This window comes from Amycolatopsis sp. NPDC034160 (assembly GCF_055575355.1).
Genome location: NZ_JBVISU010000001.1, coordinates 173,269 through 228,870, shown reverse-complemented (window position 1 = coordinate 228,870; position 55,602 = coordinate 173,269). Strand labels below are relative to the sequence as shown.

At 68.5% G+C, this 55,602-nt stretch carries 56 protein-coding genes and 1 tRNA gene (1 of these 57 only partly in view); 40 read left to right on the top strand and 17 right to left on the bottom strand.

Annotation, left to right across the window (positions count from 1 at the left end; all coding sequences use genetic code 11):
* Positions 1 to 31: 31 nt before the first annotated feature.
* From ACZ54P_RS01150 to ACZ54P_RS01130, 5 genes are all read left to right on the top strand, one after another.
* A complete protein-coding gene (locus ACZ54P_RS01150) occupies positions 32 to 538 on the top strand; it encodes a hypothetical protein (protein ID WP_465459552.1) in 507 nt (168 codons plus the stop codon).
* Between the two features lie 75 nt (positions 539 to 613).
* Positions 614 to 1,225 carry a hypothetical protein gene (locus ACZ54P_RS01145; RefSeq protein ID WP_465459551.1) on the top strand — a complete coding sequence of 204 codons (612 nt, stop codon included), beginning with the start codon at positions 614 to 616 and terminating at the stop codon, positions 1,223 to 1,225.
* Between the two features lie 187 nt (positions 1,226 to 1,412).
* Positions 1,413 to 1,952, top strand: a complete 540-nt coding sequence (locus ACZ54P_RS01140; protein WP_465459550.1) for a DUF2716 domain-containing protein — start codon at positions 1,413 to 1,415, stop codon at positions 1,950 to 1,952.
* Positions 1,953 to 1,990: 38 nt separating this feature from the next.
* Positions 1,991 to 2,392, top strand: coding sequence for an immunity 7 family protein (locus tag ACZ54P_RS01135; protein ID WP_465459549.1), 402 nt, complete (start codon positions 1,991 to 1,993; stop codon positions 2,390 to 2,392).
* Positions 2,393 to 2,458: 66 nt separating this feature from the next.
* On the top strand, positions 2,459 to 2,752 hold the full coding sequence (locus ACZ54P_RS01130) for a YiaA/YiaB family inner membrane protein (protein ID WP_465459548.1): 294 nt from the start codon (positions 2,459 to 2,461) through the stop codon (positions 2,750 to 2,752).
* Here ACZ54P_RS01130 and ACZ54P_RS01125 read toward each other — a convergent pair.
* Together ACZ54P_RS01125 and ACZ54P_RS01120 are read right to left on the bottom strand one after the other, a co-directional pair.
* On the bottom strand, positions 2,749 to 4,506 hold the full coding sequence (locus ACZ54P_RS01125; protein ID WP_465459547.1) for a hypothetical protein: 1,758 nt from the start codon (positions 4,504 to 4,506) through the stop codon (positions 2,749 to 2,751). The two genes, ACZ54P_RS01130 and ACZ54P_RS01125, sit on opposite strands and share 4 nt — an antisense overlap.
* Before the next feature lie 309 nt (positions 4,507 to 4,815).
* Positions 4,816 to 4,888 (bottom strand) — tRNA-Gly (locus ACZ54P_RS01120).
* 197 nt (positions 4,889 to 5,085) lie between these two features.
* Here ACZ54P_RS01120 and ACZ54P_RS01115 point away from each other — a divergent pair.
* From ACZ54P_RS01115 to ACZ54P_RS01055, 13 genes are all read left to right on the top strand, one after another.
* The gene (locus tag ACZ54P_RS01115) at positions 5,086 to 6,657 is read left to right on the top strand and encodes a sigma-70 family RNA polymerase sigma factor (protein ID WP_465459546.1); all 1,572 of its coding nucleotides are present in this window, start codon (positions 5,086 to 5,088) and stop codon (positions 6,655 to 6,657) included.
* A 106-nt stretch (positions 6,658 to 6,763) separates the two neighbouring features.
* On the top strand, positions 6,764 to 7,204 hold the full coding sequence (locus ACZ54P_RS01110) for a DUF983 domain-containing protein (RefSeq protein ID WP_465459545.1): 441 nt from the start codon (positions 6,764 to 6,766) through the stop codon (positions 7,202 to 7,204).
* Positions 7,205 to 7,236: 32 nt separating this feature from the next.
* On the top strand, positions 7,237 to 8,100 hold the full coding sequence (locus ACZ54P_RS01105; protein ID WP_465459544.1) for an Fpg/Nei family DNA glycosylase: 864 nt from the start codon (positions 7,237 to 7,239) through the stop codon (positions 8,098 to 8,100).
* A gap of 103 nt (positions 8,101 to 8,203) precedes the next feature.
* Positions 8,204 to 9,499 (top strand): histidine kinase, encoded by a 1,296-nt coding sequence (locus tag ACZ54P_RS01100; RefSeq protein ID WP_465459543.1) that lies wholly within the window; start codon positions 8,204 to 8,206, stop codon positions 9,497 to 9,499.
* A gap of 19 nt (positions 9,500 to 9,518) precedes the next feature.
* Positions 9,519 to 10,364: a S49 family peptidase gene (locus ACZ54P_RS01095; RefSeq protein WP_465459542.1), complete on the top strand. Its 846-nt coding sequence runs from the start codon at positions 9,519 to 9,521 to the stop codon at positions 10,362 to 10,364.
* A gap of 186 nt (positions 10,365 to 10,550) precedes the next feature.
* Entirely contained in the window at positions 10,551 to 11,963 is a 1,413-nt protein-coding gene (locus ACZ54P_RS01090; protein WP_465459541.1) for a carbohydrate-binding protein, read from the top strand.
* 144 nt (positions 11,964 to 12,107) lie between these two features.
* A complete protein-coding gene (locus ACZ54P_RS01085; protein WP_465459540.1) occupies positions 12,108 to 12,941 on the top strand; it encodes a LytR/AlgR family response regulator transcription factor in 834 nt (277 codons plus the stop codon).
* Positions 12,942 to 12,950: 9 nt separating this feature from the next.
* Entirely contained in the window at positions 12,951 to 13,475 is a 525-nt protein-coding gene (locus ACZ54P_RS01080; RefSeq protein ID WP_465459539.1) for a hypothetical protein, read from the top strand.
* Between the two features lie 31 nt (positions 13,476 to 13,506).
* A complete protein-coding gene (locus tag ACZ54P_RS01075; RefSeq protein WP_465459538.1) occupies positions 13,507 to 15,297 on the top strand; it encodes a sodium/solute symporter in 1,791 nt (596 codons plus the stop codon).
* Positions 15,298 to 15,436: 139 nt separating this feature from the next.
* Complete coding sequence (locus ACZ54P_RS01070) at positions 15,437 to 15,781, top strand: DUF485 domain-containing protein (RefSeq protein ID WP_465459537.1); 345 nt, start codon at positions 15,437 to 15,439, stop codon at positions 15,779 to 15,781.
* Positions 15,778 to 17,409, top strand: a complete 1,632-nt coding sequence (locus tag ACZ54P_RS01065; protein WP_465459536.1) for a solute symporter family protein — start codon at positions 15,778 to 15,780, stop codon at positions 17,407 to 17,409. The genes ACZ54P_RS01070 and ACZ54P_RS01065 overlap by 4 nt, the downstream gene beginning before the upstream one ends.
* A 217-nt stretch (positions 17,410 to 17,626) precedes the next feature.
* The gene (locus ACZ54P_RS01060) at positions 17,627 to 17,977 is read left to right on the top strand and encodes a rhodanese-like domain-containing protein (protein ID WP_039794049.1); all 351 of its coding nucleotides are present in this window, start codon (positions 17,627 to 17,629) and stop codon (positions 17,975 to 17,977) included.
* A gap of 35 nt (positions 17,978 to 18,012) precedes the next feature.
* Positions 18,013 to 18,960: a DUF4328 domain-containing protein gene (locus tag ACZ54P_RS01055; protein WP_465459535.1), complete on the top strand. Its 948-nt coding sequence runs from the start codon at positions 18,013 to 18,015 to the stop codon at positions 18,958 to 18,960.
* A gap of 64 nt (positions 18,961 to 19,024) precedes the next feature.
* Here the strand turns inward: ACZ54P_RS01055 and ACZ54P_RS01050 are convergent, their stop codons facing one another.
* Entirely contained in the window at positions 19,025 to 20,194 is a 1,170-nt protein-coding gene (locus ACZ54P_RS01050; RefSeq protein WP_465459534.1) for a cytochrome P450, read from the bottom strand.
* Positions 20,195 to 20,268: 74 nt separating this feature from the next.
* Positions 20,269 to 20,505, bottom strand: a complete 237-nt coding sequence (locus ACZ54P_RS01045) for a hypothetical protein (protein ID WP_465459533.1) — start codon at positions 20,503 to 20,505, stop codon at positions 20,269 to 20,271.
* A gap of 362 nt (positions 20,506 to 20,867) precedes the next feature.
* Here ACZ54P_RS01045 and ACZ54P_RS01040 point away from each other — a divergent pair, with 362 nt between their 5' ends.
* The 5 genes from ACZ54P_RS01040 to ACZ54P_RS01020 all read left to right on the top strand — a co-directional run bounded on the left by ACZ54P_RS01040 (position 20,868) and on the right by ACZ54P_RS01020 (position 24,392).
* On the top strand, positions 20,868 to 21,437 hold the full coding sequence (locus tag ACZ54P_RS01040; protein ID WP_465459532.1) for a hypothetical protein: 570 nt from the start codon (positions 20,868 to 20,870) through the stop codon (positions 21,435 to 21,437).
* An 81-nt stretch (positions 21,438 to 21,518) separates the two neighbouring features.
* Positions 21,519 to 22,403 carry a DUF5926 family protein gene (locus ACZ54P_RS01035; protein ID WP_465459531.1) on the top strand — a complete coding sequence of 295 codons (885 nt, stop codon included), beginning with the start codon at positions 21,519 to 21,521 and terminating at the stop codon, positions 22,401 to 22,403.
* Between the two features lie 81 nt (positions 22,404 to 22,484).
* Positions 22,485 to 22,838, top strand: a complete 354-nt coding sequence (locus ACZ54P_RS01030; protein WP_465459530.1) for a DUF952 domain-containing protein — start codon at positions 22,485 to 22,487, stop codon at positions 22,836 to 22,838.
* Positions 22,839 to 23,043: 205 nt separating this feature from the next.
* The gene (locus tag ACZ54P_RS01025) at positions 23,044 to 23,556 is read left to right on the top strand and encodes a SigE family RNA polymerase sigma factor (protein ID WP_465460197.1); all 513 of its coding nucleotides are present in this window, start codon (positions 23,044 to 23,046) and stop codon (positions 23,554 to 23,556) included.
* A 2-nt stretch (positions 23,557 to 23,558) separates the two neighbouring features.
* On the top strand, positions 23,559 to 24,392 hold the full coding sequence (locus ACZ54P_RS01020; protein WP_465459529.1) for a hypothetical protein: 834 nt from the start codon (positions 23,559 to 23,561) through the stop codon (positions 24,390 to 24,392).
* Between the two features lie 81 nt (positions 24,393 to 24,473).
* Here ACZ54P_RS01020 and ACZ54P_RS01015 read toward each other — a convergent pair whose 3' ends face one another.
* From ACZ54P_RS01015 to ACZ54P_RS01005, 3 genes are all read right to left on the bottom strand, one after another.
* Positions 24,474 to 25,025 carry a ferritin gene (locus tag ACZ54P_RS01015; protein ID WP_465459528.1) on the bottom strand — a complete coding sequence of 184 codons (552 nt, stop codon included), beginning with the start codon at positions 25,023 to 25,025 and terminating at the stop codon, positions 24,474 to 24,476.
* Between the two features lie 156 nt (positions 25,026 to 25,181).
* Entirely contained in the window at positions 25,182 to 26,393 is a 1,212-nt protein-coding gene (locus ACZ54P_RS01010) for an arginine deiminase (protein ID WP_465459527.1), read from the bottom strand.
* A 13-nt stretch (positions 26,394 to 26,406) separates the two neighbouring features.
* On the bottom strand, positions 26,407 to 27,204 hold the full coding sequence (locus ACZ54P_RS01005) for a CPBP family intramembrane glutamic endopeptidase (protein ID WP_465459526.1): 798 nt from the start codon (positions 27,202 to 27,204) through the stop codon (positions 26,407 to 26,409).
* A 43-nt stretch (positions 27,205 to 27,247) separates the two neighbouring features.
* Between ACZ54P_RS01005 and ACZ54P_RS01000 the strand changes: the two genes are divergently transcribed.
* Positions 27,248 to 27,709, top strand: a complete 462-nt coding sequence (locus ACZ54P_RS01000) for a PPOX class F420-dependent oxidoreductase (protein WP_465459525.1) — start codon at positions 27,248 to 27,250, stop codon at positions 27,707 to 27,709.
* Here ACZ54P_RS01000 and ACZ54P_RS00995 read toward each other — a convergent pair.
* Positions 27,706 to 28,497: a DUF2470 domain-containing protein gene (locus tag ACZ54P_RS00995; RefSeq protein WP_465459524.1), complete on the bottom strand. Its 792-nt coding sequence runs from the start codon at positions 28,495 to 28,497 to the stop codon at positions 27,706 to 27,708. The genes ACZ54P_RS01000 and ACZ54P_RS00995 overlap by 4 nt on opposite strands.
* 95 nt (positions 28,498 to 28,592) lie before the next feature.
* Between ACZ54P_RS00995 and ACZ54P_RS00990 the strand changes: the two genes are divergently transcribed.
* Entirely contained in the window at positions 28,593 to 29,600 is a 1,008-nt protein-coding gene (locus tag ACZ54P_RS00990; RefSeq protein ID WP_465459523.1) for a hypothetical protein, read from the top strand.
* A 32-nt stretch (positions 29,601 to 29,632) separates the two neighbouring features.
* On the opposite strand, the gene ACZ54P_RS00985 is transcribed toward ACZ54P_RS00990, so the two are convergent.
* From ACZ54P_RS00985 to ACZ54P_RS00975, 3 genes are all read right to left on the bottom strand, one after another.
* Positions 29,633 to 30,376 carry a hypothetical protein gene (locus ACZ54P_RS00985; protein ID WP_465459522.1) on the bottom strand — a complete coding sequence of 248 codons (744 nt, stop codon included), beginning with the start codon at positions 30,374 to 30,376 and terminating at the stop codon, positions 29,633 to 29,635.
* A gap of 11 nt (positions 30,377 to 30,387) precedes the next feature.
* Positions 30,388 to 32,205, bottom strand: a complete 1,818-nt coding sequence (locus ACZ54P_RS00980; RefSeq protein WP_465459521.1) for a substrate-binding and vWA domain-containing protein — start codon at positions 32,203 to 32,205, stop codon at positions 30,388 to 30,390.
* A gap of 164 nt (positions 32,206 to 32,369) precedes the next feature.
* On the bottom strand, positions 32,370 to 33,545 hold the full coding sequence (locus ACZ54P_RS00975) for a homogentisate 1,2-dioxygenase domain-containing protein (protein ID WP_465459520.1): 1,176 nt from the start codon (positions 33,543 to 33,545) through the stop codon (positions 32,370 to 32,372).
* A gap of 85 nt (positions 33,546 to 33,630) precedes the next feature.
* Between ACZ54P_RS00975 and ACZ54P_RS00970 the strand changes: the two genes are divergently transcribed.
* Together ACZ54P_RS00970 and ACZ54P_RS00965 are read left to right on the top strand one after the other, a co-directional pair.
* Positions 33,631 to 34,485: a hypothetical protein gene (locus ACZ54P_RS00970; protein ID WP_465460196.1), complete on the top strand. Its 855-nt coding sequence runs from the start codon at positions 33,631 to 33,633 to the stop codon at positions 34,483 to 34,485.
* Positions 34,482 to 35,120, top strand: coding sequence for an IclR family transcriptional regulator (locus ACZ54P_RS00965; protein ID WP_465459519.1), 639 nt, complete (start codon positions 34,482 to 34,484; stop codon positions 35,118 to 35,120). Before ACZ54P_RS00970 ends, ACZ54P_RS00965 begins: the two co-directional genes overlap by 4 nt.
* A gap of 4 nt (positions 35,121 to 35,124) precedes the next feature.
* On the opposite strand, the gene ACZ54P_RS00960 is transcribed toward ACZ54P_RS00965, so the two are convergent.
* Together ACZ54P_RS00960 and ACZ54P_RS00955 are read right to left on the bottom strand one after the other, a co-directional pair.
* Positions 35,125 to 35,796, bottom strand: a complete 672-nt coding sequence (locus ACZ54P_RS00960; protein WP_465459518.1) for a DUF998 domain-containing protein — start codon at positions 35,794 to 35,796, stop codon at positions 35,125 to 35,127.
* An 88-nt stretch (positions 35,797 to 35,884) separates the two neighbouring features.
* The gene (locus ACZ54P_RS00955; protein WP_465460195.1) at positions 35,885 to 36,472 is read right to left on the bottom strand and encodes a TMEM165/GDT1 family protein; all 588 of its coding nucleotides are present in this window, start codon (positions 36,470 to 36,472) and stop codon (positions 35,885 to 35,887) included.
* 186 nt (positions 36,473 to 36,658) lie between these two features.
* Between ACZ54P_RS00955 and ACZ54P_RS00950 the strand changes: the two genes are divergently transcribed.
* The 8 genes from ACZ54P_RS00950 (at position 36,659) to ACZ54P_RS00915 (ending at position 46,906) form a co-directional block, all read left to right on the top strand.
* Positions 36,659 to 37,612: a S41 family peptidase gene (locus ACZ54P_RS00950; protein WP_465459517.1), complete on the top strand. Its 954-nt coding sequence runs from the start codon at positions 36,659 to 36,661 to the stop codon at positions 37,610 to 37,612.
* Positions 37,613 to 37,693: 81 nt separating this feature from the next.
* On the top strand, positions 37,694 to 39,205 hold the full coding sequence (locus ACZ54P_RS00945; protein ID WP_465459516.1) for a cytochrome ubiquinol oxidase subunit I: 1,512 nt from the start codon (positions 37,694 to 37,696) through the stop codon (positions 39,203 to 39,205).
* A 270-nt stretch (positions 39,206 to 39,475) separates the two neighbouring features.
* Positions 39,476 to 40,483: a cytochrome d ubiquinol oxidase subunit II gene (gene cydB / locus ACZ54P_RS00940; RefSeq protein ID WP_465459515.1), complete on the top strand. Its 1,008-nt coding sequence runs from the start codon at positions 39,476 to 39,478 to the stop codon at positions 40,481 to 40,483.
* Positions 40,480 to 43,731 carry a thiol reductant ABC exporter subunit CydD gene (gene cydD / locus ACZ54P_RS00935; protein ID WP_465459514.1) on the top strand — a complete coding sequence of 1,084 codons (3,252 nt, stop codon included), beginning with the start codon at positions 40,480 to 40,482 and terminating at the stop codon, positions 43,729 to 43,731. Before cydB ends, cydD begins: the two co-directional genes overlap by 4 nt.
* A 14-nt stretch (positions 43,732 to 43,745) precedes the next feature.
* Positions 43,746 to 44,882, top strand: a complete 1,137-nt coding sequence (locus tag ACZ54P_RS00930) for a GAF domain-containing sensor histidine kinase (RefSeq protein WP_465459513.1) — start codon at positions 43,746 to 43,748, stop codon at positions 44,880 to 44,882.
* A gap of 144 nt (positions 44,883 to 45,026) precedes the next feature.
* On the top strand, positions 45,027 to 45,656 hold the full coding sequence (locus ACZ54P_RS00925; RefSeq protein WP_465459512.1) for an excalibur calcium-binding domain-containing protein: 630 nt from the start codon (positions 45,027 to 45,029) through the stop codon (positions 45,654 to 45,656).
* On the top strand, positions 45,653 to 46,288 hold the full coding sequence (locus ACZ54P_RS00920; protein ID WP_465459511.1) for a class F sortase: 636 nt from the start codon (positions 45,653 to 45,655) through the stop codon (positions 46,286 to 46,288). Before ACZ54P_RS00925 ends, ACZ54P_RS00920 begins: the two co-directional genes overlap by 4 nt.
* A gap of 9 nt (positions 46,289 to 46,297) precedes the next feature.
* The gene (locus ACZ54P_RS00915; protein ID WP_465459510.1) at positions 46,298 to 46,906 is read left to right on the top strand and encodes a histidine phosphatase family protein; all 609 of its coding nucleotides are present in this window, start codon (positions 46,298 to 46,300) and stop codon (positions 46,904 to 46,906) included.
* Positions 46,907 to 47,057: 151 nt separating this feature from the next.
* On the opposite strand, the gene ACZ54P_RS00910 is transcribed toward ACZ54P_RS00915, so the two are convergent.
* The 4 genes from ACZ54P_RS00910 to ACZ54P_RS00895 all read right to left on the bottom strand — a co-directional run bounded on the left by ACZ54P_RS00910 (position 47,058) and on the right by ACZ54P_RS00895 (position 51,046).
* Positions 47,058 to 47,474: a hypothetical protein gene (locus ACZ54P_RS00910; protein ID WP_465459509.1), complete on the bottom strand. Its 417-nt coding sequence runs from the start codon at positions 47,472 to 47,474 to the stop codon at positions 47,058 to 47,060.
* Between the two features lie 27 nt (positions 47,475 to 47,501).
* Entirely contained in the window at positions 47,502 to 48,128 is a 627-nt protein-coding gene (locus tag ACZ54P_RS00905) for a response regulator (RefSeq protein WP_125790547.1), read from the bottom strand.
* Positions 48,129 to 48,137: 9 nt separating this feature from the next.
* Entirely contained in the window at positions 48,138 to 50,639 is a 2,502-nt protein-coding gene (locus ACZ54P_RS00900; protein WP_465459508.1) for a M14 family zinc carboxypeptidase, read from the bottom strand.
* An 89-nt stretch (positions 50,640 to 50,728) separates the two neighbouring features.
* Entirely contained in the window at positions 50,729 to 51,046 is a 318-nt protein-coding gene (locus tag ACZ54P_RS00895) for a nucleotide pyrophosphohydrolase (RefSeq protein ID WP_061980383.1), read from the bottom strand.
* A 151-nt stretch (positions 51,047 to 51,197) separates the two neighbouring features.
* On the opposite strand from ACZ54P_RS00895, the gene ACZ54P_RS00890 reads away from it, so the two are divergent.
* From ACZ54P_RS00890 to ACZ54P_RS00870, 5 genes are all read left to right on the top strand, one after another.
* On the top strand, positions 51,198 to 52,100 hold the full coding sequence (locus ACZ54P_RS00890; protein ID WP_465459507.1) for a nitrate- and nitrite sensing domain-containing protein: 903 nt from the start codon (positions 51,198 to 51,200) through the stop codon (positions 52,098 to 52,100).
* Entirely contained in the window at positions 52,097 to 53,410 is a 1,314-nt protein-coding gene (locus ACZ54P_RS00885; RefSeq protein ID WP_465459506.1) for a DUF6880 family protein, read from the top strand. Before ACZ54P_RS00890 ends, ACZ54P_RS00885 begins: the two co-directional genes overlap by 4 nt.
* Positions 53,411 to 53,577: 167 nt before the next feature.
* Entirely contained in the window at positions 53,578 to 55,134 is a 1,557-nt protein-coding gene (locus ACZ54P_RS00880; RefSeq protein ID WP_465459505.1) for a DUF1841 family protein, read from the top strand.
* Positions 55,135 to 55,203: 69 nt separating this feature from the next.
* Positions 55,204 to 55,503 carry a type II toxin-antitoxin system Phd/YefM family antitoxin gene (locus ACZ54P_RS00875; RefSeq protein WP_465459504.1) on the top strand — a complete coding sequence of 100 codons (300 nt, stop codon included), beginning with the start codon at positions 55,204 to 55,206 and terminating at the stop codon, positions 55,501 to 55,503.
* Positions 55,500 to 55,602, top strand: the start of a protein-coding gene (locus tag ACZ54P_RS00870; protein WP_465459503.1) for a PIN domain-containing protein. 314 nt of this gene lie beyond the right edge of the window; only the first 103 of its 417 coding nucleotides appear in the window; it begins with the start codon at positions 55,500 to 55,502; its stop codon lies off the right edge, out of view. Before ACZ54P_RS00875 ends, ACZ54P_RS00870 begins: the two co-directional genes overlap by 4 nt.

Sequence of the window (55,602 nt, the reverse complement as noted above, 5' to 3'; positions counted from 1 at the left end):
CCGGTACGGTGGCGGACGTGGGAAGCGCCGGATGACGGAAATCGAAGAGTGTCGTAGCGCGCTGCGCGAGCTGGCCATCGGCAGGCTCGCCGGCCGGGACGTCCGCACGTCCCATCTGGTCGAGGCCGGCCTGGACGCGATCGTCGCCGGGCTCGACGCACCTTCACTCAGTCTGTTGGCCGGGCTCGAGTCCGCGGGCGAAGACGCCGTCGACAAGGCGCTCCACCAGGTGGTCGACGAACTCGGTATCGAACTCCCCGCCGACCCGACGGCAGCGCGGTGGCTGCTCGTCCACGGCTGGCTCACCGCCATGGTCAAGGGCGACCTGTCACCGGCGACCGGGGGCGCGCTGGTCAGCGAGGTCGCCGAGCTGCTCGGGTCGCCGCCGTCGTTGCGGGGGATCACGCGTTGGTCGGCGATGCTCGACAACTGGATCCCCACCGATCTCACCCCGCGTGACGTCTGCGAGGTGCCGATCCTCGAAGAATCGGCTGAACTCCTCGAAGGGCCGTGGCCTCCTCGTCCGCGTCACCCGTAAGGCGCCGGTTTCTGTCGTACATGTGTTCTAAAATTAGTGTTGTACAGCAGGAACAGCGGCGAAAGGCAGACACGGATGGCCTACATCACCCTGCCCACGTTCGTGGGATACAGCACGAGCTCGGGTCCCTCGCGTTCCTCTTTCGTCCGGCGCTGGCGACGTCAGTACGAGGATCCGGCGCGGGGCGGCTTCAACTTCTATCTCCGCGCCGCGAACGCGATCCGGGCCGGCCGTATCTCGGGGCGGGATCGCGAGGTGATGCGGGCACTCGTCGAGAACGCCGACGAGCGCACCCGGCCGCATTACGCCGAGATCGCCAATGGCTGGCTGCGCTATCTGGGGCGGCGTGACCTGCGGCTGGCCGAGGTGGGCCGGTCGCGCTGGCGGCTCGGCGCGCTCGAAGTGGGCATCAATCCGCACCTCGGGCTCCGCAAGGGCGATGGTCCGGTGCACGTGACCTGGCTCTACTTCAAGGAAGAGCCGTTGAGCCGGGACGCGGCGCAGATGGTGCTGTGGCTGCTCGAACAGACCATGGACGAGCTGCGTCCGGGCGGCCGCCCGCTGGTGGTCGACGTCCGGCGCGCGAAGGAGTTCGCGTTGTCACCGCGCGACCGCGACAAGGTCAAGCCGTGGGTGCGGAGCGAGGCGTCGGCCTTCATGAGCCTTTGGGAGGCGGCGGCCGCATGATCGAACGACGGCGAGCCCGCATTCGGTGGGCTCGCCGTTCACACACCGTCATTCTCACGGTTCCGGCGACGGCGCAAGACACCTGATCAGGTGACAGTTTCCCGGAGTATGCCCGCGAACTGGACAACTTGGGCCCCGAACACGAAGCTTTCCCAGTCCTAATCGGCCGAACCACCGAGGGTCGCTCGTGAACAACGCTTGGGAAGCCATCTCCAGGGTCGTAGATGAGCCCGCTTGGTACTGGGTCTACGACAAGCTCGCGTTCTGGCCGAGCACCTACTCGCACGCCTGGCCGGGGTTCCGTGAACCCGCCCCCTCCGTCGCTTGGGACCTCGCGCCCCGTGGGGTCGATCGGTCGTCGGCCGAGTTCCGGCTCGGCCCGTACGCCGTCGAGCAGAACGACGTCGCCCGCGTGGCGCTCTCGGCGTTGAAGGAATGCGTCGCCGAGGACGAGTGGGTGTGGGTACTGCACTGGCAGCACCAGTCCTACCGCTTCTACCCGCATCGCCACGCCGCCCTCGACCCGTGGCCGGTCCCGGTTTTCCCGCGCACGGACTACCACCTGTTCCTGGCGAGCGACTTCCGCTTCGGCACACTCGGGCATCCGTGGGAACGGACACTGTGCGTCTACGGCGAGAAGCTCGTGCCCGCGTTCGAGCGGCACGGCGGACAAGTCTTCAAGAACGCGCTGCGGCGCAACGGGTCACCGGTCGCGATGGCGGGCTGACCGCCGTCCGGCGGGCGGACCTGCCTAAACTCAGGCCGGTGTTCGAATATCACGGGTGGGTGACCATCCAGGAGAGCTCTTCCGGCGATGACGACGCGGCGCTGCTCGAACGGATCGTCGAGCGGGTGCACCGCGCCGTCCGCGACTTCGACGACGGCGACCTGGTGGACCTCCGCTGGTCCGCCGGAGTGCCGGTGCTGCACCTGGGCGGCATGGACAAACACGGCACGACGATCGGGCCCGAGCTGGTGGACCTGTTCACCCGCGTCGGCGACCTCGCGCCCGGCTCGTACGGTCTCCTGCACGTCTGGGACGACCAGGACCCCGAGCACGACAACGAGTTCAAGGTGTACCGGATGGCCCGCGGCCTGGTCACCGAACGCGGCGACGACCACCTGTCCCCGGTCGCGCCGACGGTGCTGGACGGCTACGAGATCTAAATCGCAACCCTTCTTGAGTAGCCGTACTCAAGACATCGCGGGGTGCCTGGCGCGACCTTGGTACGCATGACGAAAACCTCCGCAGCGCCTCCCACCACCGTCGCCTTCTTCGTCCAGGCCGCTCTCTCGTTCGGCCTCGCGCTGGTCGCGGTCGTCGTCGGCATCTGGTACCTGCCGGTCGACGGCTGGGTCCGCGGCTTCCTCGCCCTCGGCATGCTGTTCCTGACGACGTCGGCGTTCACCCTCGCCAAATGCGTCCGCGATCGGCAGGACGAAAACTCCGTCGTCAGCAGAGTCGATCAGGCCCGCGTCGACAAGCTCCTGGCCGAGCACGACCCCTTCAAAGCGCCCGCGCTCTAACCCTTCCCGGCGTCCTTGATCGTGGTGATGCGGTGGTAGGTGCCGTCGCGATAGGCGAGGACGACCGGATCCTTCACCTCGGGAGCCGCGACGGCCTGCCACCCGGAGCGGCCAGTGCCGTTCATGAACTGGGAGATGTCGTCGCGCGGGAGCCCGACCGTGCCCCCGCCGACGACCTTGCCCGCGCCGTCGGTGATGAGGATGCACTGGGCCTGTTCGCCGCCGATGAGGGCCCAGCCGTTGATCTGCTTGTCGCCGGTGACGGGTGCGGTGTCGACGGCACCGGCGGTGTCCTTGGTGCCGTAGCCGGGGCCCTTGAGTTCGACGGCCTTGGCGAGGTCGACGGTCGTTCCGAGTTCCGGCCCGCCCGCGCCGCAGCCCAGAGTGAAGTCCGGGGTGAACGGGTAGATGCCCATCGTCCGTTCCTGTTCGAGGAAATCGGGGTAGGCGTACATCTTGCTGATCACGCTCCCGGCGTTCACCTGCATCGCCACGCCGAGGACGGGCTGGTACGCGTACCGGTAGCGGGTAGCGCCCGCGGCGGTGTTCCCGATCGCGTAGACGCAGAGGGCCATGACGAGCGCCAAGGGGATCGCCTTGAGTCGCAGCGCCCGAGGCCCGCGGGTGACCAGCAGCACGAGTACCGCGCAGACACCGAGGAGTCCGATGCCGACGTAGCGCGACGACATGCCTTCGGTGGCGTTGTAGCCGCCTCGGCTGACGCCGATCATCGCGCCGTTCAGCACTACCTGGGCGGCGAGGCCGAACCAGCCCGCGACGGCCGCGACCGGCGTCGGACCGTCGAGGGTTCCGGTGAAGTCTTGTGTCTTGGCGGCGAGCCGGTGTTTGACGGCTGTCGCGGCGAGGACACCGAAGAGGCCGACGGTCAGCGCGCCCGCGAGGAACGCGAGATCCGGTGACTTGGTGGACCAGGACTGGCCGATAGTGCTGGTCATGGCGCCGAGGTAGGTGTCGGCGCCGACGACGTTCGGCTTCTGGTAGCTCGGCGGCCATGGCGCGATGCGCCAGAGAACGAAGACGACGAGCCCGAGGCCGAGTGGCAGCGCGGCCTTGACCCGGCTCTCGCCGCGGAGCCAGAGGACGAGCGCGAGCACGATCCAGACCGGGAAGGCCACACCGTGTCCAAGGCTGCCCATGAAGGCGAAGAGGAAAGCCGGGATGAGCTTGCCGTGGTGTGCGAAGGCGATCGCGATGACGGCGGGGGCGAGGCCGAGGAGCCACTGAACGCCCATCATGCCGTCACCGAAGTACTCGACAGTGCCGGCGGAGAACATCAGTCCGGAAAGGCCGGCGACGACGCCGGCGCGGCGCAGGCCGGTGAGAGTGCGGGGCAGCATGCTCCACAGCGCGGCGAACATGCCGGCGGCGAGGATGACGCTGAGGAAGCCGAGCGGCGGCTGGGTTCCGGCGAACAGCTTCGCGTCCAGCCAGAAAACGAGGCCGACCAGCACGATCGGGTGCTCGTGGTAGAGGTGGAACAGCTGGGCGACGTCGAGGTTGCCGTTCTTGTCGGCGACGAGGCCGAGGACGACCCAATAATCCGCGTGGTTGATCTTGGGGGCGCGGAGGACCTCGGCGATCGACAGGATGATCGGTACGGCGGTCAGTGCCCACAGGGCCCAGTAGGGGAGGCGATCGAGCAGTCCGCGCTTCGCGGGCTTACCCGGTTCAGGCGTTTCCCGCTCGGTTTCCCTGGTCGCGACGGCGCCGCCGTCGCGCGCGCTCTCACTCATCCGTGATTTCCCCACCCTCGAAGATCCGGTCCACAAAGTACCGAACTCCCAGGTAGACGCCATCGTCGGCGGCCCGACATATGCGCGAATACGAATTACTACGGTCGTGTGACTCTGCTCACCGGACGTGTAGCACGTAGTAACCAAAAGAAGCAGGGAGAACCGCTGCGAACTTGACGATGTCGCGCCCAATACCCACCCGCGAGGGTGAGTTACAGGAACCGCAGGGATCCGGGGTCTCAGCCCTGGGGAATTATGGCGAGCAGGCCGTAGTCCAGGCTTTCCCTGGACACAGGCCGCGCGCTTGCGAGCGGATGACGGGATTCGAACCCGCGACCCTCACCTTGGCAAGGTGATGCGCTACCAGCTGCGCTACATCCGCATGTCACTTCGTGCTTCAACACTCGTTTGAAGCAGTGGAACAACCATACACCGACCGTCTGTAGCCGTTTGCACCCACCCCGACAGGTGCTGCGGTGTCACACCTGGCGTACAAGGGGTGACGACGGCTGCATACCTCCGTATGGTGTCCCCATTCGACCGAATGGTGAGTCCTTCGGGGAGGAGGTGCCTGGCCGGATGACCGAGCAGGGCACGGTGCCGCTTCAGGCGGCCTCGGAATCCGACGAGCAGGCATTGCTCCAGCGGCTCCGCGATGGGGAGGACGCCGCCTTCGGGGAGCTTTTCGAACTTCACGCCGCCGCGGTGCGGCGGTTGGCCCGCAGTCTCGCCTCCGATCGGTCGGAGGCGGAGGACATCACGGCCGAGACCTTCTTCCGGGTGCTTCAGGCGTTGCGCCGGGGCGCGGGGCCACGCGACTACGTGCGGGCGTATCTGCTGACGGTGGCTCGCCGGGTCTCGTGGGAGTGGCACGGTGCACGCCGTGACGTGCCGGTGAGCGACGACGAGCTGACGTTCCGGGCCGGGGCAGGGGCGGACACGAACGCCCGCACGGCAGAGCATTCGCTGATCACGACGGCTTTCACGAGTTTGCCCGAGCGCTGGCGTTCGGTGTTGTGGCAGACCGAGGTCGAGGGCGAGCAGCCTTCGATGGTCGCGCCGCATTTCGGACTGAGCGCGAACGCGACAGCGGCGTTGGCCCGCCGGGCGCGGCAAGGGTTGCGGGCGGCATATCTGCAGGCGCATCTGTCGGTGAATCGCGGGCCGGATTCGTGCCGGGCGGTGGTGGAGAAGCTCGGCGGGTTCACCGCGGGCAGTGTCACCGGTGCCGAGGCGCGCCGGATCAAGACTCATCTGATCGGCTGCCAGTCGTGCCGGGCCACGCACGACGAGCTGCGCGACGTCTGTTCGTCGCTGCGGGCGCACGCCGGTGTGGTGGCGTTGCTGGTGCCGGGTGCCGCCGGTCTCTACGCGGGCGGGTCGTCCGGGGCGTTGTCCGGATTCGCGGTTTCGGTGAAGGGCCTTCTGCTCGGTTCGAAGGTGAAGGTCGGCATGGCGGTGGCGTCGACGGCCGCCGCGGGCGCGGTCGGGCTCGTCGCCGGTCCGGCCGTGTTCGGTACCGACGTGACCCACACCATCGGGTTGTCCGGGGGCGGGTTGCCGGAGCTGGCGCTGCTGCCGCCGGCGCAGGTCGCGCCGCCTGGCCAGCATCAGCCGGTGCAGCTTCCGCCGCAGCGAATCGCCGAAGACCAGCTTCACGGCAAGGGTGCCCAGCCGGCCCGGACCGGGCCGGGGCCGAACGCCGGACTCGGCGCGGCGGACCTGCCGACGCTGCCCGACTCGGGCGGCAGCGAACGGGAAGAACTCGGCGTCGGCGGCGGTGCCGTCGCGCAGGCCCCGGCCGAGCGGTATCCGGCGCCGGTGGAGACCGCGCCGCGGCACGAGGAGCTCCCCGAAAGCGGCTCGAACCAGACCACCTCGAAGCGGGACGACATCCCGACGCAAGAATCGCTCACTCCCACCGAGGAGTCGGTGAGCCCGACGACGACGCCACGGGACTCCACGGAGCCTTCGGATCCGAATACGCCGGAGTCGACGACTGACCCGGAAGGGTCGACTTCGCCGGTGACCGGTACTCCAGGCGACTCGACCGAGGAGCCGTCCGGTGAGCCGTCGGAGGACGAGGAGAGCCCGGTGAAGCCGACTTCCCACTATCCGGAACCGGGCGTCGACCACCCGACGTGCCCGTAACGCCGGAGAGGGACGGATAGCCTTCGAACTCTCGCGAATCCGCCCGCGATCACGGTACGGTGGAGGTCGCTCACGACGAGCGAGCGGCCGCGCGGGAGGCGACTGAATGAACCGGCTGGTGCACGGCGAGGACGGCCGTGACTGGGTGGTCCGAGCCCAGATGGAATGGCGTGCTCCCGCGACTGCGGACGACTTCGAGCACGATGTGGCAGGCAGCTACGGCCCGGGTATCGCGATGATCGTGGTGACCGCGCTGCTCGCGATCGTGCTCATCATGTGGACGCCGGCGGATGTGATGATCCCGTCCTGGGTGCCGCTGGCGTTGTTGCTGATCGCGCTGTTCTTCCCGCTGCGGTGGATCCTGCGCCGCCCGTGGACCGTGGTCGCCGAGACCGAGGGCGATCTGGCAGGCGACCGGCCGTCCGAACGGTGGGTGGGCACCATCCGGGGCATGTTCACCGTGCGCGGGGAGGTCTCGAAGATCACCAAGACCATCCAGCGGCACTCGCTGCCGGATTTCGACGGCCCGCTGCACCCGGTGGAGTAGTCGCGACGGCCTGAACGCGCGAGACTGGGGTCATGCCCGAGTTACCCGAGGTCGAAGCGCTCGCTCACCACCTGCGTGAACACGCGGTGGGCAAGACGATCTTCCGTGTCGACGTGTCGTCCCTCAGCGTGCTGAAGACGGCGACACCGCCTTGGACCGAGTTGCACGGCCGTGAGGTCACCGGGGCGGGCCGGTTCGGCAAGCATCTCGACCTCGTCGCCGGGGACCTCCATCTGGTCGTCCACTTGGCGAGGGCCGGCTGGTTGCGCTGGTCCGACGCGTTGTCGCCGACGCCGCTCAAACCCGGCAAAGGGCCGATCTCGCTGCGGGTCCACCTCGACGCGGCCGCGGGGCCGGGCTTCGACCTCACCGAGGCCGGTACGAAGAAGGGTCTCGCCGTCTGGATCGTGCGTGATCCGGAGAAAGAGGTCGCCAGTATCGCGCGGCTCGGGCCGGACGCGTTGTCGCTGGACCGGACGGGACTCGAGAAGCTGTTCGCCGGACGCACCGAACGGCTGAAGACGGCGCTGACCGATCAGTCGCTGATCGCCGGGATCGGCAACGCCTACTCCGACGAGATCATGCACATGGCGAAGCTTTCCCCATACGCCACAACGGGAAAGCTGTCCGAAGGGGCGCTCGACGGACTCTCGGAGGCGATCCGGGAAGTGCTGACCAGCGCCGTGACCCGTTCGGTCGGCCAGTCCGCCGCCCGGCTCAAGGGGGAGAAACGCTCCGGGCTGCGGGTGCACGCGCGGACCGGGCTGCCGTGTCCGGTCTGCGGCGACACGATCCGCGAGATCTCGTTCGCGGACAAGTCGTTCCAGTACTGCCCGACCTGCCAGACCGGTGGGAAGCCGTTGGCCGACCGGAGGATGTCGCGCCTGCTCAAGTGACTCGTGTGCTCCGGCCTTGGGTAGGGTCGGCTCCACCCTCAGTTGTCACAACTCAACGGAAAGTGGGGAGCAGGCCTTGCACCCGGTTGGTCGAGCGCAGAGCATGGACGCCGTGTCCGGGCTCGATATCGCGCAGATCATCCCTTGGGGTGTGGCACTGCTGCTCGCGATCCTCGTGGTCGTCCTGCTGATCAAGCTGCGGCGTCCCGCGAGCATCGTGGAGAACGCAGTGCTGCAGGCCGTCCACCGGATGTCGAAGGCGACGCCTGATCTCCGTGAGGGGCTCGACGAGCAGGTCGCCGACAAGATCACCAGCCAGCTGCTGGAGATGCTCGACTGCGTCGCCGTCGGCATCACCGACAGCGAAGGCACGCTGCTGTCCTGGGACGGCGAGGCCAACGACCACTATGTCGACCTCGTCGACGCCATCGGCAACGCGATCCGCAAGCACCGCCGCGAGGTCGTCGCGCACGACAAGATGCCGTGCAACCACCGCGGCACCTGCCGGATGCGGACGGCGGTGATCGTGCCGCTGATCGTCGAAGGCGAGACCGAGGCGGCGCTGCTGGTCGTCGGGCGTACGCGCGGGCGGCTGGTGCAGATGGCCGACGCGGTCGCGCAGTTCGTCTGCACCCAGTTCGAGCTGGCGCGCCTCGACGAATCGAAGAACCAGCTCCAGCAGGCGGAGATCAAGGCGCTGCGCGCGCAGATCTCGCCGCACTTCGTCTACAACGCGCTCAACACGATCTCCTCGCTGATCCGGACGGACCCCGAAGAGGCGCGAGAGCTGCTTCAGGACTTCGCCGACTTCACGCGCTACTCGTTCCGTACGTCGGGCATGTTCACTTCACTCGCCGAGGAACTGCGGAACATCGACCGGTACCTGACCATCGAGAACGCCCGTTTCGGCGGACGGCTCGAGGTGCGGATGAAGATCGCGCCCGAGGTGCTTTCGGTGGTCGTGCCGTTCCTGATCATCCAGCCGCTGGTGGAGAACGCCGTCAAACACGGTCTCGCGTCGAAGCCGTCGGGCGGCTGCGTCACGGTGATCGCCGAGGACTACGGTGCCGAAGCGCTGATCAGCGTCGAGGACGACGGCATCGGCATGGAGCCCGCCAAGCTCGCGGACCTCCGCAGCCAGCACCGCACGGGCGCGCACGTCGGCCTCGGCAACATCAACCAGCGGATGCAGCAGGTGTTCGGCCGCGACTACGCGCTCATGGTGGAGACCGCGCCCGGCGCCGGCATGAAAGTGACCCTGCGGGTGCCGAAGTTCATGCCCGGTGTCCGGCCGAACCTGCCGGACTTCTCCGCCGACAGCGCCGCGGTCCCCGCGCAGGGCGGTCCGAACGAGGCCAGTGGGGTGACCGGTTCGCGCAGCGGCGTGCTGCCGTCGTGAACGTCGGTAACCTGGCGGTATGAGCGTTGCGGACAAGCTGACCTCCCGTCTCCCGATGATCGGCGAACGGGGTGATCGCAAAGACGTCGTCGCCGTGGTGAAGCTGCACGGGGTGATCACGCCGACCCCGTCGCCGCTGGCCAGGGGCTCGATCAACCTCGCCGCCGTCGAATCGGCGCTGACCCGCGCGTTCGCGCACGATCGGCTGAAGGCCGTCGCGTTGCAGATCAACTCGCCGGGTGGTGCGCCGACGCAGTCGGGTCTGGTCGCGGAGCGGATCCGCCAGCTCGCCGACGAGAAGAAGGTGCCCGTCCTGGCCTTCGCCGAGGACGTCGCAGCCTCCGGCGGATACTGGCTGGCCTGCGCCGCCGACGAGATCTACGCGCACCGGACGTCCATGGTGGGCTCCATCGGAGTGATCAGCGGCGGGTTCGGGTTCGTCGAACTGCTGGAGCGGTTCGGCATCGAGCGGCGGCTGTACACCGCGGGCGCGAACAAGTCCCGGCTCGACCCGTTCAGCCCGGAGAAGCCCGAAGACGTCGAGTGGCTGAAGAAGATGCACGGCCAGCTCCACGAACTGTTCGTCGACTGGGTCACCGAGCGCCGGGGAGACCGGCTTTCCGGCTCCGAGGACCTGTTCACCGGTGACGTCTGGCTGGGCGCCCGCGCGGTCGAACTCGGTCTCATCGACGGCGTCGGCAGCCTCCGCCAGGTGATCACCGAGCGGTACCCGGACGCCGAGATCTCGGTCGCCGAACCGAAGAAGGCGTTGCTGGCGCGGCTCGGCATCGGCGCTCCGGCGGCGGCGAGCGCCTTGCTGGACGCTGTTCAGCACAAGGCCGCTTGGAGCCGCTTCGGCCTCTGACCCCGTGCTATGAAAGGTCCTTTCCTTGCAAAATTTGCAAGGAAAGGACCTTTCACAGCGTTCGGGAGCGGGATGGATTCACCCGGACGGTGGTAGGCGTAGGTGGTCCAGACCAGGTGTCATATCGGACATACCGCTTTGTTGTGACCGGCAACAAAACCTCGACAAAGGTGACGAGGAGGTCCGATGTCCGTTACGTCTCCCCACGCGAACCACCGGAGCCGTTGGAAGATCGCGCTCGGCTCGGCGATCGGCGCGGCACTGATCACGGTCCCTCTGACCCTCCCCGCCGCGGCCGCCGTTCCGCCGCCGCCCTCGGGCTGGACCACCGTTTTCGCCGACGACTTCACCGGTGCCGCCGGCTCGCTCCCGTCGAGCGCGAACTGGATCATCGACACCGGCCACGGCTACCCCGGCGGCCCCGGCAACTGGGGCACCGGCGAGATCCAGAACTACACCGCGAACCCCGCCAACCTCGCCCAAGACGGTTCCGGGAACCTGCGGATCACGCCGCTGCGCGACGGCGCGGGCAACTGGACCTCGGCGCGAATCGAAACGCAGCGCACGAACTTCAAACCGCCGTCGGGCGGCGCGCTGCGCATCGAAGGCCGCATCCAGATGCCGAACGTCACCGGCGCCGCGGCGCTCGGCTACTGGCCCGCGTTCTGGGCGCTCGGTTCGCCGTATCGCGGCAACTACTGGAACTGGCCCGCCATCGGCGAGTTCGACATCATGGAGAACGTCAACGGGATCAACACCGTCTGGGGCGTGCTGCACTGCGGCGTCAACCCCGGCGGCCCGTGCAACGAGACCGACGGCCTCGTCGGCAGCCGGACCTGTCCCGGCGCGAGCTGCCAGAGCGCGTTCCACACCTACACCTTCGAATGGGACACGAGCGTCAGTCCCAACGTGTTCCGCTGGTTCGTCGACGGACAGCAGTTCCACTCGGTCAACCAGAATCAGGTCGACGCCACCACGTGGGCCAACATGACGAACCACGCTGGTTACTTCGTGCTGTTGAACGTCGCGATCGGCGGCGCGTTCCCGAACAACAACTCCGGCACCGTTACGCCGGGGCCGGGAATCGTGCCGGGGCATCCGATGCTCGTCGACTACGTCACCGTCCTGACCCGCGGCGGCGGGAGTACGACACCCACCCCGACGACAACGACGAGTAATCCCGGTGGTGGCAGCGCTTACAGCACGATCCAAGCGGAGTCCTACGGTCAGGCCGCCGGTCTCGCCAAACAGGCCACGTCGGACTCCGGCGGCGGCCAGAACATCGGCCCGGCGGGGAACGGTGACTGGGCGCGGTACCCGGGCATCGACTTCGGGACGCAGACCGCCAGGCAGTTCCAGGCGCGGGTGGCGTCCGGCGCGGCGGGTGGGGTGAGCGGCCTGGTCGAAGTCCGGCTGGACAGTCCTTCCAACGCGCCCGTCGGCAGCTTCGCCGTCGCCAACACCGGCGGCTGGCAGAGCTGGCGGACCGTGCCGGCGAACATCAGCGGGATCACCGGGAAGCACGACGTCTACCTGACCTTTTCCAGCGGTCAGCCCGCCGATTTCGTGAGCGTCAACTGGTTCACCTTCACCCCGTGAAGGAAGAGACGTGGTACGGCTAGGCGGTTCGTGCCACCGGAAAGACGACGGCACCGCCCACCCCAGGCGCGGGGGTGGGCGGTGCCGTCCTTTTCGTTCGACTTTCGGGCAGCGGGCTGGACACGGAACCCGGCAGTGGGCATTATGCGACTCACTGTGAGTGCTCACGATGACACCCGGAAGCTCATTGTCCTTGCGGTGGACGATGAGCCCAAAGGGCTAGACGAACTCGTTCACTGTCTCCGGAACAGCCCGCACGTCGCCCTGGTCTTCCCGGCGATCGATGCTTCGGAGGCGCTGCGCCTGCTGTCCACCGACGATCCGAGGCTCGGCGATCGCAAGGCGCGTGGCCTGCCGATCGTGGACGCGGTGTTCGCCGACATCGACATGCCCGGCCTGTCCGGGATGGAGATGTCCCGCGTGTTCGCCGCGCTGCGCCCGTCTCCCGCGCTGGTATTCGTGACAGGGCACGCCGAAGAGGCGGTCAACGCCTTCGACCTCGGCGCGCTCGACTACGTGCTCAAGCCGTACCAGCAGGATCGCCTCGACCGCGCGATCACGCGCGTGATCGACAAACTCGCCGCCAACGCCGCGCCGCCGCCCGGTGCTACCGGCCTCGGGCAGGTCAAGAACGACGACGAGGTCATCCCGGTCGAACTCGCCGGTACGACCAAGCTGATCCCGCGGTCCTCGGTCCGCTGGGTGGAAGCACAGGGTGACTACGCCCGGCTGTTCACCACCGACGGCAGCCACCTGGTCCGCATCCCGCTCGCGCAGCTCGAAGAGCGCTGGGAGAAGGCGGGTTTCGTGCGGATCCACCGGTCGTTCCTGGTCTCGCTGCCGCTGATCACCGAGTTGCGCATGGGTCAGGGCGGCTACCAGGTCGTCATCGGCAACGAAGAAAAGGTGCTGCCGGTGAGCCGCCGCCACACCCGCGCGCTCAAGGACCGGCTCGTCGGCGCCAACCGGTCGACGTAGCCGCGGGACATGACCGACGACTTCTATCGCCGGGTCAACGGTGTCCGCGAGCCGGACCCGACCCTCGGCAAGGGCAGGCACAAGAAACCGGCGCAGCCCGAGGGCGCCGCCGTCGAGCCGGTCCCCGGAGCACCGTCCGGTCCGAAACACGAGCAAGCGAAGCCCGAACACCACGCGAAACCCAAGCGGCAGCGGGTGATCCTCGCCGATCCGCGACAGGCGACGAGCACCCTGCGGGCCAGGGTCGAACTCGAAGAGCAGACCAGCTGGGGAAAACTCCTGGTCAAGGATCTGGTGAAGATCCAGCTGCGGACGGCCGCCCTGCTGGCACTGCTGGTGATGGTCACGCTGTGCTCGCTGCCGGCGCTGTTCTACCTGATCCCTTCGTTCGGGCGCGTGACCGTTCTGAGGATCCCGCTGTCCTGGCTGATCCTCGGCGTGGCACCGTTTCCGTTCCTGTTCGGCATCGGGCTTTGGTACAACCGGCTCGCCGAACGCCACGAACGCGACTTCGTTGACATGATCGAGAACTGATTGCGGAGCGGCACATGCGAGGATTCGTGCCGTGGCGCTGAATCCGTGGGCTGTGGCCGGCATCGTGCTGGTCGCCGTGCTGACCTTCTACCTGGGGCACCGGTCCTCGAGGTCGGCCGTCAGCACGCACGACTTCCTCGTCGCCCGCCGCACCGTGCGCTCCCGGCGCAACGCCGCCGCGATCTCCGGTGAGTACCTCTCCGCCGCGTCGTTCATGGGCGTGGCGGGCATCGTGCTCAAGGACGGTGCCGACGCGCTGTGGTTCCCGATCGGTTTCACCGCGGGCTATCTGGCGCTGATGCTGTTCGTCGCCGCGCCGCTGCGCCGGTCCGGCGCGTACACGCTGCCGGACTTCGTCGAGATGCGGCTGGGTTCGACCATGCTGCGCCGGGTTTCGACGGCGTTCGTGGTGTTCATCGGGATCCTCTACATGGTCCCGCAGTTGCAGGGTGCCGGGCTGACCCTGGCGACGATCCTGCCCGTGCCCGCGTGGGCGGGCGCCATCCTGGTGACCTGTGTGGTCGGCTTCAACGTGATCGCGGGCGGGATGCGCGCCATCACCGTCGTCCAGGCCTTCCAGTACTGGCTGAAACTGTTCGCCATCGCGGTGCCGACGTTCATCCTGTGCATCGTGTTCCTCGGCTCCGGCGGACCGGGCAGCGCTCGCCCGCTCGGGCAGCCCGCCCCGCCGACGTTCACCGAGAACACCAAGGTCACGGTGCAGACCGACGTCACGCTGAAGGTCACCTCGGTGACCGTGCTCGAGGCGTACGGCCAGGTGGAAGGCGCGCGGGCCAACGGTTTCGCGGTGTGGACCCCGGAAGCCGGGCACAAGGTCGCCAAGGGCACGACCCTGAAGTTCACCGCCGGCACGCCGGTCCCGGTGGTCAGCGACGCGCCCGCGTCCAACGGCGACTGGCTTCGGCCGGGATCGGGCAGTCTCACCGATCTGCTGCAGGTCTATTCGCTGATCCTCGCGACCTTCCTCGGCACCATGGGCCTGCCGCACGTCCTGGTCCGCTTCTACACCAACCCCGACGGCAAGGCCGCGCGCCGCACGACGGTGCACGTCCTGCTGCTGCTCGGCCTGTTCTACCTGTTCCCGACGCTGCTGGGCGCATTGTCGCGGATGTACGTCCCGGAACTGCTGGTGACCGGGAAGACCGACGCCGCCGTCCTCCTGCTGCCGTCCGCGGTCCTGCCGGGGCTCTGGGGCCAGATCCTGGGCGCGGTGACGGCGGCGGGCGCGTTCGCCGCGTTCCTGTCCAGTTCGTCCGGGCTGCTGGTGAGCGTCGCCGGGGTCGTGTCCACCGACGTGCTGCCCGGCCGCGTCCGCGATTTCCGGGTGGCGACGGCGATCGTGGCGCTGATCCCGTTCGCGCTGGCCGTGCTGCTGCCGTCGGAGGACCTGTCGCTTTCGGTCGGGATGTCGTTCGCGCTGGCCGCGTCCACGTTCAGCCCGTTGCTGCTGCTCGGCGTCTGGTGGCGGAAGCTCAGCTGGCCCGGCGCGCTGGCGGGGATGCTCGTCGGCGGTGGCCTGGTGCTGACCGCGCTGGTGGTCAACATCGTCAGCAAGTACACCGGCGGCTGGGCGCCGTGGTTTTCGAACCAGCCCGCGCTGATCACCGTGCCGGCGGCGTTCCTGACCACCTATGTGGTGAGCCGGGCGACCGGCTACGGGCGGCCGGACGACGTTCACGGCGTGATGCTGCGGCTGCACGCGCCCGATCCGCTCGGCTTCATGCGCGATCGCGCGGTCGCCCGGTTCGGGCAGGCCGAAGAGAAGACGCGGACCACCGGCAAGGGCCGGCACCGGAAGTAATTCACCCGGTCGTGCTGCAACGCTCTACTCAGAGTCGTACCGTTCACTCAAATGGATTGCTCCTCTCTTGCCCTATGAGGGGCATGATCTTCCGTGACAACGAAATCACCGAATGGTTGCGGCAGGTGGGAGGTCCGACGTGAGCGACACCGATCAAGACCTCGGGTCAGATCCGGAATCCGACTGGGAAAAGGTGCAGGCGAGTCCGGAATTCACCGAGCTGCGACGACGTCTGCGGGTATTCGTTTTCCCGGTCACGGTATTGTTCCTGGCCTGGTATCTGCTTTACGTGCTGCTCGCCGACTACGCGGCCGGGTTCATGAGCACGAAGCTCTTCGGCAACATCAACGTCGGTCTCGTCTTCGGCCTGTTGCAGTTCGTGTCCACCTTCGTGATCACCGGCCTTTATGTCCGGTACGCCAATCGCAAACTCGATCCGCTCGCCGACAAGATCCGGCATGAGGTCGAGGGAGGCGAACGGTGACCACGCTGGCCGCGGGTGTCCAGGGCAGCGACCCGGTACTCAACATCACCATTTTCGCGGCGTTCGTCGCGATCACCCTGGTGATCGTTTTCCGGGCGAGCCGGAATACGAAGACCGCGTCCGACTACTACGCCGCGGGGCGCGCGTTCACCGGTCCGCAGAACGGGATCGCGATCTCGGGCGACTACCTTTCGGCGGCGTCTTTCCTGGGTATCGCGGGTGCGATCGCGATCAACGGCTACGACGGTTTCCTCTACTCGATCGGATTCCTCGTCGCGTGGCTGATCGCGTTGCTGCTGGTCGCGGAACTGCTGCGCAACACCGGCAAGTTCACCATGGGCGACGTGCTGGCGTTCCGGATGAAGCAGCGCCCGGTCCGCGCGGCGGCCGCGATCTCCACGCTCGCCGTCTCGTTCTTCTACCTGCTCGCGCAGATGGCGGGGGCGGGCGGTCTGGTGAACCTGCTGCTCGGCATCGAGGGGAGCCTCGGCCAGGACCTGGTGATCGCCGTCGTCGGCGTGATCATGATCCTGTACGTGCTGATCGGCGGGATGAAGGGCACCACGTGGGTGCAGATCATCAAGGCCGTCCTGCTCATCGCGGGCACGTTCGCGATGACGTTGTGGGTGCTCGGCAAGTACGGCTTCAACCTGTCCAGCCTGTTCCAGGCCGCCGTCGACAAGGGCGGTGCGACCGGTGAGGCGCTGCTCGGGCCGGGTAAGCAGTACGGGAAGACCGGCACGACCAAACTGGACTTCCTTTCGCTCGGTATCGCGCTGGTGCTCGGTACGGCCGGTCTGCCGCACGTCCTGATGCGCTTTTACACGGTGCCGACGGCGAAGGACGCGCGCCGTTCGGTGGTCTGGGCGATCGCGCTGATCGGCATCTTCTACCTCTTCACGCTGGTGCTCGGCTACGGCGCGGGCGCGCTCGTCGGCCCGGACGTGATCGCGAAGGCGCCGGGGACGACCAACTCGGCGGCGCCGCTGCTGGCGCTCGAACTGGGCGGTCCGGTGCTGCTCGGGTTCATCGCGGCGGTGGCGTTCGCGACGATCCTGGCGGTGGTCGCGGGCCTGACGATCACGGCGTCGGCGTCGTTCGCGCACGACGTCTACGCGAACGTGATCAAGAAGGGGAAGACCGCCCCCGACAGCGAGGTTCGCGTCGCGCGGATCACCGCGCTGGTGATCGGGGCGGTCGCGATCGTCGGCGGGATCCTCGCGAAGAACCAGAACGTGGCTTTCCTGGTGGCGCTGGCGTTCGCGGTGGCGGCGTCGGCGAACCTTCCGACGATCCTGTACTCCCTGTTCTGGAAACGCTTCAACACCCAGGGCGCGCTATGGAGCATCTACGGCGGTCTCGGGGTCTGTGTCCTGCTGATCGTCTTCTCACCAGCGGTCTCAGGCAAGCCCGTGGACCCGAAAACGAGTAAGAGCGCCTCGATGATCCAGGGCGTCGACTTCCACTGGATCCCCCTCGACAACCCCGGCATCGTCTCCATCCCGGTCGCGTTCTTCCTCGGCTGGCTCGGCACCGTCCTGTCCAAGGAACACAACCAGAAGAAGTACGCCGAGATGGAGGTCCGCTCCCTCACCGGCGTCGGCGCCGAAAAGGCCGTCAAGCACTGAGTTGTTTAGGTGAACCCGTCCGCGATCGCGTCGACAGTGCGCTGCCTTGCATACCTCTCGCCTTCACGGGCACGGCGCCCTGCCGCCGCGATAGCGGGGCCTTCGGCCGGGCGGGTTCACACGTCAAGCCAGTTCCCGAATCCGTCCTCAGCTCCGCCAATCGGCACTGAGTCGTTCTTCACGCGCGCGCAACGGGACGGGATGGGAAGATGGCAGGGTGGTGAGCCCTGCTGACATCCCGACCGTCGCCGTCCGTGATCTGCCCAAGGACGGCGTCGCGCTGCTCGACGTCCGCGAGGACGACGAGTGGGCCGCCGGGCACGCCCCGGGGGCCAAGCACATCCCGATGGGTGAACTGCCCGCGCGCGTCGGCGAACTCGACGAGCTGCCCGACGACCAGCCGGTCTACGTGATCTGCCGCAGTGGTGGCCGGTCCGCGCGTGCCGCCGCGTGGCTCAACGCGAGCGGCTGGGACGCGGTGAACGTGGCCGGTGGGATGGGCTCCTGGAAGCAGGAGGGGCGCCCGATGGTCGGCGACCATCCCGGCGTCGAACCCGAAGTGCTGTAACCGTGCAGCCTGGCCACTACCCGCCGAGGACACCGATGCCGCCGGTGCCGCCCGTGCGTCCGGCGCCGACGCAGCAGCCGCGGTACCAACCGGCGCGTCACCGCCTCCGTTGGGTCGCTTCGCCGCCTCCCGGCGCCTGGCCGCAGCGGCGGAAACCGGTGGCCGAGCGCTACTCCGGGCCGCCGTCCTACCCGGTCCCGCCTCGGTGGGGCTTCCCGAACCTGGTCTGGCGCCGTCCGACCGCGGTCCCCGGCACGGCGTCCGGCGAGATCACCGCCGGTGAACGGCTGCGGGTCATCAAGCGCAGCCTCCTGCCGGTGCTCTGGACCTTCGCCGCATTGGCGCTCGCCGCGTCGGCCGCGGAGATCTGGCGCTATGTCCTGCTCGTGCAGAGCCGCGACTCCGCGTTGTCGACGTCCGTCGTCACGGTTTCCGACAGCTTCGTGATCACCACCGGCCTGCTCACGACGATCCTTTCGCTGCTGCCGTCCGGACTCACCGTGTGGTGGCTGCTCGTGGCCCGGCACGCCGCCGCGGACGCCTCCGGCGAGACACCGCCGAGACGGCAGTGGCAGGTGCTGACGTTTGTGCTGGCGCCGGTGGTGAACCTGATCATGGTGCTGCCGGTCGTCGCCGAACTCGAACACGCCGTTCTGCGCCGGACGCGGGAAACCCGGCCGAAGCCGTCGCGGCTCGTGTTCGTCTGGTGGGGCGTCTGGGTGATCAACTGGGTGCTGCTCGGGCTCGTCATCGTCTGGCGGTTCCGTGATGGCGTCCAGGCGCTGGCCGATGGGGTCATGCTGGTCGCGCTGACCGATCTGGCGGCGGCGGGCTTGGCCGTGGTGACGGCGCTGCTCGTGAAGCGCATGTCCGGCCTGCTGTCGCCTGTGTCGGAGAAGCGGCTTCGCCTCCTCCGCGTGCTGAAGGTGGACGGGGCGCCGGACCCGGACCGGCGTGAGCGTCCGGCCACTTCAGTGCGCTGACCTGCGGTAAAAGCCTCGTGAGTGGTAATGACGGTTAGAACCGTCATTACCACTCACGAGGCTTTTAATCCGTGGTGACCGGTAGCGAGTGAAGGCCGCGGATCACGAACTCCGGCCGTCGTTCGGGTTTCCCGGCCGGCCGCAAGTCCGGCAGCTTCGTGGTCAGCGAGTGCAGCGCGGCCGCGATCTCCACCCGGGCGAGCGGGGCGCCGACGCAGTAATGGATGCCCATGCCGAAGCCGAGGTGCGCGTTCGGCGTGCGGCCGATGTCGAGGGTGTCGGGCCGGTCGAACACCGTCGGATCCCGTGCGGCGGCGCCGAGCAGCGCGCCGATCTTCTCGCCCTCGGCCACCCGGAACCCGGCGATCTCGACGTCGGCGGTCGCCGTCCGCTCGAACAACTGGAGTGGCGCGTCGAAGCGGATCAGCTCTTCGACGCACGGGTCCAGCAGCTCCGGGGACGCTACCAGCCGCTCCCACTGGTCGCGGTGGGTCAGCAGCGCGTTGACGCCGTTCCCGATGACGTTCACCGTCGCCTCGTGCCCGGCCATCAGCAGCAGGACCGCGGTCGCGACCAGTTCGTCCTCGGTGAGCTCGCTGCGCAGAAGATCACTGACGATGTCGTCGCCAGGGGAACTCGCGCGCTGCTTCGCTATGTCGCGCAGATACTCGACGAACTCCGCTGCGGCGGCTTCGGCGGCGTCACGCTTCTCTTCGGCGAGGCCGTACTCGTACATCTTCACGACGTGGTTCGACCACGTGACCATGCGTGGTCCGTCTTCGACCGGGACGCCGAGGAGTTCCGCGATGACCGCGACCGGCAGCGGCTGCGCGAGATGAGCGAGCAGATCGGCCGAACCGGTTTCGGCGATCTCGGCGGCGAGCCCGTCGACCATGCCGTCCGCGAGTTCGGCGACCATCGGCCGTAGCCGCTGGACGTGCCCGCGCCCGAACGCGCCCGCGATCACCCGGCGCAACCGGGTGTGGGCGGGCGGCTCGTTCTCCAGCAGCGAGTTGCGGTGCAGCAGGTTGAACGACGCGAACCGCTCCACCGGCAGCGCGTCCTGCCAGATCCGGCCGAGCCCGCGATGCCGCAGGACGGCGGCCGAAGCGGCGTGCGACACCGCCACGGCGATGCCGAGCCCCTCGTGACGGTGAACTTCACCGCGCTCACGCAGGTCGGCGAAGTACGGATAGGGGTTCGCGAGGAAGGAAGGATCGGCGAGGTCGAACACTCGCCGACTCTAACTCGGCCGGGCTCCGCGCCGGGGTCGTCCGCCCCGACGCGGAGCCCACGGCCGCAACTGGGCTAAAGCCCGAGGCCGAGGAGATGGCCGTGGTGCCAATGGTGATAGTGGTGATACGGGTGGTAATAGTAGTGATGGCTATGGCTGGAACACAGCAGCAGACAACGTGCCTGGTCGGCTGATCCGGACGAGTCCGCCGAGGACGTGGCCGAGGCCGTGCCCACGGCGGGCCCAGCCAGCAACAGCCCGAGTGCCACGGGCAACGCGGCCAAGGTGGCCCGGCGCTTGGAGATGCTCATCAGTGATCCTTTCCCTGCACTACGACACCCGGATGGCGTCATGATCATTGTTAGTCGTGGTGAGTGGAAAAGGGCAGGCTGGTCACCCGCGGTTCGATCGTCCGGATGGTGAAAACCCTTTTCGCTCACGTTTCCGTGACACCCGAATGGCCGCTGGAACCGGCCGATCCGGTCGATTCGAGCGAGACAGGGTGTCATCCGAGATGGTTCCGTTACCAGCCCCACTGAACCTGGCCTGGGTCCCGGCGTCTCTAGGGGTGTCGGAACGCGGAAGCGCGGGACGGCAAGGGGATTTCCGTGGCCGTCTGGTCCGGAAGTTGTTTCTGTCTGGGGTAATTCAGCAAGAGAACTGGGGTATTTCCATGCGTATTCGTCATGCCTTTTTCGCCGGTCTGACCGCCGCCGCACTCGCGTTGCTGCCCGCGACCGCGTTCGCCACCGAAGTGCCGGTCGAGGCGCCTGAGAAGCCGAAGGGCACCAAGTTCTGGGTGTCGCCGAAGACCGTCGAAGCCGGCGGGAAGGTGACCGCGCAAGGCCGGTGCGTCACGCCGCACGGCTTCTCGATCATCGCCCCCGACGGGTTCAAGCAGGTCTCGGACAAGTCGGTCAAGCGTGACGGCGGCACCGACGTGAAGGTGACCTACCAGGTCCAGCCGAGCGTGAAGCCCGGTGAGCACCTCTTCGTCATGCTGTGCGACACCGTCGAGCCCGCGGCGGCGGTGAAGGTCGTCCCGGCCGGCAAGAAGGAGCCCGTCAAGCAGGAGGCGGCCAAGCAGGTCTCGAAGGTGCCCGCCGGCGCTCCGCAGACCGGGGGCGGACCGGTCGAGGAGTCGGCTCCCGCCGGTTGGCTGATCGCCGGGGCGGCCGGAGCCGGGGTGGCCGGCGCGGGTGGGGCGTTGATGCTCCGCCGGCGTCCGGCTTCGCGGTCCTGATCGCACGCGGGAAGGGCGGGGGTCTTACGAGCCCACGTCCTTCCCGCGATAGCGTTCCCACCGAGCTTTGAGGAGGCTGACGTGGGCAAGGGTTCGCGCAAGAAGGGTCCCAAGACGACCTCGGACCGCAAGCCGAAGGTGCGCGACGTCTTCGTCGGCCAGCCCTTCGAGGGTCTCGCGGCGGAGACCGAGCTGATCGCGCTGCGCGAGTTCGTGCCCTCGGCGACGGCGTCGCTCAAGCTGGCGGGCTCCGACGAGAAGGTCACCCTCGGCACGGTGCTGCCGATGGCGGCGGCCGCGTTCGTCCGGTCCGACGGCGAGCGCTACATCGGGATGCAGGTGCAGACCCGGTCTTCGGACATCAGCCGCGACCTCGGCCGCGCGCTCCAGTGGGTACTGGACGCCAAGGAGGGTGACGTCCTGTCCGTACCGGACACCACGACGCCGCCCACCGCCGACGAAAAGGCTCGCCTGCAGGATCTGCTCGACACGAGCGTCGAACTCGACGTCACGCTCTACAACGACTTCGCCTGGTGGCTGCCCGAGGACGCCGACGCGAGTGGCGACGTCGCGTTGTCGCTCGAGCGCGCGAACGCGGCGATCATGCCGACCGAACGCCTCGGCGCGGGGGCGTACTGGGTGCTCGCCGGGGAGAAGGCGCACCTGCGCTGGGTCCGCCCCGAGCCGGAGAACCTGCTGTTGCAAGCGCTTGCGCGGCTGTCCGCGGCCGGTGAACTCAACCTCGGCGACGGCTCCCGCTACGCCGGTTCGTTCCGCGCGCACGGGCTGCTCGTGCCGGTGTGGGACCTCGACCCCGAGGCCCACGCGCGCGAATGGGCCGACGCGAAGGACCAGCTCGGCGTCCGGCTCGAAGCCGCGCTGAAGTCCCTCGACACCGAGCCGCTCAACGCCACCGAGCGCCGCTCGCGCGATGGCCTGATCGGCCGCCAGCTCACCATCCGCTGACCCTCGCATTTCGTCCTCTGAATGCGGTAGTTGCGCACGCAACCACCGCATTCAGAGGACGAAATGCGTCAGGATGGTCGCGTGATCCTTCATATTTGCGCCCAAGGTGACTGGGCGGCGGTGCCCGAAGGCGGCGTCTACACCACCCCGTCCCTCGACGCCGACGGCTTCATCCACTGCTCGGACCCGGGTACCGCGCACATCCCCGCCAACGCCGTCTTCCCCGGCCGCACCGATCTCGTGTTGCTGGAGATCGACCCGGCGCTCGTCGGCGCGCCCGTCGTCTGGGAGGACGGCGACCCGCCGCATCCGGCGGATATCCAGTTCCCGCACGTGTACGGACCGATTCCCCGTAACGCTGTGGTGGCCGTACACGAATTCCCTGTTCGGGGGGACGGTTCGTTCAGAATTCCCGACTCCTTGTCGAGACGTTGAGGCGGGCAACTCCTCATCCATATGGGCGTCTCTCGAACTAGTTCGCGGTCAGAGACAACCTGCGGGGGCGGCCATGCGTTTCGGAAGAGGCGAGCCAGACATGCCTGGCCGAGTGAACCCGGGAGGAGGCGATACGGTGACCGCTGCCGCGACGGTCATCTCGGGGACGGATGTCTGGGCGTCCGGCGAGACCCGAAGGAGGGACGTGCCGGGTGAGCTCACCGACTTCGGCGACTTCGTACGGGCGAGCCTGCCGGGTCTGCTGAGGTACGGTCACGCCCTCACCGGGAATCCGCACGACGCCGCCGACCTGGTCCAGACGGTGCTGGAGAAGATCGGCTCCCGCTGGTCCTACGTCCAGCACAAGACCGGCGACCCGATGGCCTACATCCGCCGTTCGATGGCCAACGCGCACGTCAGCCGGTGGCGCCGGACCAAACGGGAGAACCTGGTCGCCGACCTGCCGGACACGCAGCCGTACAGCCAGGCCGACCCGTTCGAGCACGAACCGCTGTGGCAGGCGTTACGCGCGCTGCCGCCGAGGCAACGAGCGGTGATGGTCCTGCGTTATTACGAGGGACTGTCCGAAGCGGAGATCGCGGACTCGCTCGGCATCAGCCAAGGCACCGTGAAAAGCCAGGCGAGCAAGGCGATCACGTCGCTGCGCACGAAGCTGGCGTTCATCGAGCCCAAAGACGAAGGGAGGGAAGCGGGATGAACATGTCCGAGGAGGATGTGCAGCAGAAGCTGCGCGACCTGTTCTCAGACGAGCGGCTGGGCGCGTCGTCCACGCTGAATCCCGAAACGATCGTGGCGGGCGCCAAGCGGCGCCGCCGTCGCCGTCAGATGATGCAGACGACGACCGGGATGGCCGCGGCGGTGGTCATGCTGGGTGGTGGGCTCACGGTCTTCACGATCCACGACACGGACAACGGCGCGGCCTTTCCCGGTGACCAGCTCAGCTTGGGGGTGTCTTCGCCGAGTCTGGCACCCCCGGGACCGGTGAGCCAGGTACCGCCTGCGTCCGCGCCGCCGCCGTCGTCGATCCAGGCGTCCGCGCCGCCGCCGTCGACGGCCCCCGGTGGGCCCGCCAAGCCGCCGAAGAGCACCGCGGCCACGAAGCCGCCCGCGCAGGGCAAGGTGACCACGGGCGCACTGCTGACCGCCACCGGCTTCGGCAAACTTCGGCTCGGCATGAGCGAGGCCGAGGCTGAGGCCGCCGCCGGACCGCTCCGGTCGAAGGAGGTCCGAGGCGCCTGTACGTACGGCTACGCGGAGGGATCCGCCGTTCCGGGGCCGACGTCGGTTTCGCTGACCGAAAGCGACGGGATCACCGTCATCAACCCGGCGGGTACGGTGCACACCCCGGAGGGGATCGGCGTCGGGTCGACCGAGGCGGAGATCCTCGCGGCCTATCCCGGCAGCACCAAGGACGGCGCCGCCTACGTCGCGCCCGCCGGCGCGGTGAGCGCGTACCGCATCTTCCTGTCCAAGGACGGATCCGCCGTCAGCATCCTGCTGACCAGCCTCGACCAGGGCTGCCAGTTCAGCTGAGCCGTCCCGAACGCGGAAAACCCGGGCTGCTCCAAGGGGGAGAGCCCGGGTTTTCCCTGTGGTGGGAGAGCGGTCAGTGCGTCAGAGCGCCCCGCCCGCGACCGGGGGCATCCCCGAGTCGGCGCCGCTGTCACCGATGGACTCGCGGTGCAGGTGGTTCTCCACCTCGAACAGGTTGCCGTCGGCGCGTTTGACGATGTTGAGCAGCGTGGACATCTGGGAGATCTCTTCGACCTGCTCCTTGAGGAACCACTGCGTGAACTGCTCGCCGATGAAGTCCTCTTCGGCGCGGGCGGCCTTGGCCAGCTGCTGGATGTCGGTGGCCACGTCCTTCTCCTGCTGCAGCGCGAGCTCGATGAGCTCGGTGACGTCGGAGAAGGTGTTGCGCACGTCGCCGGTGCCGGGGACCTCCACGTGGTGGTCGGTGTCCAGCATGTACTGGACCAGCGCCATCGCGTGGTTGCGCTCCTCGACGGACTGCTTGTAGAAGTGCTTCGCGAGCTGCGGCAGGTCCTCGGCGTCGAACCAGACCGCCAGCGCGATGTACTGCTGGGAGGCGTTGAACTCGTTGTGGATCTGCGCCTGCAGCAGTTCATAGAACTTCGAGCGCGGTTGCTTCTTGAGGAGGGCCATGCATTCGACAATACGTCATTCGTTATTCGATTTCCACTTTCACCTGGTGATCTGCCCCCTATTAGGTTAGTATTCCCTATACTAGGTCCGCCTCAATAAAGTAAGCCTTCCCTAATCAATGGAAATCAATTAGGGAAGGCTTACTTTTTTCCTGTTTCAGATGCTTTCGCGCCGGATCGGACAGGACATGCAGCGCGGTCCGCCGCGGCCGGAGCCCAGTTCGGAGCCGGTGATGGCCAGTACCTCGATGCCCGCTTCCTCAAGCCTGGCATTGGTTTCCACGTTGCGTTCGTAGCCGACGACGACGCCGGGGGCGAGCGCGAGCGTGTTGTTCCCGTCGTCCCATTGCTCGCGTTCCGCGGTGACCGGATCGAGTCCGGTGTCGATGACGCGTAGCCGGTCGATTCCCATCGCTTCGGCGGCCGCGGTGAGGAAGGGGGCCGGCCCTTCCACCTTCATGGAACCGTCGTCGGTCGGCCGCATGGTGAACGCGGTGAGCGAATCGCGCGAAAGCGGGTACATGACGACGGCGTCGGCGGCGACCATCGTGCAGACGGTGTCCAGATGCATGGTCGCGCGGGTCTGCTCGATCGGGACGGCGAGCACGGTGTGCGCGATCCCGTCGGCGAACACCGACCGCGCCAGTGATTCCGCGCCGGCCGCGGTGGTCCGCTCGCCGACCCCGATCGCCAGGACACCCGGCGAAAGCAGCATGACGTCGCCGCCCTCGATCGGCGCCGAATGCGCGCCGTACGCGCGCGACGCGTGGCGGAACCACGGGTGGTAGGCGTAGATCAGGTCCAGTACCGCGGTCTCGCGGACGCGGGCGGGCATGGTGAGCGAGGAGACCGCGACGCGGTCGCCGATCCACGCCGACGAGTCACGGGTGAACAGCAGGTTCGGCAGCGGATCGACGGCGAAGTCGTTCGGGTGGTTCATCAGCCGGACCAGCGAGACCCCCTCGGCGGCCGGCAGTTCTTCGAAGGTCATCCCGGCCATCAGTGCCTCGGCCAGCACCTCGGGGGAGACGCTCGACAGGTGGGAACGCAGCGAATCGGCCAGGTCGACGCCGAGCCGCCGCTCGTCGACGGCCGCGTGCACGCCGGCGGCGTGGGCACGGGTGTCGCCCAGCGCCGTGCGCAGCGCGTCGGCCAGCAGCAGCACCTCGACACCGCGGCCGCGGAGCACCTCGGCGAACGCGTCGTGCTCCTCCTGTGCGCGGTCCACCCAGGGGATGGAATCGAACAGGAGCTGGTCGTTGTTGCGAGGCGTGAGCCTTTTGAGCTCGTTGCCGGGCCTGTGCAGCAGCACCGCACGCAGGGGGCCGACTTCGCTGTCAACTCGGGGTGGAGTCGTCTCGTCAATCACCGGTTCACAGTAGCTAGGGAAGCCAGGAAACTCGCCCCTTGAGCAGCGCGTATCCGACGAAGGAGACGAAGTCGAGCGCGGTGTGCGCGGCGATCAGCGGCCACAACCGGTTCGTTTTCTGCCACAGCCTGCCGAACACCAGGCCCATCACGACGTTCCCGACGAAACCGCCGAAACCCTGATACAGGTGATACGAGCCGCGAAGCACCGAAGACACGACCAGTGAGGTGTTCTCGCGCAGCCCGAGCTGCCGCAGGCGGGTCAGCAGATAAGCGACGACGAGTACCTCTTCGGCGAACGCGTTGCCGAACGCCGACAACGTCAGCGTGATCGGACGCCACCACGTCTCGCCCAAAGTGGACGGTTGCACCGAGAGGCTGAACCCGAGGCTGTAGGAGAGGAAATACAGCCCCAGCCCCGGGATCCCGATCACCGCGGCGAGCAGGAGACCGGTGGCGATGTCGCGGCCGGGGCGCTGTTTGTCGAGCCCGATCTCCGCGAGCTTCATCCCGCCACGCCACAACAGGTACAGCCCGAGCGCGCCCCAGCCGACCAGCTGGCCCGCGCTCGACAGTTGCTTGAGCAGGTCGACCAGGCTCAGCGTCGCCTGGGGGACGTTGAGCTGGGCCTGCTGCTGCGCCAGCGGAACCGGCTGCAGCAGCGAGTCCACAAGAGACAGCAGGCTCCGCAGCCCGGACAGGCCGAGGGTGATGCCGAAGACGACGACCAGTTCGATGACGATCGCGCGGCGGCGCGCCGGATCCTCGACGAATTCCGGCAGCGCCGGGCGTTCGGGACGCAGCCAGCTCATTCGCCGCACGCTACCGTGTTGATCGCCGCGCTACCGTCGAGTCATGCCAAGGAGCATCGCGACCAACGAAACCGTCGACCGCGCCGCGCTCGTCGACTTCCTGACGACCCGCCACCGCGCCATCCTCATGACCACCAAGGCCGACGGCGGCCCGCAGCTCTCGCCGGTGACCTGCGGAGTCGACGGCGAAGGCCGTCTAGTCATCTCCACGTACCCGAAGCGCGCGAAGGTGGTCAACATCCGACGCGAGCCGAAGGTGTCCGCCTGTGTCCTCTCCGACGAGTGGAACGACCAGTGGGTGCAGCTGAACGGCACCGCCGAAGTCCTCGACCTGCCCGATTCGGTCGAGCCGTTGGTCGACTACTTCCGCGCGATCTCGGGTGAGCATCCCGATTGGGACGAGTACCGCGAAGCGATGGTGAAGCAGGGTAAGAGCATCATCCGCGTCACCATCGAATCGTGGGGCCCGATCGCCAAGGGCGGTTTCCCGGCGGAGCTGGCCTAGTCCTCCGAAAAGAACGGGCAGCCGATCAGACGGCGGATCTCGGCCGCGAGCTGCGGCGGCCCGTCGACCGGGCGCGAGAACGCGAGCCGGACGTCGTGGTCGCCGGAGTCGGCCTCGACCCGCAGCCGCAGTCCGTAGCGGTCCAGCCCGAGCGGCCGGATCCGCCCGCCGCGCAGCGCGGTGGGGACATGCTTGGCCAGCTGCTGGACGACGTCCGCGTGGTCGGTCTCCAGATGCCGCAGCCAGCCTGCCTCGTAGTCGTGGAACGGATCCGGTGGCGCGGCGCTGAACATGTGCGGCCGGAGCGAGTGCGTGCCCTCGGCGTCCGCGAGCACCAGCGACGCCGGGGTCAGCCTCAGGAGCGTCAAGCCGTGTCCGACGTCGAGCAGGCGCTCGTCCGGCCGGGTTTCGGCGATGGTGACCGCGCGGGCGCGGGCGGAGACCTCGGAGAGCGGGCGGAGCCAGCCGGTGATCCACAGCAAGCCTCGGACGGGTTCGCGCAGGTCGACCGGGGCCTGGTCGGTCAGCTCCACCATCACCGCGAGCTCGCCGCGCTGCGCCTCGTGCGAGCGTTTGACCAGATGGTGCTCGTCCGGCAGCAGGATGCTGACGCTGCCGCTCGTGTGCACGTGATGCAGGACGGGGATGACGCGGCCGTACTGCCCTGGCTGGTCACGCTGTTCGGCGGTCGGGGTCAGCGTCGCCGGTCCGTTGCGGGTGGCGATCGTCTTCGCGCGTTCCGCGGGGTTCGGCGCCGGCGGGCGGCGAATGGTCGTGGGTGTGGTCACGGCTCACCTCCTGAGTTAGGTGAGCCTAACCTGATTTGAGCGTGGTGCGGAAGTAGCCTCGATCACGTTCCGGCTCACGCGTATACGTTGACCAGGTGGAAGACCGAAGAATCCGGGGGCTCGAACCACCCGAAGGGATTCCGGCGAAGAACCTGCCGATCCTGGTGAACACGCTCGACCGTTCGGCCGTCACCGCGGGCACGCTGGCCTGCGCCGCCGGGCTGCTCGCCGTGCTGGGCGTCGTCCTGCTGATCACAAGCCGGTTCGGGACCGCGGTGCCGGTCTTCCTCCTCGTCTACATGACACCGGTTTCGGCCTACTACGGCTTCCTCGCCGTTGCCGGATCCTTGTCGATGCGGAAGCTCGTTCACCAGCCGTTCCGCCTGGTGAACGGGCTGGACGGGGCCGTCGTCGCCGGGGCGAAGGTGAGCGTTCCCCTCGACGGACGCTGGCTGGTCGTGCGGCTGCCCGCCCCGCTTCGCGCGCAACTCGCGGCCCAACGACGGCTGTGGGTGCTGGGCCGGTTCGTCCTGCTTCCCGGTGTCATCGCCGCCCGGCGCGGCTCCTTCCGCGACGCGCCGCCGAAGGGTTCGACGCCGTTGGGCGCGGAGCCGGTTTCGCCGGGACGCTTGCTTTCGCTGCAGCGACGGCTACTGGCGTCTTACTACCTTCTCGGAGCCGGGCTCGCGCTGGTCCCGGCCGCCTTCGCGGTCTGGGTGGCCGTCGATTTCCCGGACCGCGGCAGCGTCGTCGTGCCGGGCGCCCAGTTCCTCGCGGGTCTCTGCGCGGTGGCGGTGGTCGGTCTCGCCGTCGCGGCGCTCGTGCTGTCCAGGCCGGTGCCCGAACCGCGATGGACCGAACTGTTCGTGGTGTCCGGGCCGGCGTCGGTCAACCTCTTCGGCATGGTCCTCGTCAAGGGGCGGACGGTCTTGCCGGACGGCCGCGAGGTTTCGGTGCTGGCGGGCGGTTCCGATCCCTCGCTCGCCGCCAACATCGCCGTCACCGGACGGCTCTTCGTCCTCGGGATGCCGGTGGCCGGGAAGACCGCGAAGGCCGGAGTGCCTGGGCACGCGGTGTTCGGATCGGTCAAGTTCGGCTCGTGAGTGGTAATGACGGTTCTAACCCTCATTACCACTCACGACAATCCGGTCCGCCGCGTCGCCTCTTCGGTTTCGACCACGCCCCGCCGGATCCCTTCGAGCTGATCGCTCAGCTCGCCGATCGTGGTGGTGTCGAGCAGCGCATCGCCGGTGGCGGCCGACAATTCGGCCGCCCTGGCGACCAGACCGTCCAGGCCGAGCGCGCCGGATCGCAGCTGTGCCAGCAGTTTCCGCTGCGCGCTCGAAAGCCGGGCGTGGACGTCTTCCTGTGCCTGCACGGCTTCGAGCGACTGCAGCAGGTCGCCGCGGATGTCGTCGTCGGCCGTCTTCAGTTCCTTCCGCAGCCTGGCCTTCTCGGCGGCGACCGCGGAGGCGTCCACCCGCGCGAGGGCCTTTCCGGTGGCGGACGTACGACCGGCCAGCCGCCGGAGGGTGTCGACGGTTTCCCGTACCACCGGTGCCATCTCGGCGACCCGGTCGGCGAGCGGGCCGGTGTCCAGCGAAGCGGAGATCGACGCGAACCCGTCGGCCGCTGCTTCGGCACGCCGAAGCCACTCCGCCTCGGGAGAGCCCGGTTCGACGTCGGGAGGCACCCGCTCCTCGGGCTCGGAGGCGGGTTTTTCCCTGGAGGCGACGGCGATCCCGGCGCGGGCGGCGAGCACGGTCACGCCGACGCCGAGCGCGGCGACCACCGGTAGTTGCACCGCCCACGCCGCGCCCGCCGACGTCGCCGCGAGGAGCAGTCCCCACGGTTCGGCTAGCTCACGGACGAAGCGCATGACCGAGGATCTCAGAAATTCGAGATCACGGCGGTGAAGACCTGGTCGATCGAGTCCGGTTTGGACGAGTCGTACCCCACGCCCTGCGTCGTCTCGGCGATCTCCTTGAGGACGCCGAAGTCCGCGTCGGAGCCGTAGGCGATGGTGAACATCCGCACCGCCTCGCCACCGCCCTCGGTCCGCAACCGCCCGACGAGGTTGGGCAGATCGATCCCGCCCGGATCCTCGTTCCGGCCGTCGGTGAGCACGACGACGGCGTTGATCGCGTTCGGATCCAGCCGCTGCTTCATGAACTCGTAGGCCGCGAGCGACGAATCGTAGAGCCCGGTCCCGTTCTGCGGGGTCAACCCGTTCAGCCGCGACGCCAGCTCCTGCCTGCCCGCCTCACCGCCGATCGGGGTCACCGGCCGCAGCTCCCTGTAGTCCTTGTCGCCGTCCAGCCGCGTCGAGAACATCCAGAGCCCGACCTTGTCCGCGTCGCTGAACTGCGGCAACGACGCCACGGCCGCCTGTTTCGCGAGGTCCATCTTGTTCTTGCCGGTCCCGCTGACGCCGTCACCCATCGAACCGGAGACGTCGACGACCAGCAGCACGTTCGCCTTCTTCCGCAGGTCCTTCCAGGACTTGAGGACTTCGGCGAGCACCGGCGGACTCGGCGGCCGGATCAGGTTGAGCTTCGCGTCGGGCTGGGCACCGTTGTCCGAAGTGGTCTGCGAGCCGGGCTTGCCGTCGAACGTCCGGAAGCCGATGTCGCTGAACTTCTGCTGCGCTTCGGCGCCGCGAAGATGCGCGAGGAAGTCCGCCGCGACCTGCTTGTGGATGTCGTCGGCCCAGTTCAGCACGGTGAACGGGTGATCGGAGTTGAGCGTGCCGTCACTCGGGTAGATCCCGACGAGCGGCACCTTCGGCGGCGCGTGCTGCCCGCGTTTCGCCGGATCGTTGGTCGGATTGCCCTGGTTGTAGCCGACGAGCGAGTTCTCCTCGACCGTCACCGCCGAGATGTACGACAGCGCGGCCCCGCGGTCGTCGGCCTTCTGCAGGTTCGTCAGGAAAGTCAGCGTGTTGTCGCCGTAGTGGACGATGGCCTGCTCGACGTTCTGCACGAACGTCCGCGCCTCCGGCTGCGCGAGCGCGTTCGCGGTGAGATCCGAAGAGGTGCCCGTCGCCGCGTAGTAGGCGCCGATCGTGGCGTTGAGCCCGGAGGTGGAGATGTTCGGGTTCGTCTTGCCCAGCCGGAACTTCCCCCATTCCGGATGCCCGTACTTCGCCCAGCCCTGCGGATCGGTGGCGAGCGCGGCGAGATCCTTCCAGCCGATGCCCTTGCCGGGCCAGCCGAGCGCTTCGGCCATCGGCTTCGGCATGGCGACGACCAGCGGCGCGTTCGCGACCGACTCCGGGTCGCCTTCGGGCACCAGCGCGGGATGGTCGGTGCCGGTGAGCTGCTGGCGCAGCAGGTTCACCCAGCCCGACGCGGCAGGCGTCCAGACGTCCGGGCGCGGGCCGTCCACCGCCTCGTTCCAGCCGCGGCCGAGGGCCTGCATCGCGGTACCGGAGGACTTCGACTGCACGAGGACGTCGACGCAGCGTCCGGCCACCGTGCGACCGCTGTAGCCCTTGGCGATCTCCGTGACCACACCCGCCTTCTCCGGCGACGAGGACACCTGCAGCTTGACCGCGTCACCGGTCGTGCATTTCGCTGCCACCGGGTCTTCACCGGAATCGCCGGTGAGCGCGCGCAGTCCGACGATCAACCCGATCGCGACCACCGCCGCGGCCACGAACGCCAGGACCTTGCGGCCGCCGCGCGACTGACCGGGATTCACGACCATGGAGAACCTCCAGCGGTGGGAACACCGATTATCCGGAGGTTTCGCCCGGTCCGGGGCCGCGTTGCCGAACTGTTGCGGCCGTGGCGGTACTTATCCCGCCAACGCGACGCGTTTAGTCCTCTAAATGCGCACAGCATGCATTTAGAGGACTAAATGCATGGTCGCTAGGCGCCGGGGCCCCGGCCCGACCAAGTCCACGCGTAGCCGGGGTCCTCCGAAGCGTCGGCCGCCTCGCCAAGGTCCAGCGGCGCGAAGGTGTCCACCATGACCGCCGTCTCGTCGAAGAACTGGGCCCCGATCGAGGCCTCCGCCGCCCCGGGCTGCGGCCCGTGGGTGAAGCCGGACGGGTGCAGGGAAAGCGAGCCGACCTCGATTCCGGAACCCTTGCGCGCCTCGTAGTTCCCGCGGACGTAGAACATCAACTCGTCGGAATCGACGTTCGCGTGGTTGTACGGCACCGGGATCGACTCGGGGTGGTAGTCGACCTTGCGCGGGCAGAACGAGCAGACGACGAAGTTGGGGCCTTCGAAGGTCTGGTGCACGGGCGGCGGCTGGTGCACGCGGCCGGTGATCGGCTCGAAGTCGTCGATGTTGAACACCCACGGGTACAGGCAGCCGTCCCAGCCGACGACGTCGAACGGGTGGGTCGCGTAGGTGTAGCGCGTCAGCCCGGCGCGGTGCCGCACGAGGACCTCGACATCGGTGCCCTCGGCCAGCATCGGCTCCGACGGACCGCGGATGTCACGTTCGCAGTACGGCGAGTGCTCCAGGAACTGGCCCTTCGCCGACAGGTACCGCTTCGGCGGGCCGATGTGGCCGCGCGCCTCGATGGTCAGCAGCTTGACCCCGCCGTCGTCGTGGGGAAGCACGCGGTAGGTGCACGACGTCGGGATGACGAGGTAGTCGCCGTCACCGACCTCCAGCGCGCCGTAGATCGTCTCGACGGTCGCGCTGCCGCCCTGCACGTAGAAAAGCTCGTCACCGGCCGCGTTGCGGTACAGCGGCGAAGGGCGCGTCGCGTGGACGAAGCCGATGGTGACGTCGGCGTTGCCGAACAGCCGCCGCCGGTCGGTGACCGCGTCGGCGTCGCCGAACTTGAGGTCCTGGGTCTTGAAGGCGCGGGGCTTGAGCGGATGGTTCGGGCTGATCGGCCCGCGCTCGTCCTCGATCGCGACGGCGTCGACGATCGCGGTGGGCAGGCCACGGTGGTACAGCAACGCGGAGTCCGCCGAGAACCCCTCGACACCCATGAGTTCCTCGGCGTACAAGCCGCCGTCGGGCTTGCGGAACGCGGTGTGGCGCTTGTGCGGGATCTCGCCTACCTGCCGGTAGTAAGGCATCGGATTCTCCCCGGAACGTGTCCGTTGTGCGAACGATTTTGTCCTGATGTCGTACGCTACTAGCGTGTCAGTCGTGTCAAGCGCTGTGGAACTCACGCCACCCGGCCCCCGAGGAATCCCTCCCCTGTTCGCGCGGCTCGTCGACGACTCGGCGTTGTTCCCGCCCGGCGAGGCGTCCATGCCCGAAGCGCTGCGTGCGCACTTCGCGTCGAGGTCCGGTGAACACTCCGGCGTCCTCGGTGTGTTCCTGTGCCAGGCGTCGAGGCTGCCCGAGCTCATCACCGAACTGATCAAGATCAAACCCAAGGAACCGCTGCCGCTGTCGCTGATCATCGACACAGGTCTAGGCGGCGTCCCGAAGGCGATTTCGATCGTCGAATCGCGCAGCGAGATCCTCGCGTTGCGGATGGTGGAGATGCCGGCGCCGTCGGACGTCGACGAGGTCTGGCTGGAGCGCGTCTCCGAATTCGTGCCCGAAGACGTCATCCGGGTGGTCGAGCCGCGGCGCGGGGTCGGCTGGCTGGACGGCGTGCGGAAGGTGATCGAACACGGCAGCTGGCCGAAGATCCGCTGCGGCGGCAAGGCGGGCGAGAACTTCCCCAGCGTCGACGAGGTCGCCGACTTCCTGTCGGTGGTCAGCGGGGAGACGGGGGCGTCGTTCAAGGCGACGAACAGCCTCCATCGCGCCGTCCGGCACACCGACGAAACCAGCGGTTTCACCCACCACGGGTTCCTGAATCTGATCGTGGCGTCCGCACGGTGCCTTTCCGGCGGAGACGTGCGCGCCGCGCTCGAGTCGACCGACGGCGCCGCACTGGCCGCCGAGGCCAAGGGACTGTCGGACCCGGCCGCGAAGGCCGTTCGCGGGCTCTTCGCCTCCTACGCGGCGGCGTCGTTCGACGAGCCCGTCGCCGACCTCGGGGAACTCGGGTTGTTGTGACTCGCGAAGGGTCGCTGACCCTGGACAGGGGGCTGGCGCTGCTGCAGGCCGTGGCGGACGCCGGTGGTGAGGCGGCGACGATCTCCGAACTCGCCGTCGCCATCGGCGCGAGCCGTGCCGCCGTCTACCGGCTGCTCGTCCCGCTGTCCGAACGCGGTCTGGTGTGGCGCGACGGGAACAAGGTGCGGCTGGGCGTCGGCCTGCTCCGGCTCGCCGGGCAGGTCCTCCCGCAGCTGCGGGAGGCGGCCAGGCCCGTGCTGCGCGAACTGGCGGAGAAGGTCGGCGCGACGGCACACCTATCGGTCGCGCAGGGCGATCAGGCGCAGGCCGTCGCGGTCGTCGAGCCCTCCTGGACGAGCTTCCACGTCGCCTACCGGGTCGGCACCCGCCATCCGCTGTCGGCGGGCGCGGCGGGCAAGGCGATGACCTTGCGCCCCGGCGGCGAAGGCTGGGTGACCTCGACCGGCGAACTGGAGGCGGGCGCGTCCGGTGTCGCCGCGCCCGTGCGCGGGGTACCGGGACTGCGCGCCAGCGTCGGCGTCGTCTCGCTGGAGCCGCTGGAGGCCGGTGTGGTGGGTCCCGCGGTCGTCGCGGCGGCCGTCCGGCTGGCCGAGGTGCTGAAGCAGCCCGAGTAGCGCGTCAGCGCTTGCCGAGCAGCGGGCGCACCATCGTCGCCAGCAGCGTGAGGTCGACCGCGAACAGGAGCCGTTCGAACAGGCCGAGCGTGATCTCCTGCTGCGACGGCCCGGTGAGCAGTGTCCAGACGAACCCGCCGAGCACGATCACCACGGCGGCGAAACTGGCCACCGAGAGCCGCCGGATCGTCGTGCGGCGCGGCTCCCACGGGCAGCGCGCCCGGCCGGGGCGGGTCAGCACCCAGGCGGCGGCGGGAAGCGCGAGGAAGGCCGTCAGCGCGGCGTAGTTGTGGATCTGCCCGGCCAGCGAACGGGCTTGGCCCTCCGGATCGACGGGGACGAGCGCGAGGACGAACAGACCGGCGCACCACACGCCGAGCAGGGCGAGGACGGACCGGTAACCGGTTCGATGTGCCTTCGCGATGCCGCCGAGCAACGCGAGCGAACCGAAGCCCAGCGCCAGGCACATCGCGCCGAACAGCGGAGCCGCCGTCGAACCGGGCGAGAGGTAGCCGTAGACGTACTCGGACAGTGTCTGCCAGATCGGGCTGACCTGGCTGGACAGCCGCAGGTGCAAGTCGATCGAAATGGCGACGGCGACGGCCATGCCGAAGATCGCGAGCCTGCCGTGCACCGGGGAGACGGCACGGGCCGCGAGGATCTTGGGCGAGGTCACTTGCGGGATCTCCAGGCACGTCGGGGCGGGTGTTCACCTTTTCGTTCCCGAAAGGTTACCCGGCGAACCTGTGAAAAACCCGTGCGCCTCAGAAGACGAGCTGGGTCAGCGCGAACAGCGAGAAGCCGGCGAAGACGAACCCCGCCACGCGCTGGATGAGCTTGGGACGAATGCGGCTGCGGACCTTCGCGCCGATGAAGACGGCGAGACCGGCGACGGCGACCAGTGCGACGAAGGCGCCGAGCGCGACCGCGAACGGATTGCCGAAGCGGGCGGTGAGGCTGGCTGTCGCGAGCTGGGAGGCGTCACCCCACTCGGCGGCGAACAGCACGCCGAAAGAGGTCAGGGCCGAGCGGAAGAAGGTCGCGGGACTCGGCCCGGAACGGGACGCGTCCTCTCCGCCGTCCTTGCCGGGTTTGAACCCTTCGCGAAGGAGCATGTACGCGCCGACACCGAACATCGCGGCGACGATCGCGGTGACCAGTGCCTCCGGCAGCAAAGTGAGCACACTGCCGAACGTGGCTGCGATCGCACATTGCACGGCGAACGCCGCGGTGACCCCGGCGAATACCGGCCATGCCCGGAAACGGGTGGTGAGAACCAAGGTGGCCACCAGTGTCTTGTCCGGCAGTTCCACGGCCAGTACCAGGCCAAAAGCGCTGATGAGCGCCAGCATCGAACTCGACATGGTGATTGCCACCCCTTTCACTGCAACGATAAAGGGGTGATTCAGGAAAGGGCAAGCTGATGGCTTTTCCGAATTGCCGGGCATGTGCGAGCGAATTGTATTTCGCGGCGGGGCGGAAAGGAGGTTTCGGCAAACCGAATTCTTTTTTCAGGCCCGCTGGTAGCGTCCGGGAGCATGGACGAGAGAGCGCGGATCGAAGACGTGTGCAGGCGGCTGAAGGACCATTATGTGTTCCCCGACGTCGCCGAGAAGCTGATCGTGTTCCTGCAGGCGAGGCTGAGCGACGGCGCCTACGCGGGGCTCGACGACCAGGCGTTCGCCGTCACGGTCACGCAGGATCTGCAGTCGGTCAACGGGGACAAGCATCTACGGCTGCGTCATCACGTCGACCCGCTGCCCGAGGTGGACGGGGAGTCGTTCGACCCCGAGGAGTACCGGCGCGAGGCGGAACTGAACGGCCACGGCATAGCGTCGGCGCGTCGGCTGGCCGGGAACGTCGGTTACCTGGAGACCAAGCTGTTCTACGGGGCGGACATCGCCGGCGAGGCGCTGGCCGCGGCGATGACGTTGCTGGCGACGACCGACGCGCTGATCATCGACGTCCGGGAGAACCGGGGCGGCGACCCGATGGCGGTCGCGCTGCTGATCAGTTACCTGGTCGACGAGCCGACCCACTACAACAGCATCTATCTGCGCGACGGCGACGTGACCAACCAGTTCTGGACGCTGCCGTACGTACCGGGCCGCAAGTTCGGCGCGGGCAAGCCGGTGTGGGTCCTGACCGGGCCGACGACGTTCTCCGGTGCCGAGGACCTGAGCTACTCGTTGCAGCGACTGGGGCGGGCGAAGACGGTCGGCGCGGTCACCGGCGGCGGGGCGAACCCGCGTCGACAGTACAAAGTGGACAAACACCTGGATGTCACCGTCCCGGGTGGACGGGCCGTGAACCCGGTCACGGGGACCAACTGGGAAGGCGTCGGTGTGCGGCCCGACATCGCCGTGGACGTCGAGGCCGCTTTCGACACGGCATACGCGTTGGCGCTGGCCCACGTGCTGACACTGGAGGATTCGGGAGTGCGGCGGCAGGTCGCCGACGAGGCACGGCTCACGCTCGCGGGCCTCGGCTGAGCCAGACGCGGGACCTACGTCCCGGCGAGATCAGGACCACTTGAACTGGTGGACCCACCCCGGCGTGAGCAGGCTTGAGGCGTGGAGGTTCTCGATCTCGCTCGGTGGCAGTTCGGCATAACCACCGTCTATCACTTCCTGATGGTCCCCCTGACCATCGGGCTTTCGGTCCTGGTCGCCGGGATGCAGACGGCGTGGGTCCGGACAGGTGAGCAGCGCTATCTGAAGATGACCAAGTTCTGGGGGAAACTCCTGCTGGTCAACTTCGCGATGGGCGTGGTCACCGGGATCGTCCAGGAGTTCCAGTTCGGGATGAACTGGAGCGCGTACTCGCGGTTCGTCGGTGACGTTTTCGGCGCGCCGCTGGCGATGGAAGGGCTCGTCGCGTTCTTCGTCGAGTCGACCTTCCTCGGGCTGTGGATCTTCGGCTGGGACAAGCTCCCGAAGAAGGTCCACCTGGCCTGCGCCTGGGCGTACTCCCTGGCGACCGTGGCGTCCGCCTATTTCATCCTGGCCGCGAACTCGTGGATGCAGCATCCGGTCGGCGTCGAGTTCGTCGACGGGAAGCCGACGATGAACTCGATCTGGGCGGTGCTGACGAACAACACCGCGCTGGCCGCGATCCCGCACACGATCGCGGGCGCCTTCTCGGTGGCGGCGGCGTTCCTGGTCGGGATCGCCGGCTGGCAGTTGTGGCGCAAGCGTTCGGAGGACGACGAGCACCGCGCGGTGTGGCGTTCTTCGGTGCGGCTCGGCGGCTGGGTCGGCGTGGTGGCGTTCGCGGTGCTGGCGATCACCGGTGACGTGCAGGGCAAGCTGATGTTCGAGCAGCAGCCGATGAAGATGGCGTCGGCGGAAGCGTTGTGCCACACGGAAAAACCGGCGAGCTTCTCGATCATCGCGATCGGCGACGTCCGGAACGCGAACTGCGAGGACGTCAAGACGTTCAACGTGCCCGCCCTGCTCTCGTTCTTGGCGCACAACGACTTCTCGACCGAGGTCAAGGGCGTGGAGAACCTGGTGACCGAATACCAGGCGAAGTACGGCACGAACTACCCGGATGACCCACAGTTGGGCTCGCTCGCCGGCAAGCCGATCGACTACGTGCCCAATCTGCCGGTGACCTACTGGGGCTTCCGCGCCATGATCGGCTTCGGCGCGATTTCGGCGGGGATCGGGCTGCTCGCGCTGTGGCTCACCCGGCGGGGCCGCATTCCCGGGCAACGCTGGTTCCCGTGGCTCATGCTCGGCGGCATCGCGACGCCGTTCATCGGCAACAGCGCCGGCTGGATCTTCACCGAGATGGGGCGTCAGCCGTTCGTGGTGGTGCCGAACCCGACCGGGGTCGACGGAGTGTGGATGTTCACCGCCAACGCGGTGTCGAAGTTGTCCACAGGCGAGGTGTGGACGTCTTTGATCGCTTTGACGACCGTCTACGCGGTGCTCGGTGTCGTCGAGGTCTACCTGATCCGCAAGTACGTGCGCGGCGGTGTCGACGCCGTCATGCCACCCAAGAAAACAGCGTCTACCAGCAAGAACGGCGACCCCGAAGGCGGTGACAGCGATGACGAAGCACTCGCCTTCGCCTACTGATCGCCTCTTTACCTCACCTACCCAGCCCCCCGCCCTTCCCGGGGGACGGCCCCGCACCCAGCGTATCGGGAGTATCGCTCAGGTGGGTTACCCACAGGCGATCTGTGGACAACTCGCCCCATTGTGGATAACTCAGGGCGACGGGGGCTTGAGGGGCCGGTTCGGTCGGGCTCGCGTGGTAGCGGTGGGGGTGCGCGGTGGCGAGAGCGGCTTCCACAACGTCGCCCTGCGAGTCGCCGAAGACGCAACCGAAGCAAGCAGGAGCACCCGATGACCCTCGAAACGATCTGGTTCTGCGTCATCGCCCTCTTCTGGCTCGGCTACCTCTTCCTCGAAGGATTCGACTTCGGCGTCGGCATGCTCATGCCCGTCCTCGCGAAGGACAACACCGAGCGCCGCGTCATGGTCAACACGATCGGCCCGGTCTGGGACGGCAACGAGGTCTGGCTGATCGTCGCGGGCGGCGCGATGTTCGCCGCGTTCCCCGGCTGGTACGCGTCGCTGTTCTCGGCCGCGTACCTGCCGCTCTTGGTCGTCCTGCTCGCGCTCATCGGCCGCGGGGTCGCGTTCGAATACCGCGGCAAGGTCGACTCCGAGCGCTGGCGCCGCAACTGGGACCGCGTGATCGGCCTCGGCTCGTGGATCCCGCCGTTCGGCGTCGGGTTGCTGCTCGCGACCACCGTCCTCGGTCTCCCGCTCGACGCCGACGGCGACCGGGTGGGCGGCGCGTTCGCCGCCATCCGGCTCGAAACGCTGCTCGGCGCGGTCGCGGTCGTCGGATTCTCGCTGGTCCACGGCGCCGCGTTCCTCGCGCTCAAAACCGAAGGCGACCTCCGTCATCGGGCGCGGCACCTGGCCACGCGCCTCCTGCCGGTCGCGTTGCTGCCGTTGCTCGCGTTCCTCGTCGTCGTTCAACTGGGCTCGGGCGACCTGTGGACACTGCTCCTGATCGGCGTCGCCGTCATCGCCGCGGTCCTCGCCTGGTTCAAGATCCGCATGGGCCGCGAAGGACAGGCGTTCGCCGCGTTGGGCGGGGTCATCGCCGCCTCGGCGGTCGCGATCTTCGTCGCGCTGTACCCGAACGTCCTTCCGTCCACTGTGGACTCGGCGAACACGCTGACCATCGCGGGCGAGGCTTCGAGCCCGTACACCCTGACCGTGATGACCTGGGTCGCCCTGTTCGGTGCCCCCGCGGTGCTGATCTACCAGGGATGGACGTACTGGGTGTTCAGCAAGCGCATCGGCACCAAGCACATCCCACCGGTGCACGCACCATGACCGAACTTCCCGGCCGCGACACCCTTTCCGCCAAGGAGTCCACAATGGACCCAGCGCGACCGGGAAAGGGTCCGCTCGGCGCGCTAGCCCCGCTTTCGGCGGCGGCGCGCCGGGCGTTGATCCTCAGCGGACTACTTTCCTTCGTCAACGCCGGTTTGCTGGTGGGGCAAGCGTTCCTGCTGGCCGACGTCCTCTCCGCGGTGGTCCGCGGAGCGCCGGGGGACCGCACCGCCCAGCTGGCCGTGCTGCTCGCGCTCGTCGCAGGGCGCGCGATGACCGGCTGGGCGGTGCGGATCGTCTCCGCCCGCGCGGCGGCCCGCGCGAAGGAGGAACTGCGCGCCAAGGCACTCGACCACGCCTTGAAACTCGGCCCGGAATGGATCGCCCGCCGCGGCCACGGCGAGCTGACGTCGTTGACCACCAAGGGTCTCGACGCGCTCGACGCCTACTTCACCCAGTACCTCCCGGCGCTGGTCACCGCGGCGATCGTGCCGCTCGCCGCCGGTGCCGCGATCCTGTTCGCCGACTGGCCGTCGGCCGTGCTCGTCGCGATCACCGTGCCGCTGGTGCCGCTGTTCGCCATCCTGATCGGCAAGCACACCGCCGAACGCGTGGCCGACGCCGCCGATGCCGAACACCGGTTGTCGGGACATCTGCTGGAACTCGTCCGTGCACTGCCGATCCTCAGCGCGTTCCGCCGCGCCGAGGCGCAGGCCGAGACGGTCCGGAAGATCTCCGAACGCCATCGCCGCACGACGCTGAAAACACTGAAGGTCGCGTTCGCGTCGGCGTTCGCGCTGGAACTGATCGCGACGCTTTCGGTCGCGCTGGTCGCGGTGGTCATCGGCGTCCGGCTGGTCGACGGCGAACTGCCGCTGGCCATCGGGCTCGGCGTCCTGATCCTCGCGCCGGAGTGCTACCAGCCGCTGCGCGCGGTCGGCGCCGCGTTCCACGCCAGCGAGGACGGCGTCGAGGCCGTGCGCCGGGTCGCGGCGGTGCTCGCGGAACCCCTGCCGCCCCACGGTTCCGAGTCGCCGGCCAAAAGCGAGATCCACGTCCAGGGACTGCGTGTCGCCCGGAGGGGTGGATTCGCGCCCGACGGTGAGACCTTCGCGGTCCGGCCCGGGGAAATGATCTGGCTGCGCGCGCCCAGCGGTGGCGGCAAGTCGACGACGCTGTCCGCGCTGCTCGGCTTCGTGCAGGCCCACGACGGGACGATCACCGTCGGCGGCATCAGCCTCGCCGACGCCGACCTCGACCGCTGGCGTGAGAACGTCGCGTGGGTGCCGCAGTCGCCGGTGTTCGGCGGAGGCACGGTCCACGACGAGGTCGGCGCGGACGACATCCTCGGCGAACTCGGCCTGAGCGGTCTGGCCGAACGCCCGGTGGCGAAGCTGTCGCAAGGACAACGCCAGCGGGTCGCGGTGGCGCGGGCCTTGGCGCGGGTCCGGACGGGCGCGTGGCTGCTCCTGCTCGACGAGCCCACCGCCCACCTCGACGAGGTCAACGCCGGACTCGTCATGGCCGCGGTCGCCAAGGCCGTCGACGACGGGGCCGCCGCGATCATCGCCGCGCACGAACGCACGTCCGGTATCGACATGTCGACTACGCGAGTGGTCGACGTCGGCACCGCGGCCGAGGAGCCGACGATCCGGCCGCTCCCGTGGCGCGACCTGCTGCACCGCAGGTTCTTCGGCGGCGCCTTGCTCGGCGCGGCCGCCTTGCTCGCCGGAGTCGCGCTGGCCGCGCTTTCGGGTTGGCTGATCGCGAAGGCGTCCCAGCAGCCGCCGATCCTGACCCTGACGGTGATGATCGTCGGCGTGCGGACCTTCGGCCTCGGCCGAGCGGGACTGCGGTACCTCGAACGGCTGGTCACGCACGACGCCGCGTTCCGGATCGCCGGACGGTTGCGGGTCCGGCTGTGGGAGTCGCTGGTGCGGCTCGGTCCGGCGCGTGCGCTTCGTGCCGGTGAGGAACAGCGGCGGTTGGCCGGGGACATCGACACGGTGCGCGACCTGCTTCCTCGCGTGATCACGCCACTGGTCGTCGTCACCTTGGTGGCCGTGGGTGCCGTCGCGGTGCAGACCGCCGTGCTGCCGGAAGCCGGGCTCACGCTGGCCGTGGCCCTCATGATGAGCGCGTTCGCGCCGCTGCTCGCGCTGCGGGCGGAACGCCGCGCGACCAGTGCGCTGGCCGCCGGACGGCGTTCGGTGTCGGCGCAGGTGCTGAGCCTGTTCGAGGCCGCCGCCGAGTTGATCGCGTTCGGGGCCGACAAAGTGCGCCGTCGCCGCATCGCCACGACCGACGCCGCGTTGACCGCCGAAGCGCGGCGGCAGGCCTTCGGCGCCGGTGCGGCCGACGCCCTGATCATCCTGGCGACGGGTGCCGCCACCGTCGTGAGCACCGGGTTCGCCGTGCGCGCCGTCGCCGCCGGCGCGCTGGATCCGGTCCTCGCGCCGGTGGTCGCCTTGGTCCCGCTCGCGCTGGCGGAAGTGCTCTCCCTGCTCCCACCTGCCGCGCAGCACTGGGACACCCTGCGCCAGGCCCGTCTGCGCCTCGCCGCGTGTCATGCGGGGTCCCCATCAGACGAATTTCGTCCTATGGGGACCCCTCACGACACGGGCGGGGTGCGGATCCGCGACGCCGACCTCGGCTGGCCCGGCACCGAGCACCCGGTCCTCACCGGCGTCGACCTCGACATCGCGCCCGGTACACACGTGGCCGTCATCGGCCCGAGCGGCGCGGGCAAGTCGACCCTCGTCGCTGCCCTGCTCGGTTTCCTGAAGCCGAGCAAGGGCGACGTCGCCACTCCGGAGAACGTCGTCTGGGCGCCGCAAGAACCCATGCTCGTCTCGACCACGGTCGCGGAAAACCTACGCCTCGCCAATCCGACCGCGTCCGAGTCCGATCTCCGAAAGGCCTTGTATCAGGCCGTTCTCGAGGACGTCGAGCTCACCACGATGCTGGACAGCGCAGGCGCCGGGCTTTCGGGCGGGCAGGCGCAGCGGGTCGCGCTCGCGCGCGCCATGCTCGGCGCCGCCCAGGCCGACCTCGTCCTGCTCGACGAACCGACCGCGCACCTCGACGAACCCACCGCGCGCACGGTCCGCGAACGCCTGGCCGAGGCTCTGGCGGGGAAGACCGTCGTCCACGTCACGCACAACGCGGCCGAAGCTGACGGCGCCGACGTGGTCCTGGAGGTACGAGAGGGTCGCGTCACAGCGCGCGCACGGGCCGGAGCGGGCTAATGTCGACAGCGCTCATGGATCCCACACTTGCCGCGCGCGCACTGTCCGCCGCCACCGAGATCACCGGCACCGCCCTGTCCGGTGACGACCCGGGTGACGTGCTCGAGACGGTGGTCGCCCGCGCCGTCGAACTGGCCGAGGCCGACCTCGGCCTCGTCATGGTGCGCGCGGACGACGGCCAGGTGGTCGTCGAGGCCGCGCACGGAGCGACGACCCAAGGCTTACGCGGCTTGGCCTTTCCCGCCGATTCCGCCGCCGGTCAGGTCGCCCGCGGTGGGAAACCGGTGGTCAGCGAGGATTTCACCGTCGATCCCCGCACGGCGCCGTTCGTCCCGCCGGACCTGCAGGGCTTCGGTCCGTTCGCGGCGTCGCCGTTCGGTTCCGGCGGGCGCGTCCTTGGCGCGCTGACCGTGTACCGCCGCCACGGCGGGGCTCCGTTCTCCGACAGCACCGTCGAGGTCCTCACCGCCTTCGCGGCACAGGCGGGCGTCGTCCTCGCGCTGGCCGAAGGCGCCAACGCCCGTCACCGCGTGACGCTCTACCAGGAGCGCGAACGCATCGCGCGCGAACTGCACGACGTCATCGTGCAGCGGCTTTACGGCGCGGGCATGCAATTGGACCGCGTGCGCAAGAACATGCGGAAGCGGTTCGCGCAGGCCGACGGCGCGCGGCTGTCCGAGGCGATCGACCAGCTCGACCAGACCATCGAAGAGATCCGCGGCACCGTGCGCGCGTTGCGCAGCCCGGAACCCGCGAACGAGAAGGTCGTCGCCACCGACCTCGCCGAGTCCGCGCGGGGCGAGGTGCGCATCGCGGGCGAACTGCTCGGCTACCCGCCGACCCTCGAACTGTCGGGAGAACTGGCCGACATCCCCGCCGAACAGGCCGACCACATCCGCGCCGCCCTGCGCGAAGCACTGTCCAATGTGGTCAGGCACTCCGGGGCGAGCGAGACCCGCGTGACACTCAGCCGCGACGCCGACGGCGTCAAACTCAGGGTGCGGGACAACGGATCCGGCGTGCCGCAGGGCGTCGCCAAACGCGGGCTCCGTCATCTCGACGAGCGTGCGACGACTTCCGGTGGACGATTTTCGATCAATTCTTCGCCGAGCTTGGGTACTTTGGTGGCTTTCGACGTCCCGCTCGATTGACTCGTGGGATATTCACCGCATTTTGTCGCTCGAACGAGTGAGAATTCGCGGTTTTGGATTAATCCGTAACGACTGCGGCCGGTACGCGACTGTAGGGGTATCTAAAGCGCTCGGAGCGCGAATTCCCCATCGAAAGGCCTCCCCATGTCCTCGGTTCGTCGCGCCATCGGCACGGTCGTACTTCTCGCCGGATTCTCCTTGTTCGGCCCTGCTTCTGTCGCTTTCGCGCTGGCCGACGCGCCCGCAGTCGCCGACTTGAACTGCGGCGACTTCCAGTTCCAGGAGGACGCGCAGGCGGTGCTCGAAAAAGATCGATCCGACCCGCACGGCCTCGACCGTGACAAGGATGGAATCGCGTGCGAAACACTGCCGAAGCGCGGAACCGGTCCGACGAAAACGAGCACGCCGACCGTTCCGCCCATCGTCACGGAAACGAAACCGGCGCCCAGTAGTGCGAAATCCGCCGACAAGGACTGTGCCGATTTCCCCTCGCAGGCAGCGGCACAGGCCGAGCTCAAGAGGAACCCGAGTGACCCGTACAAGCTCGACGGCGACCACGACGGCTACGCCTGCGAGTCCCGCTTCGGCGAGCCTTCGAAATCCGGCCAGGTGAAGGTCAAGCCCGTGGGCGGCGTCGCGACCGGCGGCGGCGAGACCACCGAAGTCAACGGTGGGCTCCTCGAAATCGGCGCGGTCGCGTTGATGGGCGGGGTCCTGCTGGCCGCGACGGCCGCGGGCGCCTCCCTCGTCCTCCGGCGGCGTGCCGAGCGATGACCCACGTTTCTTCCTGGCGCCGATGGCCGCTTCCGCTGGTCATCGGCACCATCATCGGGGTGGTGCTCGCGGCCGCGCTGACCGCTTGCGCCGGCCCCTCGGCCACCAGGGTCGCGTCACCGGCACAGCCCACCACCGCGTCTTCCGCGGCCCCCTCGGCCGAGGCGGTCGCTCCGCTCGGACCCGCGAAGCCGGCGACGCTCGAAATCCCGGCGATCGGGGTCCGCACCGGCGAGATCATCGACCTCGGCTTGGCCGCGGACGGCAGCATGCAGGTGCCGCATGACGCGATCACCACCGGTTGGTTCACCGGCGGCCCGGCTCCCGGCGAAATCGGGCCGGCCGTGCTCGCGGGACACGTCGACTACAAGAAGGTCCCCGGCATCTTCGTGCGGCTGAAGGACGTCAAGGCAGGCGATGAGGCCGTCGTCCATCGCAAGGACGGCGTCACCGCGGTGTTCACCGTGTACGCCGTCGAGCGGCATCCGAAGGCCACCTTCCCGACGGAGCGGGTGTACGGCGACACGCCCGGGCCGGAACTGCGCCTGATCACCTGTGGCGGCGACTTCGACTCCTCGACCGGCCACTACCTCGACAACGTGATCGCCTACGCGAGATTGACGCGCACTTAGATTCGAGGGATGCGCACCGTCTACGTCGTCACGCATCCGCAGGCCACCCATCACGTCGATCGGCTGGTGGGCGGCTGGTACGACTCCGAACTCACTTCCGACGGCGAACGCGCGGCCGTCGCCATCGCCGATTCGCTGCGCGCCCGGGTGCCGGAGAAGGTCGAGCTGTACTCCTCGGACCTCCGGCGCACCGCGAGGACGGCGAAGGTGATCGGCGAGCGGCTCGGCGTCGAGCCGGTCCTGGACCGGCGGCTGCGCGAGAAGTCGTACGGGGAGGCGGGAGGACGGCCACAGGACTGGCTGAACCGGCGGTTCATCCCGCCGCCCGCGGTCGGGGAGCGACTGGAGCACGACGAGGGAATACCGGGCGCCGAAACCAAGGGCGCGATGGCCGGGCGCGTCTACGCGGCGATGGACTCGATCCTGGAAAGCCGTTGTGCGCACCAGATCGTGGTGACACACGGCGGCGCGCTCACCTTCGTCATCGCGGCGTGGATCCGGATGCCGCTCGAAGCGGCCGGGTACGTCGACTTCCGAGGTCCACCCGGCAGTATCACGGTGCTCCGTGAAGACGACTACTTCCACAACCGGCAGGTCGTGACTCTCGCCGGAGAATGACAAGATCTCCCCGGAAAGTCGATGAAGACGTGGGGAGATGACAGGCCGAGGTTCCTGCGAGCCGTCGCCGCCGCTGTGGCGGGAAGCACGGCGAGCGCCCCGTCGCGGTGTTCGACTGGGACAACACGGTCATCAAGAACGACATCTCCGATCAGACCGCCTTCTGGCTGATCCGGCACGACAAGGTCCTCCAGCCGCGGAACAAGGACTGCCGCACGACCAGCCGATACCTGACCGACGCCGGGGCGAGCGCGCTCGGCAAGGCGTGCGGCACCGACACCCCGGCCGGGAAACCGCTGCCGTCGAAGCGGCTTTCGATGGCTTGCCGCCACGGAATCACCGAGGCGCGCAGCGCGCCGAGATATTCGGGCACGCCGACGCTGAAGATCGCGGTGCTGTCCGCGTCGTAGGTGAAGACCAGCTGGACACGGCGATCGTTCTCGATCAGCGACAGGATGTCCAGCAGCCTGGTCAGCGTCGTGACCGTGCGGACGACGACCAGGACCTTCCGCTCGACCCCGATGGTGAGCCACTGATCGAACGCGGGGTCAACCGGGACTTCACCCAAAACGACGGGGGGTACCTTTTTCGCGCACTACCTGTCCCGGCGCGCGATCCATGCCGCGGCCTGCGTGCGGCGCTGCATGCCGAGCTTCGCGAGGACGGACGTCACGTAGTTCTTCACCGTCTTCTCGGCGAGGAACAGGCGCTCCGCGATCTCGCGGTTGGACATGCCCTGCCCGATCAGGTCCAGTACCTCGCGCTCGCGTTCGGTGAGGGAACCGAGTTCGTCCTCGGGCGGATGCCGCAACTTGTCCAGCACGCGCGCCGTCGACAGTGGGTCGAGCAGTGAACGGCCCGCCGCGACCTCGCGGACCGCGTTGACGACGTCCTGACCGCGGACCTGTTTCAGCAGGTAGCCGGCCGCACCGGCCATGATCGCGCCGACCATGGCCTCGTCGTCGTCGAACGCGGTCAGCATCAGGCACTGCGGCGGGTTCGGCTTCGACCGCAGTTCGCGGCAGAGCGCGATGCCGTCGCCGTCACCGAGTCGCACGTCGACCACCGCGACGTCCGGCTCGACGTGCATCGCCACGGCGAGGGCTTCGTCGACCCCGCTCGCCTCGGCGACGACCTCGATGTCGGGTTCGTCGGTGAGGAGGTCGCGCAGACCGCGCCTCACCACCTCGTGGTCGTCGATGAGCAGCACCTGGATCGGCATACCCCCACGTTACTTCGCGGCGGCCCAGTAAATCGCCTTGGCCACCTGCGAGTACAAGCCCTTCGGGTGATCACGGAACAGCGGCTCGGTGCCGAACAGCACCACGTTCCCGCCGAGTGCCGAAGTGCCCGAGACGACGGCCGCCTGGCCCGCCGCCTGCTGTGGTCCTCCCGTGCCGTCGTCCCGGGTCCGCCAATGCCCCGCGACCAGGGGATTCCCGCTCGCGTAACGCTGCTCGACACTGACCGAGGAACCGAGATCGGTGAACCAGAACGGCCCGTAGACGAACGAGTCCGGCAGCGCGCCCGCGCCGACCGGGCCGGTCCCGTTGACGACCGAAACCACGCCGTTCCCGTCCTCCCAACCGGCCACCGGACGCGCTTCGAGAAGTCCGACGTCGGCGTTGAAGCGCGCGCCTGTCGCACCGCGGGTGACGACGCCGCCGCGAGCGAGGAAGGCGCGTAGAGCGTCCTTCGCCGCCGGGTTGAGGTCGGTGTAGCGAAGCCCCGAAGACACGAACAGCAGGTCGATCCGCGACCAGTCGAATCCGGCGTCGAGTACCGCCGTCGACACCGGCCGGACGTCGAAGCCCATGTCCCGCAACGCCTTCAGCTCGTCCGGACCGACAGCACCCGCGATCGTCTTGCGGCCGAGCGGGGTCGCCGCGCCGCTCGCCTCGGTGAGCCGGACGCCGTAGCGGTCCGCCATTTCGGCGGCGACCGGGCGCGCCGAGGCGGGTACGACGATCGTGCCGTCGGCCGTGCGGCCCAAGGTGATACCCCGGTTCAGCAGGTCGTTGACGGCACTGACGTCCTTGCCGTCGACGAGCTTCAGCGCGAGGTCACGGCCGGGAGCGGCGTCGATGCCGCCGGTGGGCGACGCCGCGGCGACGTCGTGTGCCCGGACGTCGAGCCTGCCCTGGCGGACGATGTCGACCGACGCGCCCCACAGCAGCCGGTGACTCCAGCCGGAGATGTCGTACATGACCGGCACCTTCGCCGAGATGTCGCTGCCCTGCTCCAGCATCACGTTCGCCAGACCGCGCTTCGGCTGGTGCATGTCCACCAGGTACGAACCGGCCGGATACCGGCGCCCGGCCAGACTGAACGGACGATCGGCCCGCTTGACCCGGACGTCGTTGGCCACCAGGTGGTCGACGAGCCGGGAAGCGGCGACGGCCGAGCGCTGGCCGGCGCCGGCGGGGATGACGTACGCGCGCGGGAACTCCGTGCGGTAGCGGTCTTCCGGTCCGAATCCGGGCACGAACCCGTCGGGGATCTCGCGCTGCGCCTCGCCGGCGCCGCCGCGGCGGAACATCTCGATCTGGTTCGCGATCAGCTCACCGCGGTTGCGGTCGACGTAGGCCAGCGTGCTGCCGATGGTGGCCTCGACGACCTCGGTGTTGATCACCGCGCGCCGCTGGAGTTCCGCCACGGGCCGCGTTTCGTAGTCCGCGTTGTTGACCCGCATCGGGATCTCGATCGTGAACGACACCGCGCCGTGGTACATCGCGTACTGGGCGGTGTAGATCGGCGCCCAGCCGTCCCAGCTGCCGGGTTCGTAGTCGCGGAACGGGATCTCCGGCTTCGCCGTCTCCGGCCGCCCGAGCGCCTTGACCGCCTGCTCCATGCCGAGACCGTTGGCGTAGCCGTGCTTGAGGTAGAGGTCGAAGTCGTAGTTCTGGCCGTGCGGCGGCGTGGTCGGCTCGATGAGCGTGTTCTCGACGTACCCGTGTTCGTCCAGCATCATCAACGGCTGCTTGCCGATGGCGATCCCGCGCATGGCCCGCACTTCCGGCTGCGACGCGGTGACGAAGTCGCGGTTGGGGTCGAAACCCTGTGACGTCTGCCGCGTGCCGGCGACCCGGCCGTCCGGATTGGCCGTGACGTTGAAGTAGAAGCGGTTCCGTTTCAGCAGCTCGGTCGTTTTGGGATCGTTCGACGTCGCCAGCTTCTCGATGACGCGCAGCGCGCCGTCCGTGCCTTCCCATTCGTTGCCGTGGATGTTGTTGTTGATCCACACCGGCGCCTTGTAACCGTGGCGCAGGAACGGGTCGCGGGCGGCACGGGCCGGGTCGTTCTCGATCAGCGACCGCCAGGCGTCCTGCCGTCGCGTCTCGAAGGGACTTTCCGGCGCCGTGAGTGTCACCAGGTAGAGGTCGCGGCCGAGGCCCGACTGTCCGGCGATCTCGACGGAGATCCGGTTGCTGCGTGCCTGCAAGGCGTTCAGTTTCGGCGCGATCGCGTGATACGGCGCGAGCCCGAGCTTGATCGACTTGTCGCCCGGGTTCTCCGGGTAGACCCGCAGGTTGGTCTTGCGTGGATAGCCGGAATGGTCGCCCGCGACGTTCTCGCCCGCCGCGGCGCGCGCGGTGCTCATCGGCGGGTCTGTCGCGGCGATCTCGTTGCGGTCCGGTCCGTTGCCGGGGTCCCGATGCGTCGTCGTCGGCGGCGGCGCGGCGTACGCGGGCGCGGCGACCGCGCTCAGGGAAAGCATCAGTGCCAGAACCACGGTGCGAGCCGAACGCGACAAGGGCCACCTCCAGAGACGTCGGCACAGTCTTTCGGCTCGCTAACGACGTCACAAGACCCGAAAGGCGGCTAATCGGGCGCCGGGAAGCGATGCTCGTTCCGGTCGATCTTGGCGTTGGCCGCCTCGATCAGGTCGACGCCGAGACTGTTCGCCAGCTGGAGGAGATACAGCGTGACGTCGGCGATTTCGTCGACGACGTTGTGCGCCAGTTCCGGGTCGGAACGCCACTTCTCGGACTCCTCCGGGGTCAGCCACTGGAACAGTGAGGTCAGTTCGCCGACCTCGCCGGACAGCGCCATGACCAGGTTCTTCGGGGTGTGGAACGGTTCCCAGGCCCGTGCCGCGGCGAAGTCGCGGAGGCGCTGGTTGAGGTCGTCGAGTGTCACGTGCTGTGCCTACCAGATCGTCACGGTGCGCTAACGGCCGTATGGCGGACGAGCGTTGACGTGCAATTTGCAACTTGCATAGCGTCGCTCCGCGTCGGGGAATCGATCCGGAAGGAAAGCCTTGACGTACCAGCGAAGCCTTCGCTCTCGCATGCTCTCCATCGCCTTCGTACCGAGCGCGGCTCTGGTGCTCGTCGCGCTGTTCATCGGCGGATTCCTCGTCCACCAGGCCATCCAGGTCCGCGACGACGCCGAAAGCGGAGCCGTCACCATGGTCGAGGCGAGCCGGGGGATCGCGGCGCTGCAGCGAGACCGGGCGGTCGCGTTGAAGGCACCGGGCAGCCGTTCCGCCACCTACGCCGCGTACGCCGATCGCATCGACACTGCGCTTTCCTCCCTGCGGGAGATCGCGCGAGTCGCCCCCGACGCCGAGGTCGGCTACCAGCAGACGATCGCCGTCGAACTGCTCACCGTCGTCGAAGGGATGGACCGCAGCGACTCGCTCGCGGTCGCCGGAATCGACGACGAGGGAAGGCGCGACTACGCCGCGGCTGTCGGCGCCTACCGGTCCAGGCTCGACGCCGTGGCCGGAACGTTGACGGAGAGTAGCCGTCAGGTCTACCGGAATCTGGTCGGCAGCGAGGACTGGAGCCGGTTCGGCGCGGTCGAGAACGCGCTGAGCACGGCCACTCCGCCGCCTGTCGGGCAGGACGCCTGGCGCGCCGCGGCGGGTGTCGTCGGCCGGTCCCTCGGCGACCTCGCCACCCGGCAGATCGAGTACTCGGCGCAGCTCGCGATCGACGGGGGTCGCCGGGTGCTGAGCGGCGCCCTCGCCGCCGCCGGGGCGATCTCGCTGCTCGCGTGGGTGGTGATGGCGATCGTGATGCTGCTCGCCCGGCGGCTCCCGATCCCGATCATCCGCTGCCCGGCCCGCCTCGAAGCCGCGCTTCCGGAGTCTTTGGGCTGGTCACACCGTGTACACGGTTACGCCGAAAAGAGCACGCTGTTGGCCCACACGCGTCGGCGAACCGGTCGGGCAGACTTGTCCGGGTGAGTTCGACGACGGATCTGCGCCCCTACCTGCGCACCTTGGACGCGGAGACGCTGGCGGACCTGCTGCATGCCCACGCCGAGCGTGACCCTGTGTTACGGCAGGCCCTGGAGAACCGTTTCCACCCTCAGGGGAGTGATCTCGCCGAGGCGCACCGCCTTCTCGACACCGCCGTGACGGCGGGGAACGTCGAGTATGCCGCGAAGGTCGGCTCGGTTCTCGACACGCTCCAGCGGCTCCTCGACGCCGGTAGCCGCGCCGATCTGGCCCCGCTCGCCCGCCGGACCGTGGACGACATCAGCGAGATGCTGGAGCAGATCGACGACGCCTCCGGTGAGGTCGCGGACCGGCTGGACCGGGCCGTCGAGCTGTACGCGCGGGCCTGCGTCGCGCGCCCGCCGGATCCGGAAAGCCTGGCCGACTGGATTCTCGAAGTGGAGTTCGACGGGCCGGGCTGGCCGGCCATCGAGCTGTCCGACTTCGCTTCCGCGTTGGGAGACAAGGGAATCGCGCGAATCAAGTCTACTGTGGACACAGTGCTCGCGGAGCAGTCGTCCGGTGCGAAGCGCGAGACGGCCGAGCGGTTGCGTGAGGAACTGGCGGAGGTGTCCGGCGACGTCGACGCGCTCGTCGCGATCCTCGCCGCCAAGCCGCCGCGGGTCGACGTCAGCCTCAAGATCGTGCGCGTGCTGCGCGCGGCGGGACGGCACAGCGAGGCCATCGCGCACGCGGCGCGGGCGCTCACGCACGACAAGAAGGAAGAAGCACCTCCGGTCGAAGACGAGCCGATTCCCTTGTCTCGCAAGGAATTCGACGAGAGTCCCACCAGTACGACCTATCTCGCGCTGCGCGAAGAGGCGCTGGAAGCGGGGCGATGGGTCGCGCAGCGAAAGACCGCGCTGGCCCGGTTGCGTGAACTCGCCGCCGAGGGCACGGAAGCCGCCGACGAACTCGTCCGCGCGCTGCTCGGCGAGGATCGCGCGGACGAGGCCTGGCGGGCGGCAGTGCGTTTCGAAGCGTCTTTGCCGGTGCGCGTCGAACTCGCGGATTCGCGTTCCGTCGCCCATCCCGCCGAAACCATTCCCGTCTACCGGGACCATGTCGAAGAATTGATCACGCACAAAGATCCGAATTCCTACCGCGAGGCCGCCCGGCAGCTGCGCAAACTTCGCACGGTGCACAAAAAGGCCGGTACGGCCGAAGAATTCGGCTCGTACCTCGCCACATTGGTGGAAATACACAAACGCAAGACGCGACTGATCGCCGAGATCAAGGCGGCGAGAATCGCGATTCCGAAAACGGTCAAGGCGTAACCGTGGCCGTCGCCGGTCGTTATCCGAAGTGAACCGAGGAAACCCGGCGAAGTCGCGGTGGTCCTGAACCGGTGTCCGCCCGCGCCCTCCCCGCGACCTGGACCTCCGTTTCGCGCCCGGGACCACCGCGACGAGCCGGTCCGGGTCCGCGTGAAAACATGTGGTTCATGAGTCCGGTGAGTCGTGCCCGCAAGAAGGCAGCCCAGCCCGCCACTCCGAGTGTGACGGGCCTCTTCAAGGACGTCCTCCGGGACTTCTCGACCCTCGGCGCCGAACCCGAGGTGCTCGATGTCGAACTGCTGACCTCCGAGGTGCTCGGCCAGTGGTGGGAGATCGAGCTCGAAGAGGGTGAACAGCCGCTGGGCCTGGAGCTCATCGCCTTCGCGGAGCGGAAGATCACCCCCGCCGCGGCGGCGCTGCTCGCCGGCCTCAAGGTCTTCGCCGAGACCGAGGAAGAGCGCGAGGCGGCCGCCTCAGCGCTGGACACCGTGCTGGGCCGCGGGATCCCGGAGCCGGAGTGGGTGGCGGACCTGGCCGCGGTGACCGTGGGGGACTGCTGGCGGACCGGTGACGTCTTCGGGGACGAGTCCTCCCTTCTCTGCTTCTTCTCCCGCGGCGGTGTCGAGCACGGTCTGCTCGCGCTGGTCGACTTCACCGAGGGCGGCCGGATCCGCGACGTCGTCGTGGTCGACAAGCCGCACGACGTGCTGGCCGACATGCGGCAACAGGCCGCCGACGACCCGGAACTGGTCACGTTGGAGCGGGTGCTGCCCGAGCGCGCCCACCAGCTGCTCGCGGACGGGCTGGCCGCGACGGACGTCGTCGAGGAGCCCGACGTCAGCGAGGACTACGCGCGGTTCCACGCGCTCGCGCTGGCCTGGATCCGGGCCCTTCCCACCCCCGAGCCCTCGCCCGAGGTCACCGAATGGCCCGAGCAGGTGCGTGAAGAGGTCGTCGCCGACTTCATCGGTTCCGGGCTCGTGGAGGACACCGAAGCGACGCGGTTCTACGCGCGTCTCCTTGTCGACTACGGCTGCGAGACCGAGCCGGGCAGCCCGCTGCGGGTCGGCCCCGAGAAGCTCGCCCGGTTCCTCGAGTCCCTGCTGGACGGCGAGTTCGAGGTCGACGAGGCGTATGAGGACGCGCTGGAGCCCGCACTGCTCGGCTGGGTCACCTGGGCCGCCGACCGCGCCGGTCTCCCCGAAGCCGCCCGTGTGGCGCTGCTGGAAAGCGCGACGGAGTTCCTGGAGGAGTTCTCGCAGGAAGAAGATTCCACCCTCGACGTCTACTTCGACGGTTCCGAGGGGATCGAAGACCCGGCGGAACTCGCGGAGGCCCTCCAGCGGCGGATGTTCGCCGTCCCCACGGTCTACACGGAGATCGGTGACGAGGAGCTGGAACTCGAGCCCGCCGACCCCGAACAGCGCCGTCTGCTGGTCATCGGTGAGCACCCCGAATATCACGAGGCGCTGGCCGAGGAGACCTTCGACGGGGAGCCGAGGCTGCGGCTGGCGCTCAAGACCACGATCGTCGACCAGCTCTGGGCCGACGAGCCCGCCGAGGTCTGGCAGGCCGTGCGCCGGCTGAGCGAGAGCGGCCAGGAGCGCGACGAGATCTTCGACCGGCTGATCGACGCGCTGTCCGCTCAGCTGAGCGAGGCGGGCGAACACGAGATGGACTACGACATCGACGACTACCGTAAGGCACTCGCCGACCTCGGCTGACGTCGCTTTTTCACCGGTCACGATCTCTCCCGGCCTTGCCTTCCCACCCAGTCCGTCTAGTCTGTCTAGATGGAAGCAGCAACCTGGCAAGTGCAGGACGCCAAGCAGCGGCTGAGCGAGCTGTTGCGCCGGGCCGCGGCCGAGGGGCCGCAGTTCGTCACGAAACATGGGGAGGAGGTGGCCGTGGTGCTGGACATCGTGGACTACCGCAGGCTGGCCGGAGGCGGTGAAGCCGTCGATTTCAAACTCGTGCTCTCCGGCGAGCAGCACCATCCCGAATACGGGGAGGCGCTGGCCGACGTGCTGGAGGAGATCGCCGCCGAGCGTGCGGAGGATCTGCCGAGAGATGCCGCGGAGGTGAGCGGGTGAGCTTTCTGCTGGACACGAACATCGTGTCCGAAGCCCGGCGCCGCACGAAGAACCCGGGTTTCGCCCGGTGGTGGGGCGGGGTGTCGTCGAGCAAGCTCT

What these genes read in the sequence shown, in the direction of transcription:
- ACZ54P_RS01100 (WP_465459543.1), top strand. Translation starts at nt 8,204, where the DNA reads ATGGACGCCGTGTCCGGGCTCGATATCGCGCAGATCATCCCTTGGGGT.
- ACZ54P_RS01110 (WP_465459545.1), top strand. Translation starts at nt 6,764, where the DNA reads ATGAACCGGCTGGTGCACGGCGAGGACGGCCGTGACTGGGTGGTCCGA.
- ACZ54P_RS01015 (WP_465459528.1), bottom strand. Translation starts at nt 25,025, where the DNA reads ATGGCCCTCCTCAAGAAGCAACCGCGCTCGAAGTTCTATGAACTGCTG.
- ACZ54P_RS00980 (WP_465459521.1), bottom strand. Translation starts at nt 32,205, where the DNA reads ATGGTCGTGAATCCCGGTCAGTCGCGCGGCGGCCGCAAGGTCCTGGCG.
- ACZ54P_RS00985 (WP_465459522.1), bottom strand. Translation starts at nt 30,376, where the DNA reads ATGCGCTTCGTCCGTGAGCTAGCCGAACCGTGGGGACTGCTCCTCGCG.
- ACZ54P_RS01040 (WP_465459532.1), top strand. Translation starts at nt 20,868, where the DNA reads ATGCGTATTCGTCATGCCTTTTTCGCCGGTCTGACCGCCGCCGCACTC.
- ACZ54P_RS00975 (WP_465459520.1), bottom strand. Translation starts at nt 33,545, where the DNA reads ATGCCTTACTACCGGCAGGTAGGCGAGATCCCGCACAAGCGCCACACC.
- ACZ54P_RS01005 (WP_465459526.1), bottom strand. Translation starts at nt 27,204, where the DNA reads ATGAGCTGGCTGCGTCCCGAACGCCCGGCGCTGCCGGAATTCGTCGAG.
- ACZ54P_RS01055 (WP_465459535.1), top strand. Translation starts at nt 18,013, where the DNA reads ATGCCGCCGGTGCCGCCCGTGCGTCCGGCGCCGACGCAGCAGCCGCGG.
- ACZ54P_RS00880 (WP_465459505.1), top strand. Translation starts at nt 53,578, where the DNA reads ATGAGTCCGGTGAGTCGTGCCCGCAAGAAGGCAGCCCAGCCCGCCACT.
- ACZ54P_RS00915 (WP_465459510.1), top strand. Translation starts at nt 46,298, where the DNA reads ATGCGCACCGTCTACGTCGTCACGCATCCGCAGGCCACCCATCACGTC.
- ACZ54P_RS00925 (WP_465459512.1), top strand. Translation starts at nt 45,027, where the DNA reads ATGTCCTCGGTTCGTCGCGCCATCGGCACGGTCGTACTTCTCGCCGGA.
- ACZ54P_RS01145 (WP_465459551.1), top strand. Translation starts at nt 614, where the DNA reads ATGGCCTACATCACCCTGCCCACGTTCGTGGGATACAGCACGAGCTCG.
- cydD (WP_465459514.1), top strand. Translation starts at nt 40,480, where the DNA reads ATGACCGAACTTCCCGGCCGCGACACCCTTTCCGCCAAGGAGTCCACA.
- ACZ54P_RS01150 (WP_465459552.1), top strand. Translation starts at nt 32, where the DNA reads ATGACGGAAATCGAAGAGTGTCGTAGCGCGCTGCGCGAGCTGGCCATC.
- ACZ54P_RS01125 (WP_465459547.1), bottom strand. Translation starts at nt 4,506, where the DNA reads ATGAGTGAGAGCGCGCGCGACGGCGGCGCCGTCGCGACCAGGGAAACC.
- ACZ54P_RS00920 (WP_465459511.1), top strand. Translation starts at nt 45,653, where the DNA reads ATGACCCACGTTTCTTCCTGGCGCCGATGGCCGCTTCCGCTGGTCATC.
- ACZ54P_RS00950 (WP_465459517.1), top strand. Translation starts at nt 36,659, where the DNA reads ATGGACGAGAGAGCGCGGATCGAAGACGTGTGCAGGCGGCTGAAGGAC.
- ACZ54P_RS01115 (WP_465459546.1), top strand. Translation starts at nt 5,086, where the DNA reads ATGACCGAGCAGGGCACGGTGCCGCTTCAGGCGGCCTCGGAATCCGAC.
- ACZ54P_RS01095 (WP_465459542.1), top strand. Translation starts at nt 9,519, where the DNA reads ATGAGCGTTGCGGACAAGCTGACCTCCCGTCTCCCGATGATCGGCGAA.
- ACZ54P_RS00890 (WP_465459507.1), top strand. Translation starts at nt 51,198, where the DNA reads ATGCTCTCCATCGCCTTCGTACCGAGCGCGGCTCTGGTGCTCGTCGCG.
- ACZ54P_RS01085 (WP_465459540.1), top strand. Translation starts at nt 12,108, where the DNA reads ATGCGACTCACTGTGAGTGCTCACGATGACACCCGGAAGCTCATTGTC.
- ACZ54P_RS00930 (WP_465459513.1), top strand. Translation starts at nt 43,746, where the DNA reads ATGGATCCCACACTTGCCGCGCGCGCACTGTCCGCCGCCACCGAGATC.
- ACZ54P_RS01020 (WP_465459529.1), top strand. Translation starts at nt 23,559, where the DNA reads ATGTCCGAGGAGGATGTGCAGCAGAAGCTGCGCGACCTGTTCTCAGAC.
- ACZ54P_RS01080 (WP_465459539.1), top strand. Translation starts at nt 12,951, where the DNA reads ATGACCGACGACTTCTATCGCCGGGTCAACGGTGTCCGCGAGCCGGAC.
- ACZ54P_RS01045 (WP_465459533.1), bottom strand. Translation starts at nt 20,505, where the DNA reads ATGAGCATCTCCAAGCGCCGGGCCACCTTGGCCGCGTTGCCCGTGGCA.
- ACZ54P_RS00905 (WP_125790547.1), bottom strand. Translation starts at nt 48,128, where the DNA reads ATGCCGATCCAGGTGCTGCTCATCGACGACCACGAGGTGGTGAGGCGC.
- cydB (WP_465459515.1), top strand. Translation starts at nt 39,476, where the DNA reads ATGACCCTCGAAACGATCTGGTTCTGCGTCATCGCCCTCTTCTGGCTC.
- ACZ54P_RS01130 (WP_465459548.1), top strand. Translation starts at nt 2,459, where the DNA reads ATGACGAAAACCTCCGCAGCGCCTCCCACCACCGTCGCCTTCTTCGTC.
- ACZ54P_RS01090 (WP_465459541.1), top strand. Translation starts at nt 10,551, where the DNA reads ATGTCCGTTACGTCTCCCCACGCGAACCACCGGAGCCGTTGGAAGATC.
- ACZ54P_RS01105 (WP_465459544.1), top strand. Translation starts at nt 7,237, where the DNA reads ATGCCCGAGTTACCCGAGGTCGAAGCGCTCGCTCACCACCTGCGTGAA.
- ACZ54P_RS00875 (WP_465459504.1), top strand. Translation starts at nt 55,204, where the DNA reads ATGGAAGCAGCAACCTGGCAAGTGCAGGACGCCAAGCAGCGGCTGAGC.
- ACZ54P_RS01000 (WP_465459525.1), top strand. Translation starts at nt 27,248, where the DNA reads ATGCCAAGGAGCATCGCGACCAACGAAACCGTCGACCGCGCCGCGCTC.
- ACZ54P_RS00955 (WP_465460195.1), bottom strand. Translation starts at nt 36,472, where the DNA reads ATGCTGGCGCTCATCAGCGCTTTTGGCCTGGTACTGGCCGTGGAACTG.